The organism is Brucella sp. NBRC 12950, from assembly GCF_030268145.1.
GTDB lineage: Bacteria > Pseudomonadota > Alphaproteobacteria > Rhizobiales > Rhizobiaceae > Brucella.
The window spans coordinates 1-57,671 of the sequence record NZ_BSQC01000001.1; the positions used below are offsets into that span (position 1 = coordinate 1).

A 57,671-nucleotide genomic window follows, 5' to 3' on the forward strand; every position below is an offset into this window, starting at 1 on the left:
CGCGCTCAAGAAGATCAATCGCTTTTGCGTCGAGCTGATCCAGTGCAGACAGCGAACGCCAGAACTGCGTTGCCAGACCATTTGGGCGTTGAAGCGCGACCTTCACGTTTTCCAGCACCGTCAGATGCGGGAAGGTTGCGGAAATCTGGAACGAGCGCACCAGACCCATCCGCGCCACCTTGGCAGGATTGGTTTTGGTGATGTTTTCGCCAAGAAGCGTAATCTCGCCGCTTGTCGGCTGGAGGAATTTGGTGAGCAGGTTGAAAACGGTCGTCTTGCCTGCACCATTTGGCCCGATCAAGGCATGAACGCGGGCGTGCTCTACATCAAGATCGACATTCTTCACCGCATGAAAGCCGCCAAACGACTTGCCCAGCCCACGTGCAGAAAGAACAATCCTCGACGGCTCTGCTTCTCGCAGAGCCGTAGTATTTTGAGTTGCTGTGTTCATGCCATCAGCCTCTTACTGCGTGACCAGAGGGCAGCCGCTTTCTTCAGGCTTCAAATAAGCCTGATCGCCGGGGATGGTGGCCAGCACCTTATAATAGTCCCATGGTGCCTTGCTTTCGTCAGGCTTTTTCACTTCCATGAGATACATGTCGTAGATCATGCGGCCATTGGCACCGACCTTGCCATTGCGGGCGAAGACGTCATTGACCGGCATTTCATGAAGCTTCTTGGCGACAGCTTCTGTCTCGTCTGTGCCTGCTTCCTTGATGGCTTTCAAATACTGAAGCACAGCCGAATAAGTGCCTGCCTGGATCATGTTCGGCATACGGCCGGTACGGTCGAAAAAGCGCTTGCTGAACTCACGCGATTCATCGTCGCGATCCCAATAGAAGCCTTCGGTGAGCGTCAGGCCTTGTGCGGCTTCAAGGCCAAGTCCGTGAACTTCAGCTAACGTGAACAACAATGCCGCAAGGCGCTGGCCACCGGCCACGATGCCGAATTCCGCAGCCTGTTTGATCGCATTGGATGTATCAAGGCCGGCATTGGCAAGGCCAACGACCTTTGCGCCCGATGACTGGGCCTGCAACAGGAACGAGGAATAGTCGGTGGTGCTCAATGGATGGCGAACCGAGCCAAGAACTTTACCGCCTTTGGATTCAACGAATTTCGACGTCTGTTCTTCCAGCGAATAACCGAAAGCATAGTCGGCTGTCAGGAAGTACCAGGTGTCGCCGCCCTGTTCGACGAGCGATCCGCCGGTGCCAACAGCCAGCGCGTGCGTGTCATAGGCCCAATGGAAACCATATGGCGTGCATTGCTTGCCTGTGAGTTCCGATGTCGCCGCACCTGTATTGATGGTGATTTTCTTTTTGTCCTTGGAGAGCGCCTGAACGGCGAGGCCCACGGAAGAGCTGGTCAGCTCCATAATGGCGTCGACCTGTTCGGTATCGTACCACTGACGAGCGATATTGGCTGCAACATCCGGCTTGTTCTGATGGTCGGCAGTGATGATTTCAATCGGCGCATCCAGCACCGTGCCGCCGAAATCTTCGGCAGCCATTTTTGCAGCTTCATAAGACCACTTGCCGCCGAAGTCAGCATAAACGCCCGACTGGTCGTTCAAAATGCCGATCTTGACTTTGCCGTCGGATATTTCTGCTGCAGATGAAATTGCGGTTGCAGCCAAAAGTGCAGCCGACGCAAGTGCAAAAAGTTTCATTCAGTGCTCCTCCCAAAAAAACACATGATCGTCGCAAAAAGCAGACGAAATCCTCCTTAGAGCGCGTTTCGATCTGAAAAAATCAGATCTGTGCTCTAAACTTTTTTACTTGAAGCATAATCTTATCGATCCTCGTTTCACTCCGGTCGGATTATGCTTTGAAGCAGTCCTTTCAGACCGGGTTGGCAATCTTCCTCTTGATTGCACATCCCTCTGCTTCTGCCCGACTTTGCTCCTCCGGTCGGGCTGTTCTTGAGAACGGTAGCATTGACAAATGCGTACAAGAATAACAATTTTTGAACATCGTCTGTTCAAAAACGTACAGAACTTGCTGAGCAGGCGGTGGCTATCTTTTGGGAGGAAGAGATGCGGCAGTTTACATGGGATGATCTGCAGTATTTTCTGGCGGTTGCACGGACCGGCCAGCTTTCTACGGCGGCACGACAATTGCGCACCAGTCACGTCACGGTTCTGCGGCGGATTGATCGTCTGGAACAGGCGCTTGCAACCAAGTTGTTTGAGCGGAATCCGCGGGGCTATCTGCTGACGCCGATGGGCGAACGACTGGTTGAACCTGCGGAAGTGATGGAGCGCGAGGCGCTGAAGTTCCAGACAGAAGCCACGGGAAGTTTCTCGGCACTGTCAGGCGTGGTGCGGCTTTCAACCCTTGAAGGCTTCGGCAATTTCTTTCTGGCCGATCGCCTGCCGGTGCTGGCGCAATCCTATCCCAGCCTTTCCGTAGAGGTTGTGACAATTCAGCAGATCATGTCGTTGTCGCGTCGCGAGGCCGAATTATCGATCACGCTGCATATGCCTCGCACCGGGCCGTATCACAGTGAAAAGCTGACGTCTTATCGTCTGTTTATCTATGGTCATCGGGATTATCTGAACTGTCATCCGCCGATAAGGTCGCGAGAGGATCTGTCTCGACATCCCTTCATCGGCTATATCGACGACATGGTGTTCACGCCCGGTCTGGACTATATGCGCGAGATATTGCCCGGACAGCGCTGTAACTATCAAAGTTCAAGTATTCACGCACAACTGACCGCCACACAAACGGGTTATGGGCTTTGCGTGCTTCCATATTACATAGCCGATATGCATTCCGAGCTGGTGCCCGTTCTGCCGCGCGAGATGCATCTTGAACGCGAATATTGGATGAATTGCCATGTGGATGTCATGGCCGCGCCGCGTATCAGAGTGATCAGCGATTTTATGCTTGGTGCGGTGCGTGAAGCATCGGCAAATTTTTTAGGCGAGAGCCTTCTTCGATCTTAAAGTAATCCGCCACCAATTGCGTAAATGCAGGTGATGATAAGTGCGCTAAAGCCAAAGCCAATAATGAATAGATTAAGTGTTCGCAATTTCCCCTCCCATTGCAACCCGGGCGGTTTATGTGCGACTTGGACGGGAATGTCTACTCTAAATTGTATCGATCCAAACTAAAGTTGTATTTCCTACATTGCAGCCTGTTCATAAGTGACATCGCGGCGATACCTGTAAATTTTAGGGGTATTCTCTGCATTTAAATGGATTGAATTGGTGTCAGGGAAGTTAGACCGGGCCGTCGTCTAGACGAAAACCCGGCCTAAAGATTCGATTATTGAGCACTGTTAGCGCTGCTTCGCCAATCCCTGTTCGCGCATCTGGCTCAGCGTCATCTTGGGCGAAAGCGCTTCCGGATCGATGCGGATTTCAATGAGACCCGGCTTGCCCGATTGTTCACATCGCTTGAAAGCTTCGGCAAAATCTGCGGTTTTTTCAACTGTTTCCCCATGCAGGCCATAGGCTCGGGCGAGCGCTGCAAAGTCAGGATTTGCAAGGCCAGTACCGGAAACGCGACCCGGATAGGTACGTTCCTGATGCATACGGATCGTGCCATACATGCCGTTATTGACGACGATGAAAATCGCATTGGCGCCATATTGGGCAGCCGTTGCAAGTTCCTGACCGTTCATCAGGAAGCAGCCGTCACCAGCGAAACAGACGACGGTTCGCTCTGGTGCCGTCAGCTTGGCAGAAACCGCTGCAGGCACGCCATAGCCCATGGAACCATTGGTTGGCGCCAACTGGCTGCGATAGGTGCGATACTGATAGAAGCGGTGCGGCCATGCGGAATAATTGCCAGCGCCATTGGTGATGATGGCATCATCGGTGAGATGCGCGCGCAGCCATTCCATGATCTCGCCCATCTGAACGTCACCGGGAATTGTCGGCGTTTTCAGATTGTCGTGATAGTCGGCATTGGCGCTTTCAGCCCATGCTTTTAAGCCGGGATTGGCGATAGGCTCAAGCTTTGAAGCTGCTTTGGTGAAGGCCGCCATACTGGCATTGATTGGAATATCAGCATGATAGACACGGCCCAGTTCTTCCGCGCCCGGATGGACATGGATGAGCTTCTGCTTTGGAACAGGGATATTGATAAGCTCGTAGCCCTGCGTGGTCATTTCACCAAGGCGCGCACCCACGACCAGCAAAAGGTCTGAGTCTTTAACCCGGGCCGCAAGTTTCGGGCTGATCGATGTTCCCATTTCACCGGCATAAAGCGGATGATGGTTGTCGAACATATCCTGACAACGGAAGGATGCTGCAACAGGCAGCGACATGTTTTCAGCGAATGTTTGCAGGTCGCGAACCGCTTGCGCATTCCAGCCGCCGCCACCGACAATCATCATTGGCCGCTCGGCCTTTTCGAGAAGCGATTTCATGTCCTGTAACTGATCGCTTCCCGGATGCATCTCGACATGCTTGTAAGCCGGTGCATCACTGACGGTTGCGTGTGATGTCAGCATATCTTCAGGCAAGGCGATGACCACAGGGCCGGGGCGCCCGTTGACTGCACGATGGAAGGCTTGACTGACCAGTTCCGGGATGCGGGCGGGATCATCGATCTGCACCACCCATTTGGCCATCTGGCCGAACATGCGGCGATAATCAACTTCCTGAAATGCCTCACGTTCCACCTGATCGCTTGCGACCTGTCCGATGAACAGAAGCATCGGTGTGGAATCCTGAAAGGCGGTATGAACGCCGACGGAGGCATTCGTCGCACCGGGGCCGCGCGTGACAAAGCAGATGCCGGGCTTGCCGGTCAGCTTGCCATAGGCTTCCGCCATGTAAGCAGCGCCGCCTTCCTGACGGCAGACAATCAAATCAATCTGTTCGCTTACGTCATGAAAAGCATCCAGCGCTGCAAGGTAACTTTCGCCGGGCACGCAGAAAACGCGGTCGACGCCATGAATGCCGAGTGCATCCACCAATATCTGACCGCCATTGCGTGTGTTGGAGTTGGTCGTGGATTTGTGCATTTCCCTACTCTCAAAATGTCTGAACGACTTTGGCGCGTATGCGCTCTATTTCGGAGGCATACGCAGCGCACCATCGAGCCGAATGGTTTCGCCGTTGAGCATGCTGTTTTCGATAATATGCAGCGCGAGTGCCGCATATTCGTCTGGCCGACCCAGACGCGGGGGGAAAGGAACCATTTGGCCCAGCGCATCCTGTGCAGGTTGCGGCAGGCCTTTGAGCATGGGGGTTTCAAAAATACCGGGCGCGATGGCGCATACCCGAATGCCAAGCGGCGCTAATTCGCGCGCAGCAGGCAGGGTCAGGCCAACGATACCGCCTTTAGACGCCGCATAGGCTGTCTGACCGATCTGGCCGTCAAAGGCCGCAACCGATGCCGTATTAATGACAACGCCGCGCTCGCCCGTTGGCAGGGCTTCGCTTTTGGATGCGACATCGGCAAAAAGCCGCAGCAGATTGAACGAACCGATCAGGTTGATTTCAACAGCGCGACGGAAATCATCAAGCGGCATGACGCTGCCATCACGCGCCAGCATCTTCTTTGCTGGTGCCACGCCCGCGCAATTGACCAGAATATGCGGTGATCCGAGCTTTTCGCCGATCGCCTTGAAGGCAGCTTCTGCACTCGCTGCGTCCGATACGTTGCATTGAATAGCGATGCCGCCAATCGCGGCTGCCACCGTATTTGCACCATCAATGTTGAAGTCGAGGATTGCAACTTTCGCGCCCTTGGCCGCTAGAGCCTGTGCAGTTGCAGCACCAAGACCTGATGCACCACCGCTGACGATGGCGATTTTTCCTTCAATATCCATTTGTTCCCCCGCTTAAAGCGCTTCCAGTGCAATGGCAGTTGCTTCGCCGCCACCGATGCAGACTGAAGCCATTCCACGCTTAAGATCGTTCTGCTTCATGGCATGAAGCAGCGTGACGATGATGCGTGCGCCAGAGCAGCCAATCGGATGGCCCATAGCGCAGGCACCGCCATGGATATTCACCTTGTCGGCGGGGAGGTCGAGTTCCTGCATTGCAGCCATAACAACAACGGCGAAAGCTTCATTGATTTCAAACAAATCAACGTCGCGTACATTCCAGCCGGTTTTGTCGAAGAGTTTCCTCATCGCAAAAATCGGGGCCGTGGTGAAAAGGGCAGGCTGTTGTGCCTGGCTTGCATGACCGCGAATAATGGCAAGCGGTTCTATGCCAAGCTTTTCAGCTTTGGACAGGCGCATCAGGGTGAGGGATGCCGCACCATCTGAAATCGATGAGGAATTGGCGGCTGTAATTGTGCCGCCTTCACGGAAGGCAGGCTTTAGGTTTGGTATTTTTTCAGGCTTTGCGCGGGTTGGCTGCTCATCGCGGTCAAGCTCTGCAACATTGACTAGCTCTTTCGCGAAAGAACCCGCTTCGGTGGCTTTGAGTGAACGCGAAAGTGAGCGGAGGGCAAATTCGTCCTGCTGCTGACGCGTGAACTGGTATTGGTCGGCGGTTTCTTCCGCGAATGTTCCCATGGCACGGCCTTTGTCATAGGCGTCTTCGAGGCCGTCGAGGAACATGTGATCGTAGATTTTGCCGTGGCCCATGCGATAGCCACCGCGTGCTTTTTCAAGCAGATAAGGTGCATTGGTCATGCTTTCCATGCCGCCGGCAACCACAATGTCCGCACTTCCTGCGGAAATGAGATCGGCGCCCAGCATGACGGTCTTCATGCCCGATCCGCAAACCTTGTTGATGGTCGAGCAGGGCACTGTCTGCGGGAGACCGGCATGAATTGCGGCCTGACGTCCGGGCGCCTGTCCCAGCCCTGCGGGCAAGACACAGCCCATAAGCACTTCGTCGATCTGATCAGGGCTAAGCTTAGCCCTGTGGACCGCTTCCTTGATTGTGACAGCGCCCAGTGCTGTTGCACTCTCCCCCTTGAGCGCGCCTTGAAAACTTCCGATCGGTGTTCGTACCGCACTGGCGATAACGATCGGATCTTTTGTTTCCGACATTTGTTTACTCCTCCAGTAAAGCACAGTGATAACAGCATAGCGGAGGCTGTGAAAACAGCTTAAACATCATGAGCAACACTCATGAACTCATGTCGTGGAGGTATGGATAAAATGAGCCAGAACAAGTCAGGCAAAATCCGTGTGGGTATTGGCGGCTGGGCTTTTGAGGAGTGGGACAAGAGTTTCTATCCGGAAAAGCTCTCCAAAAAGCGTCAGCTCGAATATGCTTCGAGCAAGCTGACCTCCATCGAAATCAACAGTACCTATTATGGTCCGCAGAAGCCTGCGACTTTTGCCAAATGGCATGACGAAACGCCGGATGACTTCGTTTTTTCGCTCAAAGCACCGCGCTTTTCGACCAATCGACGGGTGTTGGCTGAAGCAGGCGAGGGTATCGAGAAGTTCGTGACCGGTGGCCTTCTTGAGCTGAAAGACAAGCTCGGCGTCATCAACTGGCAGTTCATGGGCACGAAAAAATTCGATCCAGTCGACTTTGAAGCTTTCCTCAAGCTTCTGCCAAAACGTGTTGATGGGCGCGATCTGCGCCATGCTGTCGAAGTGCGTCACGACAGTTTCAATTCACCGGATTTCATCGCGTTGCTGCGGGAATATGGTGTTGCGGTAGTGATTGCGGGCGATAGCAAATTTGTAGAAATCGCCGACATGACCGCGCCTTTTGCCTATCTACGCATCATGGGTACACAGGAAGACAAGAAGCTCGGTTACAGTGAGGGCGAGCTTGACCATTGGGCAGAGCGGGCCAAAGCAATAGCGGTTGGTCATGTGCCGGATAGTCTTAAAACCATCACACCACCGCTTGCCGACAATGTGGCGCGTGATGTCTATCTTTACGTCATTAGCGGCCATAAGGCGCATAACCCGCACGCTGCCATGGCCTTGATTGATCGTTTGAAATGATGGCTCTTACCAAACATTAAATTATGTGAGTCCTGAGTCGATCATGTCCAAGTTTGATACGTCTGCCCTTGAAGCCTTTGTTCGTCACATTCCCCAAAATTACAAAGGTCCGGGCGGCGTTGTTGCCGTTTTGAAGGACGGCGAGGTCGTGTTGCAGCACGCCTGGGGTTTTGCAGATCTTCGCACGCGCAAGCCGATGACGGTCGAAACGCGGATGCCGATCTGTTCGGTCAGCAAACAGTTTACCTGTGGTGTGCTGCTTGATGCGGTGGGCGAGCCGGAGTTGCTCGATGATGCGCTTAAAGCCTATCTCGACAAGTTCGAAGGGGAGCGCCCCGCCGTTCGCGATCTCTGCAACAACCAGTCCGGTCTGCGCGATTATTGGGCGCTGACAGTTCTGTGTGGTGCCGATCCGGAAGGTGTGTTTCTGCCTGAACAGGCACAAAGTCTGTTGCGCCGCCTGAAGACCACACATTTTGAACCCGGCTCACATTACTCTTATTGCAACGGCAATTTCCGTATTCTTGCAGACCTCATCGAAGCACATACCGGGCGCAGGCTGGTCGATCTTCTGTCTGAGCGGATATTCAAGCCTGCTGGCATGAAGCGTGCCGAGCTTATCCCCGACACGGCGCTGTTTGACGAATGTACGGGTTATGAAGGCGATACGGTTCGGGGCTTTCTGCCTGCAATCAATCGCATTCACTGGATGGGTGATGCCGGCATTTGTGCGTCGCTCAATGATATGATTGCCTGGGAGCAGTTCATCGATGCAACGCGCGATGAAGAACAGGGTCTCTATCGCCGGCTGAGCGGGCCGCAAACATTCAACGACGGTGCCGTGGCACCTTATAGCTTTGGCCTCAAATTTGAAGAAGCAGGCGGAAAGCGCCTGACAGGCCATGGTGGTGCATTGCGCGGCTGGCGCTGCCAGCGCTGGCATTGTGCGGATGAACGCCTCTCGACAATCGCCATGTTCAATTTTGAAGGCGGGGCTTCAGACGTTGCCTTCAAGCTGATGAATATTGCTTTGGGCGCATCGTCATCCGAAGTGTCGCGGGTGGAGGCTGATGCGGTATGGTTTGGCTCGTGGCTGGATGATGAAACAGGGTTAGTTCTGAGCCTTGAGGATGCCGGTCGTGGCCGCATGAAAGCGCGCTTTGGCACCGGGCCGGAAAGGATGGATGTGGTGAGCGCGAATGAAGCGCGTTCGTCGATGACGACGATCCGGCGCGATGGCGATATGATCGAGCTTTCTCGCGAGGATGAAAATCTCTGCCTGACGATGAGCCGCATCAAAGGTGAAGCCCGGCAGGATATCATCGGTCGTTATCACAGCGATGAGCTTGATGCCGATCTGCTGTTGGTTTCCGAAGGAGGTGCGATCTATGGCGCTTTTGAAGGATTCCTTGGCAAGAGCGATATGTACCCGCTTTATAGTGTCGGTGCTGATGTCTGGCTGATGCCTGTTCAGCGTTCGATGGACGCACCATCGCCCGGCGAATGGAAGCTTGTTTTCCGCCGTGACGACAAGGGTGCGATAACAGATTTGAGCGTCGGCTGCTGGCTTGCACGCGGAGTTGAATACAGGAGAATTCAGCCATGAGTGAACTGAAGGTCAGAACCCGTGAAACCGGAGCGGTCGCAGAGATGCCGCATGGTAAGCTGCCGACCATCACAACACCGACGGGCGGCTCGGTGGAGATTGTCACCAGTGTCAGTCAGCCGGGTTTTAATCCGCTCGATCTGATCTATGCATCGGTTGCAGCCTGCATGGCGTTAAGTGCGCGCATTGCTGCCACCAAGCTCGAGTTGCGTGAGAAGCTCACCGATGTTCGGGTGGAAGTAAAAGGCGATAAGGCACATGAAGGCCCGTCACGCATCGAACGATTCGATATAACATTCCATTTCGACGGCGATCTCACGGCAGATGAAAAGCATCGTCTTGCAGAGATGGCCGAGGAAATCTGCACCGTCAGCAATACGCTGCGTGGTGATCCGAAGTTCGATCTCAAGGTCTCTTAGAGCATTCGCATTCAAACTGAATCAGTCGAAACGCTCGATCTTCTGGTTGTTCATCGGTCTCCCAAAATTGGTTTCTCTTGGGGAGAGAGGCAGTCGTAGAGCGATTATATCGCGTCGCGGATGCGTTCCACGCCGAGAGTGATGACGCTTTCCATTGCGGCACGCGCTTTGAGGCGATCACGCGATGCAATTGCATGGGCGATGCGCAGATGATTGGCAGCACACTCCGCAATGCCTTCCGGTGATGCGGCAGGCGAAGACAGCTGGAATGAAATAGCCAGTGCTGCTTCAATCAAACCGCTGACCGAACGCATGAACGGATTTCCAGACATGCGGGCGATTGCCAGGTGAAAATCCAGATCGACCTTGGCGATGGATTCCGGCGTATGCTTGGGATCGTCAAATTTTGCGGCCAAAGCATAGAGTTCAATGAGTTCGTCGCTGGTCGCATTTTGTGCGGCGGCAGCGGCGGCAGCGGGTTCAAGCGCCATACGCATTTCGGCCAGATGGTCGACGAACACTTCGTCGAAGCCTGCTTCAAAACGCCATGTCAGCACATCGGGATCGAAGAAATTCCAGGAGCTGGCACCCAGCACACGGGTTCCGACCTTGGCCTTGGGTTCGACCAGCCGCTTTGCTGCGAGCGTTTTCATGGCTTCTCGCAGAACGGTACGGGAAACGCCAAAGCGCAACGATAATTCGTTATCGCCCGGAAGTATGGAGCCTTCGGGAATGGTGCCCGCAACAATGCCGCGACCCAGTTCACCCACGACAACGGCGTGGCTGTTATGGCGCTTGCGTCCGGTTATGGCCGTTTCCAGTAATCCCAATTCAGGCCTCCTTCATGCGTTGACGCGCGAGTCTTATATCGGAAAACCATACAAGTCCTCGCTGTAGCGCAATGAACAGGAACAGCAAGATACCGATTGCTATTTTTGTCCACCACGAAGATAGCGTTCCATCGAAAACGATATAGGTCTGTATCAGGCCCTGTATCAGAATGCCGACGAAAGTTCCTGCCACCAGACCGGCCCCGCCGGTAAGAAGTGTGCCACCGATAACCACCGATGCAATCGCATCAAGTTCCACCCCAACAGTTGCCAGCGAATAGCCCGATGATGTGTAGAGCGTATAGACGATGCCAGCTAAGCCGGAAAGCACGCCCGACATCGTATAGATGCCGATAGTCGTGCAGCCAATGGGAACGCCCATCAGCTCTGCCGATTGCGCATTGCCGCCGAGCGCATAGATGTTTGCACCAAAGCGCGTGCGATGCGCAATGATTCCGCCAATGATGAAGACCGCCAGCATCAGCATAGCGACAAAAGTCAGTCTGCCGCCGCCCGGAAGCCGGAAATAGAGCCCTTGCAGCGTATCGATGAACGGATGTGAAATCGGCACAGACTGCGTCGAAATCAGGAATGCCGCACCGCGTGCGAGAAACATGCCCGCAAGTGTCGCCACAAAGGGCGGGATGCCGAGATAATGGATCATCATCCCCATCCACGCGCCAAACAGGGCAGCAATCACCAGAATGAGCGCGAAGGCGATCAGCGGATGCACGCCAAGCTGCCCGACAAGGACTGCCACAAAAACGCTGGTGAAGGCGATGACCGATCCGACCGAAAGATCGATGCCGCCAGAGATAATCACAAAGGTCATGCCAACGGCTGCGATGCCTAAAAAGGCATTGTCCGTCAGAAGATTACCGATCACCCGTGTTGAAAGCATGTTCGGAAACTGGATGACGCAGATCGCATAGGCGAGCAGGAAAATCGCGACTGTTGTGACGAAAGGCAGATTGCGAAGCACTCTCATTGCCGTGCTCCTTGGTGCGTTGGCTTTGCAACGTTGTTTTTGCGTTCAGCACGCAGGAAGGTGAAAAAGCCGACGATTGCAGGCGACTGGAATGTCAGCACGATCACGATAATGCCCGCCTTGATGATGAGGTTGAACTCCGGCGGAAACCCAGCCATCAGAATGCCAGTATTGATCGACTGGATGATCAGCGCGCCAAGCAGCGATGCCATGATCGAGAAACGCCCGCCATTCAGCGATGTGCCTCCGATGACGACCGCCAGAATGGCGTCGAGCTCGAGCCAGAGACCGGCATTGTTGGCATCTGCGCCGCGAATATCAGCGGTTGCGATCAACCCGGCAAGCGCTGCACAAACGCCTGAAACTGCATAGACACTGAACAGGAGAAAGCGGGCTTTAACACCTGCCAGCATGGCAGCGCGGCGGTTGATGCCGGTTGCTTCAATCAGGAATCCGAGCGCTGTCGAGCGCACGGCAAGTCCGACGGCAAGACCCGCAAGTATCCAGATCAGCACCGGCACCGGTATGCCAAGGAACGAGCCGGAGCCAAGGGTTGCAAAGGAATCATTGTTGAAGGTGAGGATTGCGCCTTCGGTGATAAGCTGCGCGATACCACGCCCCGCGACCATCAATATCAGCGTTGCGATGATGGGCTGGATATCGAAAACGGCCACAAGAAAGCCGTTCCACAAACCGCAGACCAGACCAACGCCGAGTGCGACAGGAATGACGATCGCCAGTGGATAGCCTGCAACGATAAGCGATGCAGCCGTTGCGCCGCTGATTGCCATGACCGCGCCGACTGACAGATCAATGCCGCGGGTTGCGATCACCAATGTCATACCAACTGCGAGAATGGCGACAGGTGCAGCGCGCACCAGAATATCGATCAGGCTTCCGTAGAGGCGTCCGTTCTGAAAGGAAATGCCGAGAAAGCCTGGCGCGATGATAGTGTTTGCCGCCAGAATAAGCGCGAGGGCTGCCAGCTGGGGGCTCAGTCTTTTAAGTTTCTTGGCCATGCGAGCGATCATGCTGCGGCTTCCTTTTCGCTTCCGGTCTCAGCAATCGCACGCACGATATTGTCGGCGGTGATTTCTTCGCCCTTGAGTTCCGCCACATGGCGGCGGTCGGAGAGCACGACAACGCGGTTTGCCACGGCTGCAAGTTCTTCAAATTCCGAAGAGATGATGACCAGAGACATGCCTTCAGTGCAGAGTTCGCCGATAAGCTTGAGGATTTCTGCATGTGCGCCGATGTCGATGCCGCGCGTCGGTTCATCAAGGATCAGCAGGCGCGGATCGGTGGCCAGCCAGCGCGCCAGAATGGCCTTCTGCTGGTTACCGCCCGATAAAAACTTGATCGGCTTGTCAGGATCAGGCGGGCGGATATCAAGCGCTTTGATATAGCGCTGGGCGAGGGCTGCCTTTTCGCGCGACGAAATCGGCTTTGACCAGCCACGCTTTGCCTGTATGGCGAGCGCAATATTCTCGGCCACCGAAAAATCGCCGATGATGCCATCGGATTTACGTTCTTCGGGGCAGAAGGCAAAGCGTTCGGCAATGGCTGCAACAGGCGATGGCAGCTTTGTTTCCTTACTGTCGACCGTAAGCGCGCCGCTGTCTGCCTGATCGACGCCGAACATGAGCAATGCGGTTTCGGTTCGGCCAGAGCCGAGCAGCCCCGCAATGCCGACGGCTTCGCCCGGCTTGATGGCGAGATCAAACGGCGCGACACTGCCTTTCTTGCCAAAGCCTGAAAAGCGAATGGGAGCCGTTGTGTTGTCGCTGACTTCTTCAGTTAGTTGTCGGCGGACGGTTTCCTGCAACTGATGGCCGAGCATCATCGAAATCAGATCGGTGCGCGGCAGGTCTGAAAGGGTGCGACTGCCGACCAGCCGACCATTGCGCAGCACGGTGGCGCAATCGGCTATGGCATAGACCTGATCCAAAAAATGCGTGATGACGATGATGCCAAGGCCTTCAGCTTTCAGCTGACGCAGCACGCCAAACAGCATTTCGACTTCGCGCGCATCAAGACTTGCGGTCGGCTCATCAAGCACCAGCACTTTGCCGGAAACATCGACGGCGCGGGCGATTGCGATGATCTGCCGGATGGCCACCGAATAGGCCGACAAGGGGGCGCCGACGTCAATTGTGAGGCCGTATCGGGCGAGCAGGGTGGTTGCATCTTTTTCCATGCGGCGACGGTCAATGAAACCGAGGCGTCGCGGCTGGCGACCGAGGAACAGATTTTCGGCGACCGTCAAATTTTCAAGAAGATTGACCTCCTGATAGACCGTGCCGATGCCGAGCGTCTGCGCTTCCGCGACCGATGCCGGAGCAATTGCTTGCCCCTCAAGTAAGATTGAGCCGTCAAAGCCATGATAGGCGCCGGTCAATATCTTGATGAGCGTTGATTTTCCTGCACCGTTTTCGCCGAGCAGGGCATGGATTTCACCACGATTGAGCACGAAATCAACGTGATCAAGCGCAGTCACTCCCAGAAAGGATTTGGTTATTGAGCGCGCTTCATGAAGCGGCGTTGCTGGCGTCTCTCGCGCAGCGATGTCGGGGCGAGCCATGGCAGTCTTCCGCTTGCGAATTGCAAAACTTGCCTCGGGCCATGATGCAACATGGCCCGAAGGTTAAATGTGAAGATCAGTAGCCGAGGCCCTTTTTAGCTTCATAAACGGCCTTTGGATCATCAGCCTGTGTGTAAAGCTTGGATTCGGTCTGGATCCACTTCGGCGGAACGGTGCCCTTGTCCTTGAAAGCTTCAATCGCGTCGAAAGCCGGACCAGCCATATTTGGCGTCAGCTCAACGGTTGCATTGGCTTCACCATTGGCCATTGCCTGGAAAATATCCGGCACGGAGTCAATGGACACGATCTTGATGTCGGTGCCTGGCTTGAGACCGGCTTCCTTGATCGCCTGAATAGCGCCTACTGCCATGTCGTCATTATGGGCGTAAACGGCGCAGATATCCTTGCCGCCACCTTCGGCCTTGATGAAGCTTTCCATGACTTCCTTGCCCTTGGTGCGGGTGAAGTCGCCGGTCTGCGAGCGGGAAATCTTGATATTGTCATGGCCTGCAAGAGCTTCTTCAAAGCCCTTCTTGCGGTTGATTGCAGGAGAAGAGCCGGTGGTGCCCTGAAGCTCGACAACCGAGCAAGGCTTGTCGCCCACTTCCTTGACCAGCCAATCGCCCGCGACCTTGCCTTCATGGACCTGATCGGAAGTGACAGCCGTGAGATAAAGGTCTTCCGGTGCATCGATCTGGCGGTCGAGAAGCACGACAGGAATTTCTGCTTCCTTGGCTTCCTTCAGAACCGCATCCCAACCGGTTGCAACAACCGGCGCGATCAGGATCGCGTCAACGCCCTGTGCAATGAAGCCGCGAACGGCCTTGATCTGGTTTTCCTGTTTCTGCTGTGCGTCGGCAAATTTCAGCGTGTGGCCGCGCTTTTCAGCTTCCTGCTTGGTGACGCTTGTTTCGGCAGCGCGCCAGCCCGATTCTGAGCCGATCTGCGAAAAGCCGACTGTGAGTGAAGCAGCGGATGCGCTCGAAATAAGAGCAAGAGACGATGCTGTAATCAGGGCGGCCGTCAGAGCCTTCAGACTGCGTTTCATATTAGTTCCTCCCAATAAAAGGCTCTCCCAGCCTTCCCGTTTATGAAGCATATAATATTACTTTATGGCAAGCGCATTTCGTGTGTTCGCTGGAAATTGGGGGTGCGACAAACGTGCATATGATGCAATTATATAGCTAAATCATGCTGTTAATAGGCTTTTGGGGGTGGTGTATCTCGAAGGGTGGTCTGCACTGTGTTTCGCTTGCTTGACAAGTGGGTGCTGGACAAAATAGTCATATTAATAAGAAGGAGCCGTCGATTGACACATCTGTGTTTTTGAACGGTCGGGAAGAATGCTCCGCAAGAGTTTTGCGGAAAATGGGAGGTTCAATGTTACGTCTTGTACAGTTCCGCGACATGCGCGGAGAAACGCGTGTGGCTGCTTGTGATGATGAAGGCGCTGCACATGTCGTCAATGGCGTGACTACGACTTACGAACTGGCATGGTCTGCAATTTCCGCAGGCATCAGTCTCGCTGAACAGGTAGAGCAGAATGGCAAAGGCGAGGCTGTCGATATTCATGCAGCACTTGCAGGTGGTCAGGTCGGCCTGCCGATTACCCATGAAGATCCAGCACATCTGATTGTTGCAGGCACGGGTCTCACACATCTTGGTTCTGCGGATGGTCGTGACAAGATGCACAAGGCTGCACAGGCTGCTGAAAAGCCGACCGACTCCATGCGTATGTTCCTGATGGGTGTTGAAGGTGGCAAGCCAAAGCCCGGTCAAACCGGCGTGCAGCCGGAATGGTTCTACAAGGGCGATGGTTCGGCGCTGGTTGGAACGGGCGGTGAGCTGGTCTCGCCATCTTTTGCCGAAGATGGTGGTGAAGAACCGGAACTCGCAGGCATCTATCTGATCGGCCCGGACGGTACGCCGTTCCGCCTCGGCTTCTGCCTTGCCAATGAATTTTCCGATCATGTGACTGAAAAGCAGAATTATCTCTGGCTCGCGCATTCCAAGCTGCGTCAGGCGTCGCTGGGGCCAGAGCTTTATGTGGGTGATCTGCCTGATCATGTTGAAGGCGTTTCGCGGATTCGCCGTGGCGATCAGGTGATCTTTGAAAAGCCGTTCCTTTCGGGCGAAGCGAACATGTCGCACACAATTGCCAATCTGGAACATCATCATTTCAAGTATGAACTGTTCCGTCGCCCGGGCGACATTCATGTGCATTTCTTCGGCACCGCAACACTGTCTTTCTCGGAAGGTGTTAAGACGGAAAATGGTGACCAGTTCGAAATTTCGGCAAAGCCTTTCCGTTATCCGCTGGTCAACAGACTGGCACAGGCGAAAGCCGCTGACATTGCCGTGAAGGCACTCTGAAATGTTGGCCGCATCCAATATCAATCTGGCAATTGTTGGTCTCGGCAAGATTGCCCGCGATCAGCATCTGCCTTCCATCGAAGCCATTGATGGCATTGAGCTCAAAGCCATTGCCAGCCGCAATGCTGGTCTTGATGGTTTGCCATCCTTTCACGATATCGACCAGCTGCTGGGGAGTGATGTCGCCATTGATGCAGTGTCGCTTTGCACGCCGCCGCAGGGCCGATTTCAGCAAGCCTATGCAGCACTTAAGGCGCGCAAGCATGTGATGCTGGAGAAGCCTCCGGGTGCGACGATTTCGGAAGTGCAGGCGCTGACGCGTTTTGCCGAAAAGCAGGGCGTTACGCTTTATGCGACCTGGCATTCACGCGAAGCCGCAGCCGTTGAACCTGCCCGCGAATTTCTGAAAGGCGCTGTTATCACATCTGTTGCGGTATCGTGGAAAGAGGATGTGCGTCATTGGCATCCCGGCCAGCAATGGATCTGGGAGCCGGGTGGTCTTGGTGTATTCGATCCGGGCATCAATGCGCTGTCGATTGTCACGCATATTTTGCCGGAACGGTTTTTCCTGACGAAGTCCGATCTCTATTTCCCTGAAAATCGTGCGGCACCGATTGCAGCTGATCTCGCGTTTGAGACGGAAAGCGGTGTTCCGGTTTCCTTTGAACTCGACTGGCGCCAGACGGGTCCGCAGACATGGGATATTCGTGTCGAGACCGATAAAGGCACGCTGCTGTTGAGCCATGGCGGTAGTCGGTTGACCATCGCAGGCACGGAGAAAATGGCCGAGCCTGATCGTGAATATCAGCGTCTTTACCAGAATTTTGTGAAGCTGGTTGGCGAAGGGCAGAGCGACGTTGACCTGGCACCTCTGACCCATGTTGCCGATGCCTTCCTTCTGGGACAGCGGCATGTGGTTGAAGCTTTTGAAGATTAGGAAATGGGACCGCCCGGCGGTCTCTTACCCACGCAGGACAGTGAAATGAATAAGCCCGTTACTCCTCAGACGCCAAAGTTCCGTTCACGCGCATGGTTCGATAATCCGGACAATGTGGATATGACCGCGCTCTATCTTGAGCGCTACATGAATTACGGTCTCAGTCAGGAAGAGCTGCAATCCGGTCGACCGATCATCGGCATTGCGCAGACGGGCTCTGACCTTTCACCGTGCAACCGTCATCATCTGGAACTGGCCAATCGCGTGCGTGAAGGTGTGCGTGAAGCGGGCGGTATCGTGATCGAATTTCCGGTTCATCCGATCCAGGAAACCGGCAAACGTCCGACTGCGGGCCTTGATCGCAACCTCGCATATCTCGGCCTTGTCGAAGTGCTTTATGGCTATCCGCTCGATGGCGTTGTGCTGACGATTGGTTGTGACAAGACCACGCCTGCCTGCCTGATGGCTGCTGCAACCGTCAATATTCCAGCGATTGCGCTCTCGGTTGGTCCGATGCTCAATGGCTGGTTCCGTGGCGAACGCACGGGTTCGGGCACCATCGTCTGGAAGGCGCGCGAGTTGCTCGCCAAAGGCGAGATCGACTATGCGGGCTTTATCAAGCTGGTTGCTTCGTCGGCACCCTCGACCGGCTATTGCAACACGATGGGCACGGCAACGACGATGAATTCGCTTGCCGAAGCGCTCGGTATGCAGTTGCCGGGCTCGGCGGCAATTCCGGCGCCTTATCGTGATCGTCAGGAAGTCTCGTATCTGACTGGTCGTCGTATTGTTGAGATGGTCTATGAAGATCTGAAGCCAACAGACATCATGACCAAGGAAGCCTTCATCAATGCAATTCGCGTGAATTCGGCAATTGGTGGTTCGACCAATGCACCGATCCATTTGAATGCGCTGGCGCGTCACGTTGGCGTCGATCTGACGATTGACGACTGGCAGAAATATGGTGAGGAAATTCCGCTTCTGGTCAATCTTCAGCCAGCGGGTGAGTATCTCGGCGAAGATTATTACCATGCGGGCGGTGTGCCAGCAGTCGTCAATCAGCTGATGGGGCAGGGCCTCATTCATGAGAATGCGCTGACTGTTAACGGCAAGACCATCGGTGAAAACTGCAAGAATGCCACGATTGAAGACAGCAATGTCATCAAGGCTTATGATGATCCATTGAAGAAACATGCTGGTTTCCGCGTGTTGCGCGGTAATCTGTTCTCGTCGGCGATCATGAAATTGAGCGTTATTTCGGAAGAATTCCGCAATCGCTATCTGACGGATGAGAAAGACCCGAATGCCTTTGAAGGCAAGGCAATCGTGTTCGACGGCCCTGAAGATTATCATCACCGCATCGACGACCCGTCGCTGGAAATCGATGAGCATACCGTGCTGTTCATGCGTGGGGCAGGGCCAATCGGCTATCCGGGTGCCGCAGAAGTCGTGAACATGCGCGCGCCAGACTATCTCTTGAAGAAGGGCATAAGCTCGCTGCCATGCATTGGCGACGGTCGCCAGTCGGGCACATCTGGTTCGCCTTCTATCCTGAACGCCTCACCAGAAGCGGCTGCTGGTGGCGGTCTGGCGCTGCTCAGAATGGGTGATCGTGTGCGTATCGATCTTGGTCGCGGCACTGCCGATATTCTGATTTCTGATGAAGAACTGGCAGAACGCCGCAAGGCTCTCGAAGCTGCTGGTGGTTATAAATATCCTGAAAGCCAGACGCCGTGGCAGGAAATCCAGCGCGCGGTTGTTGGCCAGATGGAAACGGGTGCGGTTCTCGAAAACGCAGTCAAATATCAGGACATTGCGCATACGCGTGGCCTGCCGCGAGATAACCACTAAATGTCCGGCGCAAAAACACCATTTGCGGCAGTGGCGGATTGGGGGACGACCCGGTTCCGCCTCTGGACGCTGGATTTTGATGGCAATGTGCTCAAGGAAAGCCGTGGCGACGACGGGTTGATCTCAGCAAAAGAAACGGGTTTTGAGACGCTGCTCGAACGGCATCTTGCCTCCGTGGATGCGCCGGATGATCTGCCGGCGGTGATCTGTGGTATGGCCGGTTCGCGGACCGGCTGGATCGAAGCACCCTATATGAATTTGCCTGCCGGGCTTGAAGGAGTGGTCGCTGCTGCGGTGCGCGTGCCTGCAAAGCGCCATGTCATAATGCTGCCGGGTGTTGCGCGACGCAACGAGGATGCGCCCGACGTAATGCGCGGCGAAGAAACCAAGCTGCTTGGTCTGGTGCATCGCGGCACGCGTGATGCCGTGGTGGTGATGCCCGGCACGCATGCGAAGTGGGTGCATATCGCAGACGGCAAGCTCAACGATTACCGCTCTTTCATGACGGGCGAATTGTTCGCACTCCTGAAAGACAAGTCGGTTCTGGCCGGTGCGCTTGAAGGAGCTGGGCCGGTTGACCCAAAGAGTGCAACCTTTGCTGCCGGTGTCAAAGCCTCGCTTGAGACACCTGAGCTTATCGCCAATGCGCTCTTTACGGTGCGCGCTGGCTGGCTGGTGCATGACTATAAGCCGACAGATCAGCTTGCACGTCTGTCGGGTCTGTTGGTCGGGCTGGAAGTTGCCGGTGGCCGCACATTGTTTGGAAAACCAAGCGAGGTTCTGCTGCTTTCCGACGGCATGATGGGTGCGCTTTATGCTTCTGCACTTGAGATTGCCGGTGTGAAAGTGAACCGCATCGAGGCCGATGAGCTGGTGCGCGATGGGCTGTTTATGGCGGCAAAACACGCATTTGCGGGAGGCGCGCGATGAGCGAACGTATCGTATGGCCGAAGCTTCGCTATCCGCTGGTGGCTATCCTGCGCGGCATTCGACCAGAAGAAACGGAAGGCGTTGTCACCGCTCTGATCGAGGTGGGTTTCGAGGCGATTGAAATCCCGCTCAATTCGCCGGAGCCGTTTGTATCCATTGAAAAGGCTGCCAAGCTTGCGCCCGCCAATGTGCTGATCGGTGCTGGCACAGTGCTTTCGGTCGAAAATGTGGATCGGCTCAATGATGTTGGTGGTCGACTTCTGGTCAGCCCCAATGTCGAGCCTGATGTCATTCGCCGCGCGAGCAGACATGGCATGGTGACGATGCCGGGCGTGTTTACGCCGACCGAGGCTTTCAGTGCCATTCATGCTGGCGCATCGGCGCTCAAGTTTTTCCCGGCAAGTGTGCTGGGTGCTGACGGTATCAAGGCCATTTGCGCGGTCTTGCCGAAGGATATTCCGGTAGGTGCCGTGGGTGGTGTCTCGGAAAGTGATTTTGCGACTTATCGGGCAGTGGGAGTGAGCTGTTTCGGACTTGGTTCCAGTCTTTACAAGGCTGGTTTGACGGTCGCTGACGTGCGTGAACGCGCGCAGCGTGCGGTTGAGGCATGGGACAAGATCGCGGGCTAGAGCATGTCTCCCAAAAGTGGGAACCGGTTTTGGGACAAAGACATGCGTAAAAACGAAAGCTTAAAGCATCTTGTTTTTTGGAGGAATTCCGCAGGGCCTAACGGCGGGGGCGGAAATTTTGGGAGAACGGCAGGCTTATAGAGCCTGTCCCAATTTGGGAGTGAGACAATGGCAGGCATAAAATCATTAACACTGGCAGTGGCGATGGCCGCCTTTGCCTTTACCGGCTTTGCACAGGCAGAGGACAAAGGTCTTGTGGGTGTAGCAATGCCAACCAAGTCGTCGGCGCGCTGGATTGCAGACGGCGACAACATGTTAAAGGTGCTCAAAGAGCGCGGTTATCAGACCGATCTTCAGTATGCTGAAGACGATGTTCCAAACCAGCTGGCCCAGATCGAAAACATGGTCACCAAGGGCGCCAAGGTTCTTGTTGTGGCATCAATCGACGGCACAACGCTTTCCGATGTGCTGGCCAAGGCCAATGAAGCAGGCATCAAGGTCATCGCTTATGACCGCCTGATCCGCGATACGCCGAATGTGTCGTATTATGCGACCTTCGATAACTTCCAGGTCGGCGTGCTTCAGGCGCAGTCCATTGAGACTGCTCTTGATCTCAAGAACAAGGAAGGCCCGTTCAATATCGAGCTTTTCGGTGGTTCGCCTGACGATAACAATGCCTACTTCTTCTACAACGGCGCAATGTCGGTTCTCCAGCCATATATCGACAGCGGTAAGCTCGTTGTTGCCAGCGGCCAGACCGGCATGGACAAGGTAGCAACGCTGCGCTGGGATGGTGCGACCGCTCAGGCCCGTATGGATTCGATCCTTTCGGCTTTCTATTCCGACAAGAAGCTCAATGCAGTGCTGTCGCCTTATGATGGTATTTCCATCGGTATCCTGTCCTCACTCAAGGGTGTAGGCTATGGCAGCGGCGATATGCCAATGCCGATCGTATCCGGTCAGGATGCGGAAGTGCCTTCGGTCAAGTCGATCCTTGCTGGCGAGCAGAACTCGACCATCTTCAAGGATACGCGCGAACTCGCCAAGGTTACTGTCGATATGGTTGACGCGCTGATGAGCGGCAAGGAACCAGAAGTGAACGACACCAAGACCTATGACAATGGCGTCAAGGTTGTGCCGTCTTATCTGCTCAAGCCGGTTATTGTCGACAAGTCGAACTGGAAGCAGGTTCTGGTCGATAGCGGTTATTACAAAGAAGATCAGATCCAGTAAATTTGTGCCCGGACGCGTGCTGAAAAGCGCGTCCGGAATGCCTGCTCATTGCCACCATCCCCGCCGCCCAGTTTTCGAACTGGGTTAGGCTAACAGATTGACAGCGTTGTCTTTTTGAGGGCTGAGGATTCGCAGAATGATGGCATGGCAGGCTACAGCTTAACTCCTTCGACTTGAGTAAGTGAAGGTAAAATTATGCTGTAAATACAGATATTTAGAGCGAGATTTGTGTGCCCCAGAGGGCGCGTGGCGCTCTAGTAATGGGAGCGAGCGATGAACGTAGCCAATCCTGTCGCGCTTGAGCAGAACAGCGGTCAGCCGGATATTGCCGGTAAACCCCTGCTTGAGATGCGCGGCATCAGCAAATCCTTCGGTGTCGTGAAGGCGTTGAGCGATGTCAATTTTACCGTGATGCCGGGAGAAATTCACGCATTTGTCGGCGAAAATGGCGCGGGCAAATCAACGCTGATGAAAGTGCTGTCGGGTGTTTATCCCTCTGGCAGCTATGAAGGTTCGATCTTTTTCGACGGAGAAGAGCGACACTTCCGTGATATCAATGATTCCGAAGCGCTCGGCATTGTCATCATCCATCAGGAGCTGGCGTTGGTGCCGCTCATGACGATTGCCGAGAATATTTTTCTCGTCAATCCGCCTGCAAGCTATGGTGTTATTGACCGCAGCGAGGTGCATAGCCGCACAAAGGCGCTTTTGAAGAAGGTTGGCCTGACGGAATCGCCGGATACGCTGGTGACGGATATTGGCGTCGGCAAACAGCAGCTCGTCGAAATCGCCAAGGCGCTTTCCAAGCGTGTGAAGCTACTGATCCTTGATGAGCCGACGGCAAGCCTCAACGAAACCGATAGTGCGGCCTTGTTGGCATTGCTGCGCGAGTTTCGCGCGCAGGGCATCACTTCGATCCTGATTTCGCACAAGCTGAATGAAATTCGTGAAGTAGCCGGCAAGATCACGGTGCTGCGCGATGGTCGCGCTGTAGCAACACTTGATTGCAATGCTGGCGAGGTCGAGGAAGACGACATCATCCGCAAGATGGTCGATCGTGATCTGGAAAGCCGTTACCCAAAGCGCGATCCGAACATTGGCGATGTGATTTTCGAGGTCGACAACTGGTCCGTTTATCATCCGCTTCATCCGGAGCGCCACTCCGTCAAGAACGTTTCGTTTAAGGTGCGAGCCGGTGAGATCGTCGGTATTGCCGGCCTGATGGGCGCTGGTCGTACCGAGTTTGCCATGAGCCTCTTCGGGCGTTCATGGGGTACGAATATTTCCGGTGAAGCTCGTATGAACGGCACTCCGGTTGATATTTCCACGGTCGCCCGCGCCATCAAATCGGGGCTCGCCTATGTGACTGAGGACCGCAAAAAGCTGGGCCTTGTTCTTGGCGAGAATATCTCGCGCAACATATCGCTTGCACATTTGCGCGGTGTCAGCCCCAAGGGCGTGATCGACAGTATTCGCGAAATGAAGGTCGCGAACAGCTATCGCGACCAGATGAGCATCCGCTGCCACAACGTTTATCAGGAAACGGGCACGCTTTCAGGCGGCAACCAGCAGAAGGTGGTGCTGTCGAAATGGCTGTTCACTGGGCCGGATGTGCTGATCCTCGATGAACCGACGCGCGGCATCGACGTAGGCGCGAAATACGACATTTACACAATCATCAATTCACTGGCTGACAGCGGCAAGGGCGTGGTCGTCATTTCATCCGAAATGCCGGAACTGATTGGTATCTGCGACCGCATTGTCGTCATGCATGAGGGAGCTTTCGTCGGCGAAGTGGCTGGCGAAGGAGCGACGCAGGAGAACATCATGCGCGCCATCATGCGGAACAAGGGAAAACAATAATGAGCGAGAACGTAATTCAGAGCGGCCCGAAAGCGCCGAGCGGTGTGGGGCGTTATCTCAAAAACAATCTGCGTGAATCGGGAATGTTGCTCTCGCTCATCGCGATCATGATCTTTTTCCAGATCGTGACCGGCGGCGTGCTGATGAAGCCGCTGAACCTTACCAATCTCGTATTGCAGAACAGCTATATCGTCATTATGGCGCTCGGAATGCTGCTGGTTATCGTGACCGGGCACATCGATCTTTCGGTCGGATCGGTCTGCGGTTTCATCGGCGCACTGGCAGCTGTCATGATGGTGCGGTGGGGAATTCCATTTCCGATCGCAGCTATTCTGTGCTTGCTGGTAGGAGGTATTATCGGCGCGATGCAGGGCTTCTGGGTCGCTTATTTCAACATTCCATCCTTCATCGTGACGCTCGCGGGGATGCTGGTTTTCAAGGGTCTGATGCTTGCCGTTCTTGGTGGGCAGTCGGTCGGGCCATTCCCGCAGGTTTTCCAGAAGCTTTCGTCCGGCTTTATTCCGGAGTTTATTGGCACAACATCAGGCGGTATCTATCTCACATCGCTGATCCTCGGCGTGGTCATTGCGGGCTTCATCGTCTGGCAGAATACAAGATCGCGCGCGCGCCATATCGCGCACGAGGTGGAGACAGAACCGTTCGGCCTGTTCGTGGCCAAGAATATTCTATTCTTTGCAGGTATTGCTTATCTCGCGCTGCTGATTTCGTCGCATCGCGGTATGCCTAACGTCCTGATTATCATGGCTGTTTTGATCGCTGCTTATGCGTTCCTAACCAACCGAACAGTGATCGGTCGTCAGATTTATGCGGTGGGTGGCAATCGCCATGCTGCCAAGCTTTCTGGTGTTAAAACCGAGCGGCTGACCTTCCTCGTCTTCGTGAATATGGGCGTGCTGGCAGCGCTTGCGGGTCTGGTTTTCGCGGCTCGTCTCAACACGGCGACACCAAAGGCTGGCCTTGGTTTTGAGCTTGACGTGATTGCCGCCTGCTTCATCGGTGGTGCATCGGCATACGGTGGTGTGGGGCGTGTTACGGGTGCGGTGATTGGCGCGCTCATCATGGGCGTGATGAATAATGGCATGTCGATCTTGGGTATTGGTATCGATTATCAGCAGGTCATTAAGGGTATAGTTTTGCTGGGTGCTGTCTGCATCGACGTCTATAATCAGCGCCGCTAAACGGGCTTTGGCCATGAAATGGCCATATTCCTGACACGGGTTTGACACGATTTAACGTGTTTCAGAGGCCGTTTTTGCGGAAAAAAGCTCACTATCGGCGCGTTATCGCGCTGGTGCTTCGCCTTTTGGGAGAGGGAGGCAGAAGCCATTCGGGCCGGAACATTGTTCCGGCCCGATTTGTATTTTTTAGATCGCCGTACGGCGCGCGTGGTCGAGATAAATCTCGCGCAGCTTGAGAGCGACCGGACCGGGCTTGCCGCCACCGATAGGCTTGTCGTCGATAAACGAAATCGGCGTTACAAAAGTACCCGCGCTGGTCATGAAAGCTTCTTTCGCAGCATAGGCTTCATCAATCGTGAAAAGACGCTCTTCAAGCTTCATGCCGGTTTCAGCAATGAGCTGCAACAGCGACAAACGTGTGCAGCCGGGCAGGACCGCATTGCTGTTCGGGCGGGTAACGATCACATCATCCTGCGTGACGATATAGCCGGTCGAAGATGCGCCTTCGGTGACATAGCCGTCCTCTAACATCCAGGCTTCATCGCAACCGGAACCCTTGGCGATTTCCTTGGCGAGAGCCTGTGGCAGAAGGCAGACGGTTTTGATGTCGCGACGTTTCCAGCGCAGATCATCCAGCGAAAGCACGCGGATGCCTGTTGCGACTTCCGGCCGGACCACAAGGGCTTTAACTTGGGTGAACAGAACCACTGATGGCTTCAAACCTTTAGCGACAAAATCACGGTCGCGACCGTCGCCGCGCGTAACTTGCAAATAGACCAGTCCTTCGGTGAGATTGTTGCGGCGGATCAGTTCGCGCTCGATCTCGACAATCTCATCTTCGCTCATTGGCATAGGAATGCCGATTTCACCTGTCGAACGACGCAGACGCTTCATATGCGGGTCGCTATCGACCAGCTTGCCGTCAAGGACTGCGGTTACTTCGTAAATTCCGTCACCAAAGAGAAAACCACGATCAAAGATCGAGATTTTTGCATCGCGCGCGGCGACATATTCGCCATTCACATAAACGATGCGGTCTTCAAGTTCTGCTGAAACGGCCATGTTGGAACGGTCCTGAAAATAGCGCATCCCGAAAAGTGTGAAGCGATTTTCGGAATAGATGCGCGCAAACGCTAAAAAGAAAAGGCTGCGAAGAACATCGCAGCCTTTTCTTAAGATACCATCTCATTAGAAGGAACAATAATTTTCAGGCAGCCTGTTTTGCCGCTGTAATTGCTTCGCTGCGGATTTCTTCGGTCAGCTTCAGGCGCAGCTCCGAGAATTCCGGGCTGGCTTTGACCTGATAGGAACGCGGATGCTCAATATTGACCGGCGTGATCGATTTGATCTTGCCGGGGCGGGCTGTCATCGTAACCACGCGGGTCGCCATAAAGATCGACTCTTCAATATCGTGGGTGACGAAGATCACGGTTTTCTGCTCACGTTCCCAGATGCCGAGCAGGAGTTCCTGCATTAGCCCACGCGTCTGGTTGTCGAGCGCGCCAAAAGGTTCGTCGAGCAGCAGAATCTTTGGGTCATTGGCAAGTGCACGCGCGATTGCCGTGCGCTGCTGCATACCGCCCGAAAGCTGCTTCGGCCAGTGGTTTTCAAATCCGCGCAGACCAACTTTATCGATATAGCTATCGATGATTTCGCGAGCCTGCTTTTCCGGCATACCTTTTTCGCGCAGACCGAAACCGACATTCTGCCGAACGGTTAGCCATGGAAACAGCGTATAAGACTGGAACACCATGCCGCGATCAGCACCCGGTCCTTTGACCGGCTGACCTTCGAGTGTCACCGTACCAGTGGTCGGCTTGTCGAGACCAGCAATGATGCGCAGAAGCGTGGACTTGCCACAACCTGATGGACCAAGAATGGTGACGAAATCATTCTTCGGAATGATGAGATCAGTTGATTGCAGAGCGAGTGTTGGTTTGCCGCCGTGAACACCCGGAAAGGTACGGCTCACGCCTTTAACGACGAGTTCCTGTTCGGTTGTCGTAACCATTACGCAAACCTCCACGCAAAGAGCCAGCGGTTGATGTATTTGAACGCCAGATCAGAAATCAGGCCGATAACGCCGATTACAATGATGCCGAAAATGATCTGTCCGGTCGCCATAAGCGCCTGCGAATTGATGATCATATAGCCGATGCCCGACGATGCGCCGATCAGCTCAGCGACGATCACATAAGTCCATGCCCAGCCCAGCACGAGGCGCAGCGTTTCGGCAATATCGGGAGCGCTTGACGGCACAAGCACACGGCGAATAACGCCGCGATCCTTGGCGCCGAGTGTATAGGCTGCTTCAACCAGATCGCGGCGCGTGTTGGAAACAATGACAGCGATCATCAGAATGAGCTGGAAGACTGCGCCGATGAAGATGACGAGCAGCTTCTGCGTTTCGCCAATGCCCGACCACAGAATGAGAAGCGGTACGAAAGCCGAGGCAGGCAAATAGCGTGCGAAGGAGACGAACGGTTCGAGCAGCGCTTCAATGGGTTTATATGCACCCATCGCAATGCCAAGCGGAATGGCAACGATGCTGGCCATGATGAAGCCGCCCAGCACGCGCCAGACAGTCATGCCGATATCCGAAAGGAAACCCTGATTGGCGATGAGATCATATCCATCCTTCACCATCGTGATCGGATCGGCGAGGAAGGTGGGCGAAACAAAGCCTCCGAGCGTTGCAACGCCCCAGAAAGCAAAGAAAAGCACGAAGAACAGAATTCCCAGAAGAATTCGGGCTCCGTTTCCAATCGGTTGCATAGGCTGCATAGATATATCCGTTTAGTCAGGCACTACGTGAGGCTGAAATGAAACAGACCCGGAGCGAACTCCGAGCCTGCTTTTTCGATGTGATTACTTGATGAAGCTTGTATCGACAATATCGTCGAGGTTCGGCTTGTTCTTGATCACACCAGCGTCCAGCAGGAGCTTGGTGGCTTCTTCCGAAAATTCCTTGAACTCGCCTTCAAAGAACTTCTGGTTGGCGGCTTTGTCCTGCCAGCGCAGATAGGCGGCGGACTTACCAAATTCTTCGCCCGACTGCTTCACATCCTTGCCCATGATTTCGTAGGACTTGGCCTGATCGGCTGCAATCATTTCAAGCGCTTCGAAATAGCTGGTGGCGAGTGCCTTGGCAGCTTCTGGGTTCTTTTCAAGGAAATCCGGGGTGCAGCCAACGGTGTCCATGACAGCCGGATATTCGAGTGTTGTGGCGAGAATTTTGCCTTTGTCCGGTGCTGCACGTACCGTCGACAGATATGGTTCGTAGGTCAGGGCAGCGTCGTTCTGGCCTGCAACGAAAGCCTGTGCTGCTGGTCCCGGTTCCATGTTAACGATCTTCACGTCCTTGGTGGTCATGCCGTTCTTGGCCAGCATGAAGGCAAGGAAGAAGTATGGCGAAGTGCCGGGAGCGGAAGCGGCAATGGTCTTGCCCTTCAGGTCGGCAAAGGAATTGACATCGGCGCGCACGGCGATGCCGTCAGCGCCATAGGATTTGTCCATCTGGAAAATCTGCTTGGACTTCACGCCAGCCGCGTTCCAGATAATCCATGTTTCAACGGTGGTTGCCGCGCACTGGATATCGCCCGATGCGAGCGCCAGGTGGCGGCTTGCCTGCGGAATTTTATTGAGCGTGACGTCGAGGCCGTTCTTTTTGAAGATACCTGCTTCTTTCGCAAGCGTCAGCGGACCAAAGCCGGTCCAGCCGGAAAAGCCGATTGCGACTTTTGTTTCTGCCTGTGCGCTCGAAGCGAAGGTGAGCGCTGCGAGGGCTGCGCCTGCCAACCAAGATTTTCTCATATGTGAACCCCTTTTTTGTTTTAAGCATATACATATTCTGGCAGACAAATTAGCAGGGCGGAAATTTCTGTCCAGAGAGGCGTATAAAGAATCCTTTGGCCGCCAAACTGTTCAAATTTCCCGTAGATTGTTGATTATACTTCGATAATCGCAATCCGATAGACGATCCCCTTACCAATAAGTTCTAGAGAAAACTGAGCCTCTCCCGACATGACCAAGCAATCATGCAGGCTCAGATGCGCGATTCTGCTGTCTGTTTTTAGATCGAAATTGCCTTCTGCACAGAAAATAAGCATGGCGCCGCGATTGGATGCAACAATTCTCGAATCATCAATGGCGATGCGTTCGACGTGATGCGTGAAGCGCCCGCGTCGCGTCATGACGTTGAGATCGGTGATTGTTCCGTCGATGAGGCGGGCACCAGAGCTGGCATCGGCGGCAAACGCAAAGGGTGCTGTCTCGCGGGTGAGGGTGGTTTCCACACCTTCAACATCGAGAACAATACCGTTGCCTTCCAGCACCGACAATGTGCGATCAATGCCAGTGAAAACCGAGAAGGGGCCGTCATTGGCAACGGTTGCTGTGGAAATGCGCCAGTCGAAATTATCGACTGACGCATTTTCAGGGTGGATCGCAATTTCAACCGTGACACCGCCGCCGTTTTTCCACGGCATGTGCTTGTGGTCGGTGCTGCGTAAGATGTGCATGGATTAATTACCCAGTATTGCAGGCAGACGCAGACCCTGCTGCTTTGCCCAGTCGAGCGCTTCTTCATAGCCCGCATCGGCATGGCGCATGACGCCGGTAGCCGGATCGTTCCAAAGCACTCGACCGATGCGCTGGTCGGCATCTTCCGTGCCATCACAGCAGATGACCATGCCCGAATGCTGGGAGAAGCCCATGCCGACGCCGCCGCCATGATGGAGCGAGACCCAAGTTGCGCCCGATGCAGTGTTGAGCAGCGCATTGAGCAGCGGCCAGTCGGACACCGCATCCGAGCCGTCCTTCATGGCTTCGGTTTCGCGGTTTGGCGAAGCAACCGAGCCTGAATCGAGGTGATCGCGGCCAATGACGATTGGTGCTTTCAGTTCGCCATTGCGGACCATTTCGTTGAAAGCGAGGCCGAGGCGGTGACGATCACCGAGGCCAACCCAGCAGATGCGGGCTGGCAGGCCCTGAAACGCGATGCGTTCTTTCGCCATGTCGAGCCAGTTGTGCAGATGCTTGTTGTCCGGCAGCAGTTCCTTCACCTTGGCATCGGTCTTTGCGATATCTTCTGGATCACCGGAAAGGGCTGCCCAGCGGAAAGGCCCAATGCCACGGCAGAACAGCGGGCGGATATAGGCAGGCACGAAGCCCGGGAAGGCAAATGCGTCTTCCAGACCTTCTTCAAGCGCCATCTGGCGGATGTTGTTGCCGTAATCGACCGTTGGAATGCCAGCATTCCAGAAGTCGAGCATGGCCTGAACCTGCACCTTCATCGAAGCGCGGGCAGCCTTTGCAACGCCCTTCGGATCGCTCTCCTGCTTGGCGCGCCATTCAGCAACGCTCCAGCCGATTGGCAGATAGCCATGCACTGGATCATGTGCCGAGGTCTGGTCGGTCACGATGTTAGGGCGCACGCCGCGCTTGACGAGTTCAGGATAGATTTCTGCTGCGTTGCCGATGAGTGCAATGGATTTGGCTTCACCTGCCTTGGTCCATTCGTCGATCTTTGCCAGAGCTTCATCAAGGCTGTGGGTCTTTTCATCGACATAACGGGTACGCAGGCGGAAATCGGCGCGAGTTTCGTCGCACTCAACCGCAAGGCAGCTTGCACCGGCCATAACGGCTGCGAGAGGCTGAGCGCCGCCCATGCCGCCCAAGCCGCCGGTCAGAATCCACTTGCCCTTGAGGTTGCCGTCATAATGCTGGCGACCAGCTTCCACGAAGGTTTCATAGGTGCCTTGAACAATGCCCTGTGCACCGATGTAAATCCACGAACCGGCGGTCATTTGGCCATACATGGCGAGACCCTTCTTATCCAGTTCGTTGAAATGATCCCAGGTTGCCCAATGCGGCACGAGATTGGAATTGGCGATCAGAACGCGCGGCGCATCCTTGTGGGTACGGAATACGCCGACCGGTTTGCCCGACTGCACCAGCAGGGTTTCGTCGTCGTTGAGCGTCTTCAGCGTTGCAACGATACGGTCGAAATCGTCCCATGTGCGGGCTGCGCGACCAATGCCGCCATAGACGACCAGCTCATGCGGGCGCTCGGCAACGTCCGGGTCGAGATTGTTCATCAACATGCGCAGGGGGGCTTCGGTGAGCCAGCTCTTGGCGTTGAGCTCGGTGCCGCGTGGAGCGCGAACGTCGCGTTCATTATGACGTGGGTTGGACATGATTTCCCCTTTTCGGACTTAGATCTTGGCAGCGATCTGTTCGAGACGCTGCAATAGGTTTTTGAGATGGACGCGGAGCGGTTCGGCCTTGGCTTCGTCGTATGCGAAAGGCACGGCCTCGGTCGCCAGATGTGTGGATTGCGCCAGCTCCATCTGGATGGCGTGGACGCCGGTTTCGGGCTTGCCATAGTGGCGCGTCGTCCAGCCGCCTTTGAAACGGCCATTAAGGATGGACGTGTAGCCGGTGGCACCTGCGGTCACTTCCACGGCAGCGGCTTCGATCTTTGGATCGCAGGTCTTGCCGAGGTCTGTGCCGATGTTGAAATCCGGCAGCTTGCCTTCAAACAGGAACGGGATATGTGAGCGGATCGAGTGGCAATCGTAAAGGATCGCTACGCCGTGGATTGCTTTCACGCGTTCAATCTCGGAAGCCAAAGCATCGTGATAGGGCTTGTGAAAACGGGCAATGCGATCGGCAATATCGGCTTCTTTCGGTGCTTCGCCGTCTTTCCAGATGGCAGTACCGTCGAAATCGGTATCCGGGATCAGCGTCGTCGTGTTCTGGCCGGGATAGAGGCTGACGCCTGCCGGATCGCGATTGGCATCGATGCAATAGCGATGAAAGGTGGCGCGGACTGTCGTGACATTGTCCAGCAGCCCGTCATAGAGCTGATGGATATGCCAGTCGGTGTCGGCAAGAATACGGCCATTATCATTGAGCCGTGCCCAGATGTCTTCCGGCACGTCTGTTCCGGTGTGCGGTAGGCCGAGAATGACGGGTGACGAACCCTGATGGGTTTCAAATGCGCTCATATCAGGCCTCCAATGCAGGCAGGATATTGGCGCTGATGCTGGCAACGAACGAGCCGTCGGCGATGATGGCGCTTGCGCTTGCCAAATCGTTTGCCATGTAGCGATCAACTTCGAGTGTCGGCACATGCGCGCGCAGAACGGCGGTAGCGTTTTTTAGTTCAGGGCTGGTTTCGAGCGGGCCACGCAATTCAACGCCGAGCGCGCCGGTCAATGCTTCAATGCCGATGATTGCATTGAGGTTTTCAGTCATCTGCAACAGGCGGCGCGCGCCATGGCAGGCCATGGAAACGTGATCTTCCTGATTGGCGGAAGTTGGCGTGGAATCAACCGATGCCGGATGCGCCATCTGCTTGTTTTCGCTCATCAGTGCAGCCGAAGTGACTTCCGCAATCATTAGACCCGAATTAAGGCCCGGCTTTTTTGCAAGGAAGGCTGGGAGGCCGAAGGAAAGCGCCGGATCAACCAGGAGCGCAATGCGACGCTGGGCAATTGCACCGATTTCGCAGACAGCAAGCGCGATCTGGTCAGCTGCGAAAGCAACTGGTTCGGCATGGAAGTTGCCGCCGGAAACCACACTGTCATCGGAGAGGACGAGCGGGTTGTCGGTGACGGCATTGGCTTCGATTTCAAGTGTGCGTGCAGCTTGGCGCAGAATGTCGAGACAGGCACCATCGACCTGCGGCTGGCAGCGGATGCAATAAGGGTCTTGTACGCGCTGGTCGCCCTCAAGATGGCTCTCGCGAATGACCGAACCAGCCAGCAGATTGCGCAGTGCTGCAGCCGTATCAATCTGGCCCTGATGGCCGCGCAGGGTGTGAATATCCGGATGGAACGGAGCAGTTGAACCCATCGCCGCATCGGTCGAAAGTGCGCCGGTGATGAGGGCTGCCTGAAGCGCACGATGCGCGCGAAACAGTCCAGCCAGTGCCAATGCGGTTGATGTCTGTGTGCCATTGATGAGTGCGAGACCTTCCTTCGCAGCCAGAACGACGGGCTTGAGGCCTGCTTTCTTCAGTGCTTCAGCAGATGGCAGGCGTTCGCCCTGATAGAAGGCTTCACCTTCGCCGATCATGGCCGCTGCCATATGAGCGAGCGGTGCAAGATCGCCAGAAGCGCCGACTGAACCCTTGGCCGGGATCATCGGGATAACGCCTTTTTCGAGCATGGCTTCGATGAGGGTGATGAGTTCCAGCCGCACACCCGACGCACCACGGCCAAGCGAAATGAGCTTGAGCGCCATGATGAGGCGCACGATATCTTCGCTCAGCGGTTCACCCACGCCACAGCAATGCGACAGGATCAGATTGCGCTGAAGCGTTGCCACGTCTTCGGGCGCGATGCGGATAGAGGCGAGCTTACCAAAGCCAGTATTGATGCCATAAACCGGTGCATCGCCAGCTGCGATTTCGGCGATGCGTGCCGCAGCCTTTTCAACACCAGCATGGAATGACGGATCAATGCGAACGGCGAGGTTTTCGCGATAGATTTTCTCGATTGTTGAGAGTGGAACGCTGCCGGGCTTCAATATGAGGGACATGGAAAACTCCATTGGGGATATGAATTAGATCTGGCCTTTGAAAACCCGCTTCCAGAGCGGGTTGAAGCCAATGCGGTAAACGAGCTCTGCCGGACGCTCGACGCTCCAGATGGCGAGATCAGCATCCTTGCCGACTTCAAGCGTGCCGGTTTTGTTAAGCACGCCAAGGGCACGGGCTGCTTCGCGCGTGACGCCTGCAATGCATTCATCGACCGTCATGCGGAACAGGGTTGCACCCATATTCATGGTGAGCAGAAGCGAGGTTAGCGGCGAGGTGCCGGGATTGTTGTCGGTGGCGAGAGCCATCTTGGTGCCAGCTTGGCGGAAAAGCTCGACCGGCGGCTTTTGCGTTTCGCGAATGAAATAATAAGCACCGGGAAGCAGAACTGCGACAGTTCCGGCCTTGGCCATAGCGGCTGCACCTTCGGCATCGGTATATTCGAGATGATCGGCAGAAAGCGCATCATATGAAGCGGCAAGAGCTGCGCCATGCAGATTGGAAAGCTGGTCTGCGTGGAGTTTGACCTGAAGGCCATGCGCCTTTGCGGCGTCGAAAACGCGGGCGATTTCATCCGGCAGGAAGGCGATGCCTTCGCAGAACCCGTCCACTCCATCGGCGAGATTTTCGTTCGCAATGGCAGGCAGCATTTCGTTGACGATTTTATCGATGAAAGCCGTTTTATCGCCATTCATTTCCGGCGGGAGGGCATGAGCGCCCAAGAAGGTCGTACGAATAGCAACGTCGCGTTCATGCCCAAGACGCCGAGCCGCACGCAATGACTTTGCTTCGCTGTCCGTATCGAGACCATAACCCGATTTGACTTCAACCGTCGTCACACCTTCAGCAATCAGCGCATCGAGGCGGGGCAGGGTTTCACGGACCAGATCATCTTCGCTGGCTGCACGCAGGTTTTTAACAGAGGAAACAATGCCGCCGCCCGCGCGCGCAACTTCTTCGTAAGTGGCACCATTCAGGCGCAGCTCAAATTCATGCGCACGATTGCCTGCGTGGACCAGATGCGTGTGACAGTCGATCAGACCGGGCGTGATCAGGCGGTTTTCGCAGTCAATCTTCTCAAGCGAGGCATATTCAGCGGGAAGATCAATTTCAGCGCCGACATAAGCGATTTTGCCATCCTTGACGGCAATTGCTGCAGCTTCGATCAAACCAAGTCCATCTGCCTTTTCCGATAGAGTGGCGATGCGTGCCTGCGTTAAAACGAAGTTCGATTTCTGTGTCATGAGCGTTTTCTCGCTTCCCCTGGTTTTCAATAATGTATATACATATTAACGGAACCGCCAAGAGAAAAAATGCATCCAATCGCGATCTGTTGAAAAACGGGTGTGCAAATTGAGCGGAATGAGGAGCTTCATCGAATGTCAGCCGCAGTCCCAACAACGCAATTTATCCATGCTGGTCAGGCGCTTTTGCAGACGGGCTGGGCAGAGGATGTGCGGCTTGGTTTAGCTCAGGGAAAAATTGCTTCTGTGGAGATTGGCGTTGAAGCCAAAACGGGAGACGAGCGCTATAAGGTGATCGTAGCGGGGATGCCAAACCTCCACAGCCACGCGTTTCAATATGGCATGGCTGGCCTTGCTGAACGGCGCGGCCCATCGGCTGACAGTTTCTGGAGCTGGCGCGAGATCATGTATAAGTTCGCGCTGACCATGACGCCGGAACAGGCGGAAGCAGTCGCATTGCGGCTTTATGTCGATATGCTGGAAGCCGGTTTTACACGCGTCGGTGAGTTTCATTATCTGCATCATGATCGCGACGGCACACCTTACAGCAATATCTCGGAAATGGCGGATCGCATTGTCTCGGCAGCGCAAACGGCTGGCATCGGGCTGACCCTGTTGCCGGTGCTTTATGCGCATTCGAGTTTTGGCGGTGCCGATCCCAATGAGGGGCAGCGCCGTTTCATCAACGATCAGGAGAGTTTTGCGCGCCTGATCGAGGGCTGCGAGAGGGCTCTTTCTGGCTTCGATGGTGCTGTGCTTGGCGTGGCGCCGCACAGTCTGCGTGCTGTCACCCCGGATGAGCTGACATTTGCGGCATCGCTGTTGCCCGGCGCACCGGTGCATATTCACATTGCCGAGCAGGTTAAGGAAGTGGAGGACTGCATTGCGTGGTCCGGACAGCGACCTGTTGAATGGCTGCTTGACCATCAGGAATTGTCGTCGCGCTGGTGCCTTATCCACGCAACGCACATGAGTGACGCGGAAACTGTGCGCATGGCTCAGGCTGGTGCGATTGCCGGTCTTTGTCCGGTTACGGAAGCCAATCTCGGCGATGGCACGTTCAATGCCACCGTGTTTGATGCCAATGGTGGCCGTTTCGGCGTTGGGTCCGATTCCAATGTGCTGATCGGCATTGGCGATGAGTTGCGGCAATATGAATATTCGCAGCGTTTGCTGCATCGAGCGCGCAATGTGCTGGCGAAAAACGAAGGCTCGACCGGACGAGCCTTGTTTGATGGTGCATTGGCAGGCGGCAATATTGCTATGGGTCGCGAAGGCGATGGTTTGAGACAGGGTGCTTCGGCAGATTTTGTATCGCTTGATGTTGAGCGTCTGCCCCATGCAAAGGGGGATGCGGTTCTCGATGGCTGGATTTTTGCCGGTCGTGCGCGTGCCTCTGATGTGTGGGTGCGCGGCGTGAAACAGGTGGAGGGCGGACATCATCGCTTGCGCGATGCGGCAGAGCGTGCTTTCCAGAAAGCAATCGGCGAATTGCTGAACTAATAAATGGGGCGAGCGGGACGTGCAGGACAATCCATCCGGAAAAGACGAGCCGACATTATCGCTGCATCAGCGTATTCTGGATGATATTGAAACGCGCATTATTTCTGGCGAATGGCAGCCCGGTCATCGCATCCCGTTCGAGCACGAGCTTACCGAGTATTATAATTGCTCGCGCATGACCGTGAACAAGGCGCTGACGCAGCTGGCAAAAGCCGGTCTGATTGAACGAAAGCGCCGTTCGGGCAGCTTTGTTTCCTTCCCGCAGTCACAAGCCGCTATTCTCGAAATCCACGATATTCGCGATGAGGTTGCAGCGCTTGGGCAGCCTTATCGTTTTGACCTGCTGAAACGAAATGAGCGGTTGAGCGGCCCTGCCGATGCGCGTCATATCGACATGCCACGACACACGCCGCTGGTCGAACTAGTTTGCCGTCATTATGCAGGGAAGCGGGTCTTTGCGTTGGAAGAACGCATTATCAGCCTTGATGCTGTGCCGAGCGCGGGAGAGACCGATTTTGCAGAGCAATCACCCGGTCCGTGGCTTGTTTCCTGCGTGCCTTGGAGCAATGCGCAGCATTCCATCCGTGCGGTTGTCTCAACCGAGGAAAACGCTGCGACGCTTGGCGTGCCTGTCGGTTCGCCTTGTCTTGTCGTTGAGCGCCAGACGTGGAATGCCGATCAGCCGGTGACGCATGTACGCTTCACTTATCCGGGCGATAGTCATGCGCTGGTGGCAAAATTTACGCCGTCGCAGAGCTAAATTTAGCGATGTAATGTAACGTTATTACGCTTTTGGAGGCTTCGCACATAGTGGCCGCTAAAATGATAATGCGCAGAATCCCTTGGACCACTTTCCGCATAATGTGATTCATAGAGAAGTTCTGGTTATGCATAATGCCAAAACTTCTCTATCTGTTTGTTTTTACGCACTATCTTACGCAAAACCGCTTCGTACTTTTGCTGGAAATGCTTAAGAAAAAAGCCGCCGCAGGGGAAAGCGGCGGCCAAGTTGCGGCTCGATCTGGGTGGTGATCAGGCCGCGCGTTTAAGCGCATCTCCGATCATGGAAACGATTGTGTCGATCTGTTCTTTTTCCACGATGAGCGGTGGCGAAAGCGCGATCACATCGCCGGTGACGCGGATCAGAAGACCCTTCTTGAAGCAATCGACAAAGACATCGTAAGCGCGTGCGCCGATGGCGCCTTCGCGTGACGACAGTTCGATTGCGCCAACGAGGCCGAGGTTGCGGATGTCGATGACATTTGGCGCGCCCTTCAGCGAATGAAGCGCGTTCTGCCAATGCTCGGCCAGCTCTGCGCCGCGGGTCAGAAGACCTTCTTCGGCGTAGATTTCAAGCGTGGCAAGACCGGCAGCACAGGCAACCGGATGGCCGGAATAGGTGTAGCCGTGGAAGAGCTCGATGGCGTTTTCCGGGCCGGTCATCAGCGCATCATGCACTGTGCGGCTGGCAAAGACAGCACCCATCGGGATTGCGCCGTTGGTGAGGCCCTTGGCGGTGGTGACGAGATCAGGCTTTACGCCGAAATAATCGACAGCAAATGGTGTGCCGAGGCGTCCGAAGCCGGTGATGACTTCGTCATAGATCACCAGAATGCCGTGCTTGTCAGCGGTCGCGCGAATGCGTTCGAGATAGCCCTTTGGCGGAAGTACAACACCGGCAGAGCCGGACATTGGTTCGACGATGACAGCGGCAATCTTTTCTGCGCCGTGCAGCTGAACCAGACGTTCCAGATCGTCGGCGAGTTCAATGCCGTGTTCAGGCAAGCCCTTGGAAAATGCATTGCGGCCAATATCGAGCGTATGGCGCATATGATCAGCAGGAATCTGCGGGAAGACGCGGCGGTTGTTGACGAGGCCGCCGACAGAAATGCCGCCGAAGCCAACGCCGTGATAGCCTTTTTCACGACCGATGATGAGGGTACGGGTGCCCTGACCAATGGCGCGCTGATAGGCGATGGCGATCTTCAGTGCGGTATCGACCGATTCCGAGCCGGAATTGGTGAAGAACACGCGATCAAGCTTGGCATCCGGGCCGCCGGGCGCAATGGCTGCGAGCTTTTCGGCAAAGTCGAAAGCAATGTTGTGGCCCATCTGGAAGGTCGGCGCGAAGTCCATGGTCGAGATCTGGCGCTCGACAGCCTGGGTGATCTGCTTACGCCCATGACCGGCATTGCAGCACCAAAGGCCAGCCGTGCCATCCAGAACCTGATGGCCGTCGACATCAGTGTAATACATGCCCGAAGCGCTTGCGAGCAGGCGTGGAGCGGCCTTGAACTGGCGGTTCGCCGTGAACGGCATCCAGAAGTTATCAAGACTTGGCGCGTTGGTGTTGTTAAGCATTAGAACCTCCTATTTTGAGAGCAGGAGGACACGCTTTCCTGAGGGCAACAAGTCCTTTTCTTCAGAAATTTAAGCCATTGAAATTATGTGCTTTGAAACGGAAGTTTGTGATATATCGAACATCATAAACAATAAGGGGAACCGTCGATGAGCATCGATATCGGAGGCAGGCTTCGCTATGTGCGAATGCGGCAGAATCTGTCTCAGCGAGAGCTTGCAAAACGTGCTGGCGTGACCAATTCCACCATATCGCTGATCGAAGCCAATCAGTCCAATCCGTCGGTTGGTGCATTAAAGCGCATTCTGGATGGAATTCCTATCGGAATGGCCGAGTTTTTTGCGCTTGAGCCGGATGCGCCGCACAAGGTCTTCTATCAGGCGGATGAACTGGTGGAGATCGGCAAGGGGCCGATTTCTTATCGACAGGTGGGCGACCACCTCTTTGCCCGTTCGCTGCAAATCCTCAAAGAGCGCTACGAGCCGGGATCGGATACCGGCAAGGTTCTGCTCATGCATGAGGGCGAGGAGGGGGGCATCGTCATTTCGGGTCGCATCGAAGTGACGGTCGGTAGCGAGCGCCGAATCTTGGGGCCGGGCGATGCCTATTATTTCTCAAGCAAGCTGCCACATCGGTTCAAATGCGTGGGGCCAGTAGCCTGCGAAGTGGTGAGCGCCTGCACACCACCGAGTTTCTGATGTGTCAGCCAAAGCGCCTATAGTGGCACGACCCATGAGCGCTTGATCTGCTGCATCGGGATTTCGGATTTTATGTTCCGAACGCCCTTTATCTTGCCGATATATTCCATCTGGAATTTTCTGAAACCTTCCAGATCAGGCGTAATGACGCGCAGCAGAAAATCGCAATCACCTGCCATCAAATGGCATTCCACAATCTGCGGCAGCTTTTCAATCGCCTTCACAAAACTTGTGACAGTCTCTTCGTCCTGACCGGTCAACCATATGCGCACATAAACGGTGAAGCCCATTCCGAGCTTCGCAGCATCGACCAGTGCGACATAGCGTTCGATGAAGCCTGCATCTTCCAGCTGCTTCACCCGGCGAAGGCACGGGGATGGGGATAGGCCAACACGTTCGGCAAGTTCGGTGTTGTTAATCTTGCCTTCCTGTTGGAGCACCCGAAGGATGGCACGATCAATTGCATCAATTGATGTTGGCATTATAATGCGCCTAATGACAAATTGTTGATATTTACAGCCAATATTTTGTGTATGGAGAGTGTAAAAGCAACAATAATCTGCGCGAATTGACGTATTTTCCCGGTTCGGAATGAGCGCATTGTTGCTCTTCAAAAAGGAAATAGTCGATGCGTAGTATGGATTTTGTCGAGGGGCAAAGCGGCGTCTCCCGGCGATCTGAAGGCCTGCGTGGCCTGCGGGAAGCCATTCCCGTCTGTCTGAGTTTTGTTCCGTTCGCACTGCTCTTGGGCGCACAGGCCACACAAAAGGGGCTGAGCCCGGTTGAAGTGCCGATGATGACCGGCCTGAATTTTGGCGGAGGTTCGGAATTTGCTGCCATTGGACTTTGGACGTCGCCGCCGCATATCCTGCTGATTGTCGCGATCACATTTCTGGTAAACAGCCGACATTTCCTGATGGGTGCAGCGCTTGCGCCGCTCATCAAGCATTTGCCGAAGCGCAAGGCATTTCTGGCGCTATTCTTCATGTGCGACGAGAGCTGGGCGCTTGGTCTTGCCGATGCGCGCAAGTCGGGAAACCGCTTCAGCATTCGCTATTATTTTGGAGCCGCACTCGGCCTTTACGCAACCTGGATTGTCTTCACGACTATAGGTGCGCTGGTTGGTCCGGTTCTGGGTGATGTGAAACGCTTCGGTTTCGATATGGCGTTTCCAGCAGTCTTTATCGTTATCCTTGCCAGCATGTGGAAGGGACCGGTTGCCGCTCTGCCATGGCTGGTGAGCCTTATCGTTGCGGGCGTAACCTATCTGAGCGTTCCTGGCGCCTGGTATGTGCCAGCTGGTGTTGTGGCGGGTCTTATCGTGGCCTGGAAGCAGGCGAAGCCAGAATGATGATCGACCCTATTCACGCTCTGACCATATTGCTGATGGCGACGGTCACTTACATGACCCGCATCGGCGGTTATATTTTCCTGCGCAATCGCACTCTGAGTCCGCGGGCGCAAATGCTGCTGGAAAGCGCGCCCGGCTGCGTGCTGATTAGCGTTATCGCGCCGGAGTTTTTTACCGGCAAACCAGCGGATATGATTGCGCTTGCGCTGACAATTGCCGCCGCAACGCGGTTTCCTATGCTTGTAACGGTCGTGGTGGCAATCGCATCAGCCGGGCTTCTGCGCCATCTCATTGGCTAGGGCGATCTTTGTGCGCCAAGAGAAAATGCCTATGCGGGGAAATCAGTCCACTGGACTGATTTCTGGTTTCGCTTCCTCGCCACCGTGATTTATGCGTAGCGCGCGATACTAAGGTCGTCGGCACGGATATCCGGCTTATTGCCGGAGATGAGGTCGGCGAGCAGCTTGCCCGAGCCCGGACCCATGGTCCATCCAAGTGTGCCGTGGCCTGCATTGATAAACACGTTGTCATAGCGTGTTGCACCGATGATCGGCGTTGAATCCGGTGTCATTGGACGCAGGCCCGACCAGAAGGTCGCAGCCTTGAGATCACCGCCCGGGAACAGGTCGCTCACCGAGAGATCAAGTGTTGCGCGACGTGCAGCAGGCAGGTCTTTGGTGAAGCCGGAGACTTCGGCCATGCCGCCTACACGGATACGGTCGCCAAGGCGGGTAATGGCAATCTTGTAGCTTTCATCAAGCACGGTCGAGACAGGTGCCAGCTCTTCATTGATGATCGGAGCGGTGATCGAATAGCCTTTGACCGGATAGATCGGAGCATTCAGGCCAAGCGACTTGACCAGAGCGGGCGTGTAGCTGCCCAGTGCCACAACATATCGATCGGCCGTCAGAACGCCTTCCGAGGTTTCAACGCCCGACACCTTGCCGCCAGAGATCAGCAGCGATTTGATGTCGACGCCAAAGCGGAATTTGACGCCGAGGCCTTCGGCGATTTTGGCGAGTTCATTGGTGAACTTGAAGCAATCGCCGGTTTCATCATGTGGCAGGCGCAGGCCACCGACGAACTTGTCTCTGGCACGGGCCAGAGCAGGTTCAACCCGCACGCAATCTTCACGGTCAAGCACTTCAAACGGAACGCCGTCCTGACGCAGAACTTCGATATCCTTGCCGATGCCGTCGAGCTGATATTGCTCGCGGAACAGCTGCAAGGTGCCCTGTGTGCGCTGGTCATATTGAATGCCGGTTTCCTCGCGCAGAGCGACAAGGCAATCGCGGCTATATTCGGCCACACGAACCATGCGGGTTTTATTGACCTTGTAGCGGCTCTCGGTGCAGTTCGCGAGCATTTGCAACAGCCAAGCGTACTGCTTCGGATCTGTGGTCAGGCGCAGAACCAGCGGCGCATGTTTCTGAAACAGCCATTTGGCAGCTTTCAATGGAATGCCGGGTGCTGCCCATGGCGATGCATAACCCGGCGAAACCTGTCCGGCATTGGCGAAGCTGGTTTCCAGTGCAGGGCCTTCCTCGCGGTCAACGACAGTGACTTCATGGCCAAGCTTGGCCAGATAGTACGCGCTGGTGACGCCGATGACGCCGCTGCCGAGAATGGTGATCTGCATGTTCGCCTCTTAATTATTATGCTTTTGTTTCAGATGCTGCGCCATCCACGTAAACACGGGCATAGCGGTGGCCTAATGAAGTCAGGATTTCATAAGGAATGGTGTCGCAATCGCGCGCTACATCTTCGAGCCGCTGATGCGGGCCGACGAGTTCAACCAGACTGCCGAGCTTGATTGCGCCTTCCGGCAGGGCAGTTACGTCAAGCGTGATCGAATCCATCGAAACACGACCGACAATCGGCAGACGCGTGTCACCATAAAAGGCGGAGCCCTTGTTGCTCAAAGCGCGGAACCAGCCATCGGCATAACCGACTGCAATGGTTGCAATCCGCATGGGCTTGCTTGCTATGAATGTGCCGCCATAACCGACTGCCGCACCCTTATCGATATCGCGCACCTGAATGACGCGTGCGGACAATTCGAGTACTGGTTTGATTGGGTTTTCACCCGCTGAAGGACCAACGCCATAAAGCGCTACGCCCGGACGAGCGAGATTGAAGTGATAGGTATTTTCGAGAAAACAGCCGCCGGAGTTTGAAAATGCCACCGGCATTTTTGGCAAACGCGCAAGCGCTGCCGACATAGCTGCCAGCTGGCGCGCATTGGCCGGATTTTCCGGTTCATCGCCGCTCGCCAGATGGCTGATGACGAATTTCACATCGATATGGTCCAGAAGATGCTGGTCATCGACCAGTTGGTCGAGTTCTTTGGCCGACAGGCCAAGGCGCGACATTCCGGTATCGATCTGTAGCAGCGCAGGCAGTTTTTCGTTCAGGCTTGCGGCAAGTGCCGACCAGTTTTCAATCTGCTCCAGCGAGTTGAGAACAGGCAGAATTTTCTCGCGTGCGCAGGCAGCTTCGGTGCCGGGCTGAAGGCCGTTCAGCACGTAAAGCGTCGCATCTGGATTGAGAAAAGGGCGGAGCGTAATTGCTTCGCCAAGATGGGCGACGAAGAAATCGCGGCAACCTGCTTCATAAAAAGCCGGCGCGACGCGGTTTGCACCAAGACCGTAAGAATCAGCTTTCACAACAGCGGCTGTGCGGGTTGGCGCAATGCGCTTTGCGATGGTCGAATAATTGTGGCGCAGGGCTTTGAGGTCGATGGTTAGAACGCCGCCTGCGGCGAGGTCTCGTTCAGTTTGAGAAAAATGCATCGACATATCGGTCATTTCCAGTGCACTCGGTTTGTTGGTGGGATGCCTGGAATCTAATCCGCTTCCTCCCAAAAGCACATTGCTTCGATGTCGGGTTTCGGCGACTGGCGGATCGCTATTCCTTGCCCCCAAAGCAATAGCGATAATGATAGTCGAAGACTATTCGAATGTTTTTGCATTTTGTCGTAGATTATGCGAATTTTAGCATGATTTACGCACTTATTAGCTCATCATTCGAAGAATATTCATGGCGATACTGGATAGCATAGACCGCAATATCATCCGTTCGCTGCGGCGCGATGGCCGGATGACGAACAGCCAGCTTGCCGCCGAAGTGGGGCTTTCACAGTCGGCATGTCTACGGCGCGTACAGATTCTCGAAGAAAGTGGCGTCATTCGCGGATATACCGCGATTGTTGGATCTTCCGGCGGGGATGAGCGGCTGGTGGCGATTGTTCGCATCACGCTGGACCGGCAGACGGAAGAATATCTCAACCGCTTTGAAGAGGCGGTGCGTCGCCATCCAGAAGTGCAGGAATGTTATCTGATGACCGGCGATGCCGATTATATTCTGCGGGTTGAGGCGGAGAATGCCGCTTCCTATGAAATCATTCACAAGGAAATTCTATCGCGGCTGCCGGGTGTTGCGCGCATTCATTCGAGCTTTGCAATCCGCACAGTGCTGCTCTCGAAAGCGCCGGCGTCACGGGCATAGAAAAAGCCCGGCATTTGGCCGGGCTTTTAATTTCTTAGGACGGCTGCTGCTTAGCGGAATTCGTAGCGAAGACCGGCGCGGACCGTATGGATGTTGAAGCCATTGTCCTTGGCCTGTGCGCCTGTTGCGCCCGGACCTTCGGAGTTGCCGTAGGGGTTTGTGCTGCTGTCTGCGGCATCATAGCCATAGGCTTTGCCACCGTTGATGCGCAGATAGCGATAGCCAAGGTCAAACTTCAGCTGCTCGGTGAGGTCGTAGCTCACACCAGCCATCAGACCCATGGCAAAACGCCAGCTGTCGAGGCCGCCTTTGTCTGACTGGTAATCGCAATTGCGGGTTGTGAAGTCAGAGCATACCTGACGTGTATCCCAATTGCCGTATTTCACATAGGCAGCACCCAGACCGGCGCCAAGATAAGGCGTGACCGCTCCAACCTTTGGCAGATCGACATAGGCATTGGCCATTGCTGTCCAGATATTTGCCGTCGATGCGTCTTCATAATGGCAATTATCTTCTACCGGGTTGAGGCCGTGGGCGCTCTTTACGTAGCTGGTGCAGTTTGTACGGCCGTTAATATTGGCGCGGAAGAAATCCAGCGTTGCATCTGTGCGGAACATTTCGTTGAAACGATAACCGACGCCGACGCCGTAGGCTGCGCCACCTTTCAGTTTGAAGCTATCGTATTTCAACGTGTCGTCGATGCCGCGATAGGGTGGATTTTCCTGGTTCCAGAAATCCCATTCACCATCGGTTTTGTTTTTGAAGTTGTAACCGATGTCGCCACGGATGTACCACCCTGACGCCAAAGGAGCAGGTGCCACAACGACTGGCGCTGGCTCCTCTAGAATAATGTCAGCTGCGCGCGCTCCGTTTGCACCGATCAACATGCTGCATGTCATGAGCGCTATAGCGGAAACATATTTCATCTACCCAACTCCAACCGAAATAATTGCGGTTCCCGAACCGTTGGAAAAAGATGGTAAACGAATATGCTTAAGCTATCGTTACTTCTTATTAGCGAGCACTAAACTTGCGGTAGTATTTATCTTGAGAAATGTCGTCTAACCGGGAAAGAAAAACCCGGCCTGAGCCGGGTTCTGCAATCTTTACTTGAAATCGACTGACTGTATGACAGACTGATCGATATCGTTAATGTTGCGCTTGCCGCAGAGAGCCATCGTGATGTCGAGTTCTTTGCGGATGATCTCGAGAGCGAGTGTAACGCCTTCCTTACCCATGGCGCCAAGTCCGTATAGGAACGGACGGCCAATGAACACGCCCTGCGCACCCAGCGCGCGCGCTTTCAGAACATCCTGACCCGAGCGAACACCGCCATCCATATGCACTTCGATCTGATCGCCGACAGCGTCGACAATTGGCTTGAGCATGGAGATGGACGAGACAGCACCGTCAAGCTGGCGACCGCCGTGGTTGGAAACGATAATTGCATCGGCACCGGATTTTGCGGCCATCTTCGCGTCTTCAACGTCGAGGATGCCCTTGAGTATCAGCTTGCCGCCCCATTGTTCCTTGATCCATGCAACATCATTCCAGTTCAACTGCGGATCGAACTGCTCTGCCGTCCAGGAGGAAAGCGACGACAGGTCGGTAACATTTTTCGCGTGACCGGCAATGTTGCGGAAGGTGCGGCGCTGCGTGCCCATCATGCCCATGCACCAGCCCGGACGGGTTGCCATCTGCCAGATGTGCTTTGGCGTGAACTTTGGCGGGGCGGAAAGGCCGTTGCGCAGATCCTTGTGGCGCTGACCGAGAATCTGCAGATCAAGCGTCAGCACCAGAGCCGAACAACCGGCAGCTTTCGCACGGGTGATCAGGTTTTTGACGAATTCGCGGTCTTTCATCACGTAGAGCTGAAACCAGAATGGCTTCTTGGTGACGGATGCCACGTCTTCGATGGAGCAGATGCTCATAGTCGAGAGGGTAAAAGGAACGCCAAAAGCCTCTGCCGCCTGTGCCGCAAGCATTTCACCATCTGCGTGTTGCATACCGGTTAGGCCGGTCGGGGCGAGGGCCACAGGCATTGCGACCTTCTCGCCAACCATCGTTGTTTCAAGCGAACGATTGGTCATATCGACCAGAACGCGCTGGCGCAGCTTGATCTTGGCGAAATCGGTTTCATTGGCGCGATAGGTTGATTCCGTCCAGGCACCCGAATCTGCATAATCGAAGAACATTTTCGGGACGCGGCGCTTGGCCAGTCGCTTCAGATCGGCGATCTCGACGATGTTAGGCATTCTCCCACCCCTTGTGGTCAGTTTTCTTTACCAATCGCATGACGGATTGCGCGGCTGAAATCAAGAGTGAACCCGCATGGAATAACAATTGGCTCGCGCTAATTTGATGGTTTGCGAAGTGCAACTATACTATCGGCTTATTTCTGCAGCTGATATGGCGATTGTCAGAAATTGCCGCAAAGATATTTTACGACAGGGGTGCGTCGCATTTGGCGCCCTAATTATTTGTATTCACGCGCATCCTCTCCGAAAATCGTTTCGCACTTTTCGGGATGCGCTCTAGTGGATTGAATTTGACGTTTGAATCTCTGCTGACACATATGCTGTTTCAAACGTCAAATTCGAAAAATCCACTAGATAAATATAATTGCTAGTGGTCTTTTTGATTCCAACATTTGCTCAGCGCAATGAACCGAGGAATGCAAATGTTGGAATCAGACCACTAGAATACTGCATCGTAGTACGACATTCATTGGGTGCAGCGCGTTATGCAGTCGAGGATAGCAAGATGAGCAAGGCTTCGGAAACCCGATTTATTGGCAAACGTTCAAGTGCCGCTGGCGGATGGGGCGCTTTGAAAAGTTGTGGCAAGCAGTTGTTGGCCAGCGGTGCGCCATTGACTGGCGCGCGTGCTCTTCTGAAAGCCAATCAGCCCGATGGTTTCGACTGCCCCGGTTGTGCCTGGGGTGATCCGGAACATGGTTCGTCTTTCGAGTTTTGCGAAAATGGCGTGAAGGCTGTTGCCTGGGAGGCAACCGAACGACGCACGACGCCAAAGTTTTTCACCGAACATACAGTTTCCGAGCTGCAATCCTGGACGGATTATGCGCTGGAGAACACTGGTCGACTTACACATCCGATGCGTTACAATGCGGCAACCGATAAATATGAAGCGGTCGAATGGGACGAAGCCTTTGCGGCCATCGGCGGCATTTTGCAGGGTTTCGATACGCCGGATCGTGTCGAATTCTATACATCGGGTCGCGCCTCCAATGAGGCGGCATTTCTGTATCAGCTTTTTGTGCGCGCCTATGGCACAAACAATTTCCCTGACTGTTCCAATATGTGCCACGAGGCCAGTGGTGTTGCTCTGAAGCAATCGGTTGGCGTCGGCAAAGGCACGGTTTTGCTTGAGGATTTCGAGCAGGCTGATGCGATTTTCGTGGTCGGTCAAAATCCCGGCACCAATCATCCGCGCATGTTGGGTGATCTGCGCCGCGCAGCCGAACGCGGTGCGCAGATCGTTGTTTTCAATCCCGTTCGTGAGCGCGGGCTGGAGCGGTTTGCCGATCCGCAGAACAAACTTGAAATGATGCATGGCGGCAGCGAAGCCATCGCCAGCGATTATTATCAGCCGCGTCTGGGTGGCGATTTGGCCGCCTTCCGCGGAATGGCCAAGGCAGTATTTGCGGCCGATGATGCAGCGCTTGCGGCTGGAGAGCCGTCGGTTCTGGATCGCGAATTTCTGGCAGCGCATACGGCAGAATTTGAAGCTTATCGTGCGGCTGTCGACGCAACTTCATGGGAAGCGATTGAAGATCAATCCGGTCTTCTGCGTCAATCGCTTGAACATGCCGCTCGCATTTACATGAAGGCTGGTCGAGTTATCTGCACATGGGCGATGGGCATTACCCAACATCGTCATTCGGTGATCATGATCCGCGAAATCACCAATTTCATGTTGTTGCGTGGCAATATCGGCAAGCCGGGCGCCGGGCTTTGTCCGGTGCGTGGACATTCCAATGTGCAGGGAGATCGCACGGTCGGCATCAATGAGCGTCCGTCGCCTGCATTCCTTGATGCCTTAGAAAAGGAATTTGGTTTCAAAGCGCCGCGTGAACCCGGCCATAATGTGCTTGGCGCGATTGGTGCCATGCTTGATGGCTCGGCAAAGGCTTTTATCGGCCTGGGCGGTAATTTTGCGCGTGCAACACCTGACAGTCCGATGATTATCAAAGCACTGTCCGGCCAAAGACTGACTGTGCATATCGCAACCAAACTTAACCATTCGCATCTTTTGCCGGGGCAGGATTCCTTTATCCTTCCTTGCCTTGGCCGCACTGAGATTGATCTCAACTCCAAGGGCGTGGCGCAGATTGTCACCGTGGAGGATTCGATGAGCATGGTGCATGGATCGGGCGGTATCAATAACCCAGCTTCGCCGTTGCTTCGTTCGGAAGTTGCGATCATTGCCGGAATGGCAAATGCGACATTAGGCCCAAAGCCGGTTGACTGGCTGGCACTGGCCGATGATTACGATCTGATTCGTGATCACATCTCACGGGTATTGCCGGATTTCTACGACTTCAACGCGCGCGTTCGTGTGCCGCGTGGTTTCCATTTGCGCAACACGGCGCGAGAACTGGAATGGGCAACACCGGCTGGCAAGGCTACGTTCTGGAGCGGTGCACTGCCTGAAGCTGTCGAGCATCAGCAGGCACGCGGCAAGCCGGGGCGTTATGTGCTCCAGACATTCCGCAGCCATGACCAGTACAATACCACGATTTATGGCATGGATGATCGTTATCGCGGTGTCTATGGCGAACGGCAGGTGGTGTTCATGAACCCCGCCGATATGTCGGATATTGGTGTTGAAGCCGGAGATCGGGCCGATATCGTCGGTGATTTCGAGGACGGTGTTGAGCGCGTGGCTCGTGATTTCCGCTTTGTCCCTTACGATATTCCGCGTGGATGCATTGCGGGCTACTACCCGGAAATGAATGTGCTTGTGCCTTTGGCAAGCGCGGGTGACGAAAGCTATACGCCAACATCGAAGTCGGTCATTGTTTCGTTCCGTCCGGTTCAGGCGGTTAACGCAGCTAACGCCTGATGGAAGAAGCTGAATATATGGCATTGGTCGATGCGCTGGAGGCTGCATCGGGCAAAGTCTCACGGCTCGGCGCGGGAATTATTGCTGCGGCTGCACTGGATATTGCCAAGGATAGCCGCAGTTTTTCTCGCATACTTGGCGTTGCTCACGCTCTTGTGCTGAGGGAGGTTATTGTACTTGAAACCAATGGTGGCTATATCACGGTCCGGCAACGCGATGCTCGGACACAGCGCACTTATTATCAGTTAAACGCTGCAGGCGAGCGGCTTGTCGAAGAAGTCATTTTATAATTATTTTGTTTTATTGTTTTTGATTTAAACGCTTTCGCGAAGCTATTTGAGAGACGCATTTCTATATGCGAATATGATGATTAATAATGTTATTAAAGCATGCTTTTCTCAGCATTCTTTTGGCTGCATGTTGTTGTCAAAGAAACCAGTGAGAATCGTATCAATGGCCACAAAATTTTCCCCTCTCGCACAAGCGGGATATGGTGCACTGAAAGCGATTGCGAGTGTTCTCGTCGTTACGACGATGGTTATGGCTTCAAGCAATTATGCGCATTCCGAAATGAGCGGCGTCGTTCCGGTGGCCGTGACGGAGAGCAAGCTGGTCGACTATCAGCCCAAGCTGACGCTCTCTGGTGCAATTGCGGCACGCTCACTGGTCAATGTTTCTTTCCGCGTCAACGGACAGGTTGTGGAGCGCAAGGTCGAAATCGGCCAGCATGTCGAGAAAGGCGAGCTTCTCGCACGGATCGACAATGCCGAACAGCAGTCCAACATGCGCGTTGCACAGGCATCCAAGGATGCAGCTCAGGCGCAGCTTGTGCAGGCGGAAGCAAGTTTCAAACGCCAGCAGGCGCTCTTGGCACAAGGCTTCACCACGCGGTCGCAATATGATCAGTCTGAGCAGGTGTTTCGCACCGCTCAAAGCACATTGATGAATGCGGAAAGTCAGCTCAGTAATGCGCGTGACGAGCTTTCCTATACCGAGCTTCATGCGCCGGTTTCAGGTGTGCTGACAACTCGCAATATCGAAACCGGCCAGGTGGTTCAGGCTGCGCAAACTGCGTTCTCGATTGCCGAAGACGGTCCGCGTGATGCGATCTTCGATGTTCAGGAAACGCTGGTCAATTATGCCAAGATCGGCATGGACGTAACTCTGGCCTTGCTGTCTGACGACAGCGTTCAGGCAGAAGGGAAAATCCGCGAAATCTCACCGGTGGTCGATGCACAGACGGGCACCGTGCGGGTGAAAGTTGGCATTGCCGATACGCCTGAGCAAATGGCCCTTGGGGCAACAGTGACAGGCACGGTCCATATGGAAAACCAGCAGGTCGTGATCCTGCCATGGAGCGCCATGACGTCCGATTCAGGTCGCACGGCTGTTTGGCGCGTAGCAAAGGACACGCAGGTTGCAACGCTCGTTCCGGTCAAGGTGTTGGCCTATGAAAAGGAACGGGTCATTGTTGCGTCTGGTTTGAATGTTGGCGAGCTGATCGTGACCAAAGGCGCGCAGATGCTGCGATCCGGTGCTCAAACCGAGATTATAAAGGGTCTCGAAAAGGCGGACGCACAATGAAATCGACGATGAAATTTTTAAGCTGCGTTGCCATTGTTGGTTCGCTTGTAACGCTTGCGGCCTGTGGCAAAGATGACGACAAATCATCGCAAGCAGAGCCCGCCCGCCCTGTTCTTTACACGATTGCAACGCCGAAGCCTGCAATCCAGACCAGCTTTGCTGGTACGATCGAGCCGCGTTATTCGACTGATCTGGCCTTCCGTGTTCTCGGTCGCATTATCGCGCGTCCGGTTATTGTTGGCGATCTTGTCAAAAAAGATGAGATGGTTGCGATGCTTGATCCCTCCACACTCGATCTTTCAGTTCAGTCTGCCAAGGCTGATCTCGCAAGTGCGGAAGCGCAATATGCCAATGCCGCTGCCAGCGAAGAGCGTCTGCACATTTTGCTCAAGGGCAACAACATCTCTCAGGCTGATTACGATGCTGCCAAACAGTCGCGTGACAGCGCACAGGCGGGGCTTGAAAAAGCACAGGCTGGATTGCGCAAAGCGGAAGATCAGCGCGGCTATGCCGTGTTAAGCCCTGATTTTGATGGCGTCATCTCTGCAACCAATGCCGAAGTGGGGCAGGTGGTTGCTGCCGGACAAGCGGTGATGACAGTTGCGAGACCGGATATTCGTGAAGCGGTTCTCGATATTCCCGACAGCATGACCGAATATTTCGTGGCTGGAACGCCGTTTAACGTTCAGCTGCAGGCTGACCCGACCGTAACCGGGCAGGGTACGGTGCGCGAAGTCGCCCCGCAGGCGGACGCGCAGACGCGCACGCGCCGGGTCCGCATTGCACTTGAAAACCCGCCGGAGGGCTTCCGGTTGGGAGCGACGATAAGGGCAGGGCTTGCAAGAGCGGAAAAAGATCATGTGCTTTTGCCGATTCAGGCCTTGCTTGAAAAAGACGGAAAGACCGAAATCTGGGTGATTGACCCCAAGACGCAGACTGTAAGCCTTCATGACATTCAGGTTGTTGAGCGTCGCAGCGACAGTTTTGTTGCCAATAATGTCGAGGTCGGCAGCTATGTGGCAACGGCCGGCGTGAACGAGCTCAAGGAAGGGCAAAAAGTCCGTTTGGATGCGAAAGGAAACAGCCTGTGAAAAAGGGTTTCAATCTTTCTGACTGGGCTTTGAACCACCGGTCGCTTGTCTGGTATTTTATGCTCGTGTTTCTGGTCGCAGGGCTTATCTCCTATCTTGACCTTGGCCGCGCGGAAGACCCCGAATTCACGGTGAAAACCATGGTGGTGCAGGCCAATTGGCCCGGCGCATCCATCGACGAAACCATGAACCAGGTCACAGACCGCATCGAGAAGAAGCTCGAGGAGCTTGATACGCTCGACTATACGCGCAGTGTGACGACGGCGGGTAAATCCGTGGTCTTCGTGTTTTTGAAAGATACCGTGCGCAAGGAACAGGTGACAAAAGCCTGGTCCGAAGTGCGTCACATGCTTGACGACATCAAGCCTAATCTGCCGGAAGGCGTTTACGGGCCATATTACAACGACAAGTTCGGCGATGTGTTCGGCAATATCTTTGCATTTACAGCCGATGGCTTATCGATGCGCCAATTGCGCGATTACGCCGAAGATGTTCGCACCAAAATTCTGACTATTCCCAATGCCGGTAAGGTTGAGCTGATCGGCGCGCAGGATGAGGCGATCTATCTCGAATTCTCGACGCGGCAGGTGGCAGCCCTTGGCCTCGACCAGCAGGCCATTCTCAAGGCGCTTCAGGATCAGAATGCGATTACGCCTTCGGGTGTTGTGCAGGCCGGGCCGGAGCGGATCAGCGTTCGTGTGAGTGGGCAGTTCAATTCGGAAGCCGATCTCAGAGCCGTCAATCTGCGCGTAAATGACCGCTTCTTCCGTCTTTCGGATGTGGCGACGATCACGCGCGGCTATGTCGATCCACCGACATCGATTTTCCGTGTGAACGGCCATGATGCGATTGGCCTTGGCATCGGCATGAAACCAAACGGCAATCTGCTCGAATTTGGTGAAAAGCTTGATGCCCTGATGGAGCAGGCAAAGGCTGAGTTGCCGGTTGGCGTGAATGTCTTCAAGGTTGCCGATCAGCCGGAGGTCGTGCAGGACGCGGTGTCAGGGTTCACACAGGCGCTGTTTGAAGCGGTTGTCATCGTTCTCGCCGTGAGCTTCATCAGCCTTGGCTTGCGCGCCGGTTTTGTTGTGTCGCTGTCGATCCCGCTGGTGCTGGCTATCACCTTCCTTGCCATGTCGCTGATGGATATTTCGCTGCAACGTGTGTCGCTCGGTGCATTGATTATCGCACTGGGGCTGCTGGTTGATGATGCGATGATTGCGGTCGAAATGATGGTCGCGCGGCTGGAACAGGGCGATCCGATCAACAAGGCCGCGACTTATGTTTATTCGCACACGGCGTTCCCGATGCTCACGGGAACGCTTGTAACCATCGCAGGTTTTATCCCGATTGGCCTCAACACCAGTCAGGCGGGCGAATATACGTTCACGCTTTTCGTGGTGATTGCTGTTTCGCTGATCGTTTCATGGATTGTGGCTGTGTTGTTTGCCCCGCTTCTTGGCGTGACCTTCCTGCCCAAGAAAATGAAGCATCATGAGGAAAAGCGCAGCCGCTTTTTCGAAGCTTTCTCGAAGACGCTGCTTCTGGCGATGCGGCACAAGTGGATCACCATCATCACGACGATCGCTTTGTTTGTGGTGTCCGTGTTCGGCATGGGCTTCATCGAACGACAGTTCTTCCCGCAATCCGACCGACCGGAACTGGTGATCGACTGGACCTTGCCCCAGAACAGCTCCATCGCTGATACCAAGGCACAGATGGAACGCTTCGAGCAGACCATGCTCAAGGATAATCCGGATATCGACCACTGGAGCACCTATGTCGGGCAAAGTGCTATCCGCTTCATTCTCTCGTTTGATGTGCAGCCAGCAAATCCGTATTTCGGGCAGATGGTGGTTGTCGCCAAGGACGTGGAAGCGCGTGATCGCTTGAAACAGAAGTTCGACGAAGCGTTGCGCAAGGATTATGTCGGCACCGATACCTATGTGAAGTTCCTTGAGCTCGGACCGCCGGTCGGGCGCCCTGTGCAGTATCGTATTTCCGGTCCTGATATCCAGAAACTGCGCGGCGTTGCGCAGGACTTTGCCGGTATCATGAGTGCCGATAAACGCTTAGGCGTCGTCAGCTATAACTGGAACGAGCCGGGTCGTGTCATCCGCGTAGATGTCATGCAGGACAAGGCGCGCAAGCTTGGCATTTCATCCAAGGATATTGCGACAACGCTCAATGGTGTTGTGGGCGGTATCAGCATCACACAGGTACGGGATTCCATCTATCTGATCGATGTGATTGTGCGGGCGCAGAAGCATGAGCGCGATTCCATCGACACGCTTCAGAGCCTTCAGATTGCAACTGGCAACGGCAGTTCCGTGCCGCTCGCAGCCATTGCGAATTTCCGTTACGAGCTGGAACAGCCGGTCGTTTATCGCCGTTCGCGCATTCCAACCATCACGGTTGCAGCTGGTATTGTTGATAAAACGATGCCGGACACGATTGTGAAGGAGCTTGAGCCTGCGGTGAAGGCATTCGTCGACAAGCTTCCAGCGGGTTATTCGGTTGCTACAGCCGGTACGGTTGAAGAAAGCGGCAAGAGCCAGGGGCCGATTGCTGCCGTTGTGCCGCTGATGCTGTTCGTGATGGCAACCGTTCTGATGCTGCAATTGCAGAGCTTTCAGCGCCTGTTCCTTGTGGTTGCCGTGGCACCTTTGGGGCTGATCGGTGTGGTTGCGGCACTGCTTCCGAGTGGCAAACCGCTCGGCTTTGTGGCAATCCTCGGTGTGCTGGCGCTGATCGGTATTCTTATCCGAAACTCGGTCATTCTGATCGTGCAGGTCGAAGAGCATATTACTGATGGAATGCATCCCTGGGATGCGGTTGTTCAGGCAAGTCAGCATCGTATGCGGCCCATTGCATTGACGGCGGCGGCTGCAAGTCTGGCGCTGATCCCGATTGCGCGTGAAGTGTTCTGGGGGCCAATGGCCTATGCCATGATGGGCGGCATCATTGCCGGCACGGGCATCACTCTGCTGTTCCTGCCAGCACTTTATGTGGCCTGGTTCCGCATCAAGGAGCCTGACGCCAAAGAAGTCGAAACAGCGGTGGAGCCGCAACCGCAACATTGATATGAGTTGGACGACCCAACCGGAGAATGATTATGCAGACTGCCCCATCCCTGATGCTACAGGAAACCGAACAGTCACCATCTGTGGTGGCGAAACTTCTTGCAGCAGAAGTTGGGACATTTGCTGAGATCGGTCGGTTGTTTGAAAAGTCACCCACCATGATTACGACAGCTGCGCGCGGCTCGTCCGATCATGCGGCGACTTTCTTCAAGTATCTGATGGAGATTGCCACGGGCATTCCGGTTGCCTCTATCGGACCATCGGTGGCTTCCGTTTATGGCGCGAAGCTGAAATTGGAGGGTGGTCTGCATTTCACTGTGTCGCAATCGGGTGCAAGCCCGGACATTATCGCGGTGCAGGATGCAGCAAAGCGGGGTGGCGCGACGACAGTTGCCGTTGTTAACGTGACCGATAGTCCGCTTGCGAAGGGGGCCGATATTGTGCTCGCCCTTCATGCAGGCGAAGAGAAAAGCGTTGCCGCCACCAAGTCCTTCATTGCATCAGTCGCAGCGCTTTCAGGTGTGGTTGCTGCCGCCAGCAACGATGTCCGGCTGAAAGACGGTTTGAGCCGCTTGCCGGAAGCGTTGGCTGCCACAAAGCCGGAAGGCCGAGAGGTGGTGGAAGACCTGCTGGTTGAGGCAAAGTCACTGTTCACTGGCGGACGTGGTACGGCCTATGCCATTTCGCTTGAAGCGGCCCTCAAGGCCAAGGAGACCGCCAATATTCATGCGGAAGCATTCTCACTTGCTGAGCTGATGCATGGACCGATGCGGCTGGTGGAAACCGGCTTCCCAATCCTCTCGTTCATACCGCAGGATGAAGCGCTTGAAACGAGCATTCAGGCACTGGGCAGGCTTCAGTCGTTCGGCGCAAACCTTGTCTCGTTTGGTGATGCTTCGGTGCCGGGCCATCGGGTGCCGTCTGCCAGTACCGGTAATGGCCATCTCGACCCTCTGGTTTCGCTCATCAACTATTATCGGATCATCGAGACGGTGACGCGCCGCAAGGGCTACGACCCCGATAAGCCACGTCATTTGAACAAGGTAACGTCGACGGTCTAAAGAATACTCCCACAATTCCAATATTCACGCATTATCGACTTGATAGCGCAATCCGGTCAGTGCATTACGCATTCTGGCATGGCGATCATCACATCGTAGAGTAAAAATCACGATGCCATTGAGCCTGCGTAATGAAGGAAGTCCGATGCATAACTTTGTCCTGACCGTCACCTGTAAATCCACTCGCGGTATTGTTGCCGCCATCTCGGGTTATCTTGCGGGCAAAGGGTGCAATATCATCGACAGCGCCCAGTTCGACGATCTGGACACTGGTCGCTTCTTCATGCGTGTCAGCTTCATTTCCGAAGACGGCGTGGCGCTTGATATTCTGCGCGAAGGCTTTCAGCCTATCGCAGCGCCGTTTGAAATGGATTTCGATTTCCACGACAATGCCCATCGCACGAAGACGCTGCTTATGGTGTCGCGTTTTGGTCATTGCCTGAACGATCTTCTCTATCGCTGGAAAATCGGCGCCTTGCCAATCGATATCGTTGGTGTCGTGTCGAACCACTTCGATTATCAGAAGGTCGTCGTCAATCACGATATTCCGTTCCATCATGTGGCTGTCACCAAGGCCAACAAGCCGGAAGCCGAACAGCGTCTTCTGGATATTGTCGATAATACGGGCACTGAGCTGGTGGTTCTTGCGCGTTACATGCAGGTTCTGTCCGATCAGCTTTGCCAGAAGATGTCGGGCAGGATCATCAACATCCACCACTCTTTCCTGCCGTCGTTTAAGGGTGCAAACCCTTACAAGCAGGCCTATGAGCGCGGTGTGAAGCTGATTGGTGCCACGGCGCATTATGTAACCGCCGATCTTGATGAAGGTCCGATCATCGAGCAGGATGTCGCCCGTATCACGCACGCGCAGAGTGCCGCCGATTACGTGTCGATTGGCCGTGATGTTGAAGCACAGGTTCTGGCGCGCGCCGTTCACGCACATATTCATCACCGTTCATTCCTCAACGGCAATCGTACCGTAGTATTCCCGGCGTCACCCGGGTCATTCGCCTCCGAACGCATGGGCTGATATTGCCGCTCTGACGGCCTGCAAATCGCGTCTTTTTGCGCTTCCGGTGCTCACGTACTCAAGTACGCTGCGCGCCGGTTCTCAAAAGCCACGATTTTCGGCACGTCATAACGACAATCTCGCTAATAGCATGGCTTAGGGAAGCATCGGTCAATGCGTTGTGCCAATTCAAAGTTTAAGCCAATAAAAAACCCCGCCAAAAGC

The 57,671-nt window shown here is 54.8% G+C and carries 51 protein-coding genes; 26 read left to right on the forward strand and 25 right to left on the reverse strand.

Translation table 11 applies throughout. From position 1 onward, the window contains the following. Window positions 1–451, reverse strand: a 451-nt coding sequence (locus QSJ70_RS00005) for an ATP-binding cassette domain-containing protein (RefSeq protein ID WP_285534400.1), incomplete at its 3' end; no start/stop codon positions are given. Between the two features lie 12 nt (window positions 452–463). After that, window positions 464–1,669, reverse strand: a complete 1,206-nt coding sequence (locus QSJ70_RS00010) for an ABC transporter substrate-binding protein (RefSeq protein ID WP_285534401.1) — start codon at window positions 1,667–1,669, stop codon at window positions 464–466. Between the two features lie 366 nt (window positions 1,670–2,035). Here QSJ70_RS00010 and QSJ70_RS00015 point away from each other — a divergent pair, with 366 nt between their 5' ends. Then, entirely contained in the window at window positions 2,036–2,950 is a 915-nt protein-coding gene (locus QSJ70_RS00015; protein ID WP_007876286.1) for a LysR family transcriptional regulator, read from the forward strand. Window positions 2,951–3,285: 335 nt separating this feature from the next. Here QSJ70_RS00015 and QSJ70_RS00020 read toward each other — a convergent pair whose 3' ends face one another. The 3 genes from QSJ70_RS00020 to QSJ70_RS00030 are packed head-to-tail and all read right to left on the reverse strand — an operon-like array spanning window position 3,286 to window position 6,969. After that, window positions 3,286–4,980, reverse strand: coding sequence for a thiamine pyrophosphate-binding protein (locus QSJ70_RS00020; RefSeq protein ID WP_285534402.1), 1,695 nt, complete (start codon window positions 4,978–4,980; stop codon window positions 3,286–3,288). A 45-nt stretch (window positions 4,981–5,025) separates the two neighbouring features. Further along, on the reverse strand, window positions 5,026–5,790 hold the full coding sequence (locus tag QSJ70_RS00025; RefSeq protein WP_194779968.1) for an SDR family oxidoreductase: 765 nt from the start codon (window positions 5,788–5,790) through the stop codon (window positions 5,026–5,028). A 12-nt stretch (window positions 5,791–5,802) separates the two neighbouring features. Further along, on the reverse strand, window positions 5,803–6,969 hold the full coding sequence (locus tag QSJ70_RS00030) for an acetyl-CoA C-acyltransferase (RefSeq protein ID WP_064320950.1): 1,167 nt from the start codon (window positions 6,967–6,969) through the stop codon (window positions 5,803–5,805). Window positions 6,970–7,080: 111 nt separating this feature from the next. Here QSJ70_RS00030 and QSJ70_RS00035 point away from each other — a divergent pair, with 111 nt between their 5' ends. From QSJ70_RS00035 to QSJ70_RS00045, 3 genes are read left to right on the forward strand one after another with little or no spacing between them, the layout of a single operon-like run. Beyond that, window positions 7,081–7,887, forward strand: coding sequence for a DUF72 domain-containing protein (locus QSJ70_RS00035; RefSeq protein ID WP_285534404.1), 807 nt, complete (start codon window positions 7,081–7,083; stop codon window positions 7,885–7,887). 43 nt (window positions 7,888–7,930) lie between these two features. Continuing rightward, window positions 7,931–9,493 carry a D-aminopeptidase gene (locus QSJ70_RS00040; RefSeq protein WP_285534405.1) on the forward strand — a complete coding sequence of 521 codons (1,563 nt, stop codon included), beginning with the start codon at window positions 7,931–7,933 and terminating at the stop codon, window positions 9,491–9,493. Next, window positions 9,490–9,912, forward strand: a complete 423-nt coding sequence (locus tag QSJ70_RS00045; protein WP_064320948.1) for an OsmC family protein — start codon at window positions 9,490–9,492, stop codon at window positions 9,910–9,912. Before QSJ70_RS00040 ends, QSJ70_RS00045 begins: the two co-directional genes overlap by 4 nt. Before the next feature lie 104 nt (window positions 9,913–10,016). On the opposite strand, the gene QSJ70_RS00050 is transcribed toward QSJ70_RS00045, so the two are convergent. From QSJ70_RS00050 to ytfQ, 5 genes are all read right to left on the reverse strand, one after another. After that, a complete protein-coding gene (locus QSJ70_RS00050) occupies window positions 10,017–10,742 on the reverse strand; it encodes a FadR/GntR family transcriptional regulator (protein WP_007876268.1) in 726 nt (241 codons plus the stop codon). Window position 10,743: 1 nt separating this feature from the next. Then, complete coding sequence (yjfF, locus tag QSJ70_RS00055) at window positions 10,744–11,730, reverse strand: galactofuranose ABC transporter, permease protein YjfF (RefSeq protein ID WP_113159928.1); 987 nt, start codon at window positions 11,728–11,730, stop codon at window positions 10,744–10,746. Then, the gene (locus tag QSJ70_RS00060) at window positions 11,727–12,761 is read right to left on the reverse strand and encodes an ABC transporter permease (protein ID WP_079212195.1); all 1,035 of its coding nucleotides are present in this window, start codon (window positions 12,759–12,761) and stop codon (window positions 11,727–11,729) included. The genes yjfF and QSJ70_RS00060 overlap by 4 nt, the downstream gene beginning before the upstream one ends. After that, window positions 12,758–14,311 carry a sugar ABC transporter ATP-binding protein gene (locus QSJ70_RS00065; RefSeq protein ID WP_285534408.1) on the reverse strand — a complete coding sequence of 518 codons (1,554 nt, stop codon included), beginning with the start codon at window positions 14,309–14,311 and terminating at the stop codon, window positions 12,758–12,760. The genes QSJ70_RS00060 and QSJ70_RS00065 overlap by 4 nt, the downstream gene beginning before the upstream one ends. Before the next feature lie 76 nt (window positions 14,312–14,387). Beyond that, complete coding sequence (gene ytfQ, locus QSJ70_RS00070) at window positions 14,388–15,359, reverse strand: galactofuranose ABC transporter, galactofuranose-binding protein YtfQ (protein ID WP_007876262.1); 972 nt, start codon at window positions 15,357–15,359, stop codon at window positions 14,388–14,390. A gap of 332 nt (window positions 15,360–15,691) precedes the next feature. Between ytfQ and araD1 the strand changes: the two genes are divergently transcribed. From araD1 to mmsB, 8 genes are all read left to right on the forward strand, one after another. Further along, entirely contained in the window at window positions 15,692–16,684 is a 993-nt protein-coding gene (gene araD1 / locus QSJ70_RS00075; RefSeq protein ID WP_285534409.1) for an AraD1 family protein, read from the forward strand. 1 nt (window position 16,685) lies between these two features. Beyond that, window positions 16,686–17,621, forward strand: a complete 936-nt coding sequence (locus QSJ70_RS00080) for a Gfo/Idh/MocA family protein (protein WP_285534410.1) — start codon at window positions 16,686–16,688, stop codon at window positions 17,619–17,621. 45 nt (window positions 17,622–17,666) lie between these two features. Continuing rightward, window positions 17,667–19,472, forward strand: coding sequence for an IlvD/Edd family dehydratase (locus QSJ70_RS00085; protein WP_285534411.1), 1,806 nt, complete (start codon window positions 17,667–17,669; stop codon window positions 19,470–19,472). After that, on the forward strand, window positions 19,473–20,402 hold the full coding sequence (locus QSJ70_RS00090; RefSeq protein WP_285534412.1) for a 2-dehydro-3-deoxygalactonokinase: 930 nt from the start codon (window positions 19,473–19,475) through the stop codon (window positions 20,400–20,402). Beyond that, on the forward strand, window positions 20,399–21,031 hold the full coding sequence (locus QSJ70_RS00095; RefSeq protein WP_285534413.1) for a 2-dehydro-3-deoxy-6-phosphogalactonate aldolase: 633 nt from the start codon (window positions 20,399–20,401) through the stop codon (window positions 21,029–21,031). The genes QSJ70_RS00090 and QSJ70_RS00095 overlap by 4 nt, the downstream gene beginning before the upstream one ends. Before the next feature lie 168 nt (window positions 21,032–21,199). Next, window positions 21,200–22,264 (forward strand): multiple monosaccharide ABC transporter substrate-binding protein, encoded by a 1,065-nt coding sequence (gene chvE / locus QSJ70_RS00100; RefSeq protein ID WP_285534414.1) that lies wholly within the window; start codon window positions 21,200–21,202, stop codon window positions 22,262–22,264. A gap of 273 nt (window positions 22,265–22,537) precedes the next feature. Beyond that, window positions 22,538–24,127, forward strand: a complete 1,590-nt coding sequence (gene mmsA / locus QSJ70_RS00105) for a multiple monosaccharide ABC transporter ATP-binding protein (protein ID WP_285534415.1) — start codon at window positions 22,538–22,540, stop codon at window positions 24,125–24,127. Beyond that, complete coding sequence (gene mmsB, locus QSJ70_RS00110) at window positions 24,127–25,326, forward strand: multiple monosaccharide ABC transporter permease (protein ID WP_007876249.1); 1,200 nt, start codon at window positions 24,127–24,129, stop codon at window positions 25,324–25,326. The genes mmsA and mmsB overlap by 1 nt, the downstream gene beginning before the upstream one ends. A gap of 186 nt (window positions 25,327–25,512) precedes the next feature. Here the strand turns inward: mmsB and QSJ70_RS00115 are convergent, their stop codons facing one another. The 9 genes from QSJ70_RS00115 to hutI all read right to left on the reverse strand — a co-directional run bounded on the left by QSJ70_RS00115 (window position 25,513) and on the right by hutI (window position 35,115). Then, the gene (locus QSJ70_RS00115) at window positions 25,513–26,388 is read right to left on the reverse strand and encodes a D-amino-acid transaminase (protein WP_285534416.1); all 876 of its coding nucleotides are present in this window, start codon (window positions 26,386–26,388) and stop codon (window positions 25,513–25,515) included. A gap of 145 nt (window positions 26,389–26,533) precedes the next feature. Then, window positions 26,534–27,337: an ABC transporter ATP-binding protein gene (locus QSJ70_RS00120; protein WP_007876245.1), complete on the reverse strand. Its 804-nt coding sequence runs from the start codon at window positions 27,335–27,337 to the stop codon at window positions 26,534–26,536. Further along, window positions 27,337–28,110, reverse strand: a complete 774-nt coding sequence (locus QSJ70_RS00125; protein ID WP_007876244.1) for an ABC transporter permease — start codon at window positions 28,108–28,110, stop codon at window positions 27,337–27,339. The genes QSJ70_RS00120 and QSJ70_RS00125 overlap by 1 nt, the downstream gene beginning before the upstream one ends. Before the next feature lie 84 nt (window positions 28,111–28,194). Beyond that, on the reverse strand, window positions 28,195–29,139 hold the full coding sequence (locus QSJ70_RS00130; RefSeq protein WP_112805531.1) for an ABC transporter substrate-binding protein: 945 nt from the start codon (window positions 29,137–29,139) through the stop codon (window positions 28,195–28,197). A 134-nt stretch (window positions 29,140–29,273) separates the two neighbouring features. Further along, window positions 29,274–29,846, reverse strand: coding sequence for a HutD/Ves family protein (locus QSJ70_RS00135; RefSeq protein WP_285534418.1), 573 nt, complete (start codon window positions 29,844–29,846; stop codon window positions 29,274–29,276). 3 nt (window positions 29,847–29,849) lie between these two features. After that, entirely contained in the window at window positions 29,850–31,523 is a 1,674-nt protein-coding gene (gene hutU / locus QSJ70_RS00140) for a urocanate hydratase (RefSeq protein ID WP_285534419.1), read from the reverse strand. A gap of 18 nt (window positions 31,524–31,541) precedes the next feature. Further along, window positions 31,542–32,336 carry an N-formylglutamate deformylase gene (gene hutG / locus QSJ70_RS00145; protein WP_285534420.1) on the reverse strand — a complete coding sequence of 265 codons (795 nt, stop codon included), beginning with the start codon at window positions 32,334–32,336 and terminating at the stop codon, window positions 31,542–31,544. Window position 32,337: 1 nt separating this feature from the next. Then, a complete protein-coding gene (gene hutH, locus QSJ70_RS00150) occupies window positions 32,338–33,873 on the reverse strand; it encodes a histidine ammonia-lyase (protein ID WP_285534421.1) in 1,536 nt (511 codons plus the stop codon). Between the two features lie 24 nt (window positions 33,874–33,897). Continuing rightward, a complete protein-coding gene (gene hutI / locus QSJ70_RS00155) occupies window positions 33,898–35,115 on the reverse strand; it encodes an imidazolonepropionase (protein WP_285534422.1) in 1,218 nt (405 codons plus the stop codon). A 135-nt stretch (window positions 35,116–35,250) separates the two neighbouring features. Between hutI and QSJ70_RS00160 the strand changes: the two genes are divergently transcribed. The 3 genes from QSJ70_RS00160 to QSJ70_RS00170 all read left to right on the forward strand — a co-directional run bounded on the left by QSJ70_RS00160 (window position 35,251) and on the right by QSJ70_RS00170 (window position 37,650). Beyond that, complete coding sequence (locus QSJ70_RS00160) at window positions 35,251–36,618, forward strand: formimidoylglutamate deiminase (RefSeq protein WP_285534423.1); 1,368 nt, start codon at window positions 35,251–35,253, stop codon at window positions 36,616–36,618. Between the two features lie 19 nt (window positions 36,619–36,637). Next, a complete protein-coding gene (gene hutC / locus QSJ70_RS00165) occupies window positions 36,638–37,378 on the forward strand; it encodes a histidine utilization transcriptional repressor HutC (RefSeq protein ID WP_285534424.1) in 741 nt (246 codons plus the stop codon). A gap of 134 nt (window positions 37,379–37,512) precedes the next feature. Further along, a complete protein-coding gene (locus QSJ70_RS00170; protein WP_171380199.1) occupies window positions 37,513–37,650 on the forward strand; it encodes a hypothetical protein in 138 nt (45 codons plus the stop codon). Here QSJ70_RS00170 and aptA read toward each other — a convergent pair whose 3' ends face one another. Continuing rightward, window positions 37,651–38,979 carry an omega-aminotransferase AptA gene (aptA, locus tag QSJ70_RS00175; RefSeq protein ID WP_007876210.1) on the reverse strand — a complete coding sequence of 443 codons (1,329 nt, stop codon included), beginning with the start codon at window positions 38,977–38,979 and terminating at the stop codon, window positions 37,651–37,653. 147 nt (window positions 38,980–39,126) lie between these two features. Between aptA and QSJ70_RS00180 the strand changes: the two genes are divergently transcribed. After that, complete coding sequence (locus QSJ70_RS00180; protein WP_007876209.1) at window positions 39,127–39,675, forward strand: cupin domain-containing protein; 549 nt, start codon at window positions 39,127–39,129, stop codon at window positions 39,673–39,675. A 17-nt stretch (window positions 39,676–39,692) separates the two neighbouring features. On the opposite strand, the gene QSJ70_RS00185 is transcribed toward QSJ70_RS00180, so the two are convergent. Then, a complete protein-coding gene (locus QSJ70_RS00185; protein ID WP_079212180.1) occupies window positions 39,693–40,157 on the reverse strand; it encodes an Lrp/AsnC family transcriptional regulator in 465 nt (154 codons plus the stop codon). A 155-nt stretch (window positions 40,158–40,312) separates the two neighbouring features. Between QSJ70_RS00185 and QSJ70_RS00190 the strand changes: the two genes are divergently transcribed. Both QSJ70_RS00190 and QSJ70_RS00195 read left to right on the forward strand, forming a co-directional pair. Then, window positions 40,313–41,026, forward strand: coding sequence for an AzlC family ABC transporter permease (locus tag QSJ70_RS00190; RefSeq protein WP_007876205.1), 714 nt, complete (start codon window positions 40,313–40,315; stop codon window positions 41,024–41,026). After that, entirely contained in the window at window positions 41,026–41,325 is a 300-nt protein-coding gene (locus QSJ70_RS00195) for an AzlD family protein (RefSeq protein WP_064322441.1), read from the forward strand. Before QSJ70_RS00190 ends, QSJ70_RS00195 begins: the two co-directional genes overlap by 1 nt. A gap of 89 nt (window positions 41,326–41,414) precedes the next feature. Here QSJ70_RS00195 and QSJ70_RS00200 read toward each other — a convergent pair whose 3' ends face one another. Both QSJ70_RS00200 and alr read right to left on the reverse strand, forming a co-directional pair. Next, window positions 41,415–42,665, reverse strand: a complete 1,251-nt coding sequence (locus QSJ70_RS00200) for a D-amino acid dehydrogenase (RefSeq protein ID WP_007876203.1) — start codon at window positions 42,663–42,665, stop codon at window positions 41,415–41,417. A 16-nt stretch (window positions 42,666–42,681) separates the two neighbouring features. Beyond that, window positions 42,682–43,833, reverse strand: coding sequence for an alanine racemase (alr, locus tag QSJ70_RS00205; RefSeq protein ID WP_079212178.1), 1,152 nt, complete (start codon window positions 43,831–43,833; stop codon window positions 42,682–42,684). 232 nt (window positions 43,834–44,065) lie between these two features. Here alr and QSJ70_RS00210 point away from each other — a divergent pair, with 232 nt between their 5' ends. Further along, a complete protein-coding gene (locus QSJ70_RS00210) occupies window positions 44,066–44,533 on the forward strand; it encodes an Lrp/AsnC family transcriptional regulator (RefSeq protein WP_285534428.1) in 468 nt (155 codons plus the stop codon). 50 nt (window positions 44,534–44,583) lie between these two features. Here QSJ70_RS00210 and QSJ70_RS00215 read toward each other — a convergent pair whose 3' ends face one another. Together QSJ70_RS00215 and QSJ70_RS00220 are read right to left on the reverse strand one after the other, a co-directional pair. Then, window positions 44,584–45,459: an outer membrane protein gene (locus QSJ70_RS00215; protein WP_007876198.1), complete on the reverse strand. Its 876-nt coding sequence runs from the start codon at window positions 45,457–45,459 to the stop codon at window positions 44,584–44,586. Window positions 45,460–45,639: 180 nt separating this feature from the next. Further along, complete coding sequence (locus tag QSJ70_RS00220; protein WP_007876196.1) at window positions 45,640–46,788, reverse strand: alpha-hydroxy acid oxidase; 1,149 nt, start codon at window positions 46,786–46,788, stop codon at window positions 45,640–45,642. A 508-nt stretch (window positions 46,789–47,296) separates the two neighbouring features. On the opposite strand from QSJ70_RS00220, the gene QSJ70_RS00225 reads away from it, so the two are divergent. From QSJ70_RS00225 to purU, 7 genes are all read left to right on the forward strand, one after another. Beyond that, the gene (locus tag QSJ70_RS00225) at window positions 47,297–49,618 is read left to right on the forward strand and encodes an FdhF/YdeP family oxidoreductase (RefSeq protein ID WP_113485642.1); all 2,322 of its coding nucleotides are present in this window, start codon (window positions 47,297–47,299) and stop codon (window positions 49,616–49,618) included. Continuing rightward, on the forward strand, window positions 49,618–49,908 hold the full coding sequence (locus tag QSJ70_RS00230; protein ID WP_408913711.1) for a hypothetical protein: 291 nt from the start codon (window positions 49,618–49,620) through the stop codon (window positions 49,906–49,908). The genes QSJ70_RS00225 and QSJ70_RS00230 overlap by 1 nt, the downstream gene beginning before the upstream one ends. A 244-nt stretch (window positions 49,909–50,152) precedes the next feature. Further along, window positions 50,153–51,202, forward strand: coding sequence for an efflux RND transporter periplasmic adaptor subunit (locus tag QSJ70_RS00235; RefSeq protein WP_285534715.1), 1,050 nt, complete (start codon window positions 50,153–50,155; stop codon window positions 51,200–51,202). Then, on the forward strand, window positions 51,199–52,293 hold the full coding sequence (locus QSJ70_RS00240; protein WP_113496285.1) for an efflux RND transporter periplasmic adaptor subunit: 1,095 nt from the start codon (window positions 51,199–51,201) through the stop codon (window positions 52,291–52,293). Before QSJ70_RS00235 ends, QSJ70_RS00240 begins: the two co-directional genes overlap by 4 nt. Continuing rightward, window positions 52,290–55,376: an efflux RND transporter permease subunit gene (locus tag QSJ70_RS00245; RefSeq protein WP_007876187.1), complete on the forward strand. Its 3,087-nt coding sequence runs from the start codon at window positions 52,290–52,292 to the stop codon at window positions 55,374–55,376. The genes QSJ70_RS00240 and QSJ70_RS00245 overlap by 4 nt, the downstream gene beginning before the upstream one ends. Before the next feature lie 32 nt (window positions 55,377–55,408). After that, window positions 55,409–56,437, forward strand: a complete 1,029-nt coding sequence (locus tag QSJ70_RS00250) for an SIS domain-containing protein (protein ID WP_285534429.1) — start codon at window positions 55,409–55,411, stop codon at window positions 56,435–56,437. Between the two features lie 145 nt (window positions 56,438–56,582). Then, window positions 56,583–57,467 (forward strand): formyltetrahydrofolate deformylase, encoded by an 885-nt coding sequence (gene purU / locus QSJ70_RS00255; protein WP_285534431.1) that lies wholly within the window; start codon window positions 56,583–56,585, stop codon window positions 57,465–57,467. Window positions 57,468–57,671 lie beyond the last annotated feature (204 nt).

What these genes read in the sequence shown, in the direction of transcription:
- QSJ70_RS00010 (WP_285534401.1), bottom strand. Translation starts at nt 1,669, where the DNA reads ATGAAACTTTTTGCACTTGCGTCGGCTGCACTTTTGGCTGCAACCGCA.
- QSJ70_RS00015 (WP_007876286.1), top strand. Translation starts at nt 2,036, where the DNA reads ATGCGGCAGTTTACATGGGATGATCTGCAGTATTTTCTGGCGGTTGCA.
- QSJ70_RS00020 (WP_285534402.1), bottom strand. Translation starts at nt 4,980, where the DNA reads ATGCACAAATCCACGACCAACTCCAACACACGCAATGGCGGTCAGATA.
- QSJ70_RS00025 (WP_194779968.1), bottom strand. Translation starts at nt 5,790, where the DNA reads ATGGATATTGAAGGAAAAATCGCCATCGTCAGCGGTGGTGCATCAGGT.
- QSJ70_RS00030 (WP_064320950.1), bottom strand. Translation starts at nt 6,969, where the DNA reads ATGTCGGAAACAAAAGATCCGATCGTTATCGCCAGTGCGGTACGAACA.
- QSJ70_RS00035 (WP_285534404.1), top strand. Translation starts at nt 7,081, where the DNA reads ATGAGCCAGAACAAGTCAGGCAAAATCCGTGTGGGTATTGGCGGCTGG.
- QSJ70_RS00040 (WP_285534405.1), top strand. Translation starts at nt 7,931, where the DNA reads ATGTCCAAGTTTGATACGTCTGCCCTTGAAGCCTTTGTTCGTCACATT.
- QSJ70_RS00045 (WP_064320948.1), top strand. Translation starts at nt 9,490, where the DNA reads ATGAGTGAACTGAAGGTCAGAACCCGTGAAACCGGAGCGGTCGCAGAG.
- yjfF (WP_113159928.1), bottom strand. Translation starts at nt 11,730, where the DNA reads ATGAGAGTGCTTCGCAATCTGCCTTTCGTCACAACAGTCGCGATTTTC.
- QSJ70_RS00060 (WP_079212195.1), bottom strand. Translation starts at nt 12,761, where the DNA reads ATGATCGCTCGCATGGCCAAGAAACTTAAAAGACTGAGCCCCCAGCTG.
- QSJ70_RS00065 (WP_285534408.1), bottom strand. Translation starts at nt 14,311, where the DNA reads ATGGCTCGCCCCGACATCGCTGCGCGAGAGACGCCAGCAACGCCGCTT.
- ytfQ (WP_007876262.1), bottom strand. Translation starts at nt 15,359, where the DNA reads ATGAAACGCAGTCTGAAGGCTCTGACGGCCGCCCTGATTACAGCATCG.
- araD1 (WP_285534409.1), top strand. Translation starts at nt 15,692, where the DNA reads ATGTTACGTCTTGTACAGTTCCGCGACATGCGCGGAGAAACGCGTGTG.
- QSJ70_RS00080 (WP_285534410.1), top strand. Translation starts at nt 16,686, where the DNA reads ATGTTGGCCGCATCCAATATCAATCTGGCAATTGTTGGTCTCGGCAAG.
- QSJ70_RS00085 (WP_285534411.1), top strand. Translation starts at nt 17,667, where the DNA reads ATGAATAAGCCCGTTACTCCTCAGACGCCAAAGTTCCGTTCACGCGCA.
- QSJ70_RS00090 (WP_285534412.1), top strand. Translation starts at nt 19,473, where the DNA reads ATGTCCGGCGCAAAAACACCATTTGCGGCAGTGGCGGATTGGGGGACG.
- QSJ70_RS00095 (WP_285534413.1), top strand. Translation starts at nt 20,399, where the DNA reads ATGAGCGAACGTATCGTATGGCCGAAGCTTCGCTATCCGCTGGTGGCT.
- chvE (WP_285534414.1), top strand. Translation starts at nt 21,200, where the DNA reads ATGGCAGGCATAAAATCATTAACACTGGCAGTGGCGATGGCCGCCTTT.
- mmsA (WP_285534415.1), top strand. Translation starts at nt 22,538, where the DNA reads ATGAACGTAGCCAATCCTGTCGCGCTTGAGCAGAACAGCGGTCAGCCG.
- mmsB (WP_007876249.1), top strand. Translation starts at nt 24,127, where the DNA reads ATGAGCGAGAACGTAATTCAGAGCGGCCCGAAAGCGCCGAGCGGTGTG.
- QSJ70_RS00115 (WP_285534416.1), bottom strand. Translation starts at nt 26,388, where the DNA reads ATGGCCGTTTCAGCAGAACTTGAAGACCGCATCGTTTATGTGAATGGC.
- QSJ70_RS00120 (WP_007876245.1), bottom strand. Translation starts at nt 27,337, where the DNA reads ATGGTTACGACAACCGAACAGGAACTCGTCGTTAAAGGCGTGAGCCGT.
- QSJ70_RS00125 (WP_007876244.1), bottom strand. Translation starts at nt 28,110, where the DNA reads ATGCAGCCTATGCAACCGATTGGAAACGGAGCCCGAATTCTTCTGGGA.
- QSJ70_RS00130 (WP_112805531.1), bottom strand. Translation starts at nt 29,139, where the DNA reads ATGAGAAAATCTTGGTTGGCAGGCGCAGCCCTCGCAGCGCTCACCTTC.
- QSJ70_RS00135 (WP_285534418.1), bottom strand. Translation starts at nt 29,846, where the DNA reads ATGCACATCTTACGCAGCACCGACCACAAGCACATGCCGTGGAAAAAC.
- hutU (WP_285534419.1), bottom strand. Translation starts at nt 31,523, where the DNA reads ATGTCCAACCCACGTCATAATGAACGCGACGTTCGCGCTCCACGCGGC.
- hutG (WP_285534420.1), bottom strand. Translation starts at nt 32,336, where the DNA reads ATGAGCGCATTTGAAACCCATCAGGGTTCGTCACCCGTCATTCTCGGC.
- hutH (WP_285534421.1), bottom strand. Translation starts at nt 33,873, where the DNA reads ATGTCCCTCATATTGAAGCCCGGCAGCGTTCCACTCTCAACAATCGAG.
- hutI (WP_285534422.1), bottom strand. Translation starts at nt 35,115, where the DNA reads ATGACACAGAAATCGAACTTCGTTTTAACGCAGGCACGCATCGCCACT.
- QSJ70_RS00160 (WP_285534423.1), top strand. Translation starts at nt 35,251, where the DNA reads ATGTCAGCCGCAGTCCCAACAACGCAATTTATCCATGCTGGTCAGGCG.
- QSJ70_RS00170 (WP_171380199.1), top strand. Translation starts at nt 37,513, where the DNA reads ATGCCAAAACTTCTCTATCTGTTTGTTTTTACGCACTATCTTACGCAA.
- aptA (WP_007876210.1), bottom strand. Translation starts at nt 38,979, where the DNA reads ATGCTTAACAACACCAACGCGCCAAGTCTTGATAACTTCTGGATGCCG.
- QSJ70_RS00180 (WP_007876209.1), top strand. Translation starts at nt 39,127, where the DNA reads ATGAGCATCGATATCGGAGGCAGGCTTCGCTATGTGCGAATGCGGCAG.
- QSJ70_RS00185 (WP_079212180.1), bottom strand. Translation starts at nt 40,157, where the DNA reads ATGCCAACATCAATTGATGCAATTGATCGTGCCATCCTTCGGGTGCTC.
- QSJ70_RS00190 (WP_007876205.1), top strand. Translation starts at nt 40,313, where the DNA reads ATGGATTTTGTCGAGGGGCAAAGCGGCGTCTCCCGGCGATCTGAAGGC.
- QSJ70_RS00195 (WP_064322441.1), top strand. Translation starts at nt 41,026, where the DNA reads ATGATCGACCCTATTCACGCTCTGACCATATTGCTGATGGCGACGGTC.
- QSJ70_RS00200 (WP_007876203.1), bottom strand. Translation starts at nt 42,665, where the DNA reads ATGCAGATCACCATTCTCGGCAGCGGCGTCATCGGCGTCACCAGCGCG.
- alr (WP_079212178.1), bottom strand. Translation starts at nt 43,833, where the DNA reads ATGACCGATATGTCGATGCATTTTTCTCAAACTGAACGAGACCTCGCC.
- QSJ70_RS00210 (WP_285534428.1), top strand. Translation starts at nt 44,066, where the DNA reads ATGGCGATACTGGATAGCATAGACCGCAATATCATCCGTTCGCTGCGG.
- QSJ70_RS00215 (WP_007876198.1), bottom strand. Translation starts at nt 45,459, where the DNA reads ATGAAATATGTTTCCGCTATAGCGCTCATGACATGCAGCATGTTGATC.
- QSJ70_RS00220 (WP_007876196.1), bottom strand. Translation starts at nt 46,788, where the DNA reads ATGCCTAACATCGTCGAGATCGCCGATCTGAAGCGACTGGCCAAGCGC.
- QSJ70_RS00225 (WP_113485642.1), top strand. Translation starts at nt 47,297, where the DNA reads ATGAGCAAGGCTTCGGAAACCCGATTTATTGGCAAACGTTCAAGTGCC.
- QSJ70_RS00230 (WP_408913711.1), top strand. Translation starts at nt 49,618, where the DNA reads ATGGAAGAAGCTGAATATATGGCATTGGTCGATGCGCTGGAGGCTGCA.
- QSJ70_RS00235 (WP_285534715.1), top strand. Translation starts at nt 50,153, where the DNA reads ATGGTTATGGCTTCAAGCAATTATGCGCATTCCGAAATGAGCGGCGTC.
- QSJ70_RS00240 (WP_113496285.1), top strand. Translation starts at nt 51,199, where the DNA reads ATGAAATCGACGATGAAATTTTTAAGCTGCGTTGCCATTGTTGGTTCG.
- QSJ70_RS00250 (WP_285534429.1), top strand. Translation starts at nt 55,409, where the DNA reads ATGCAGACTGCCCCATCCCTGATGCTACAGGAAACCGAACAGTCACCA.
- purU (WP_285534431.1), top strand. Translation starts at nt 56,583, where the DNA reads ATGCATAACTTTGTCCTGACCGTCACCTGTAAATCCACTCGCGGTATT.